General features: G+C 35.4%; 58 protein-coding genes, 2 pseudogenes, 1 riboswitch and 2 other annotated features (2 of these 63 cut by a window edge). Of the genes and pseudogenes, 19 read left to right on the top strand and 41 right to left on the bottom strand.

From position 1 onward, the window contains the following. The 11 genes from metQ to PSR14_RS27055 form a co-directional block, all read right to left on the bottom strand. A protein-coding gene (gene metQ, locus PSR14_RS27005; protein ID WP_000735115.1) for a methionine ABC transporter substrate-binding lipoprotein MetQ crosses the window boundary here: on the bottom strand, positions 1–664 show its 5' portion. It extends 149 nt beyond the left edge of the window; the window shows 664 of its 813 coding nt (coding positions 1–664); its start codon is at positions 662–664; its stop codon lies off the left edge, out of view. Positions 665–687: 23 nt separating this feature from the next. Continuing rightward, on the bottom strand, positions 688–1,353 hold the full coding sequence (locus PSR14_RS27010; RefSeq protein ID WP_000359556.1) for a methionine ABC transporter permease: 666 nt from the start codon (positions 1,351–1,353) through the stop codon (positions 688–690). Further along, positions 1,346–2,371 (bottom strand): methionine ABC transporter ATP-binding protein, encoded by a 1,026-nt coding sequence (locus PSR14_RS27015; RefSeq protein ID WP_000601776.1) that lies wholly within the window; start codon positions 2,369–2,371, stop codon positions 1,346–1,348. Before PSR14_RS27015 ends, PSR14_RS27010 begins: the two co-directional genes overlap by 8 nt. A gap of 179 nt (positions 2,372–2,550) precedes the next feature. Next, positions 2,551–2,658: riboswitch (SAM riboswitch) on the bottom strand. Positions 2,659–2,783: 125 nt separating this feature from the next. After that, on the bottom strand, positions 2,784–3,128 hold the full coding sequence (locus tag PSR14_RS27020) for a hypothetical protein (protein WP_048557138.1): 345 nt from the start codon (positions 3,126–3,128) through the stop codon (positions 2,784–2,786). Between the two features lie 154 nt (positions 3,129–3,282). Next, on the bottom strand, positions 3,283–3,591 hold the full coding sequence (locus PSR14_RS27025) for a thioredoxin family protein (RefSeq protein ID WP_001998544.1): 309 nt from the start codon (positions 3,589–3,591) through the stop codon (positions 3,283–3,285). A 3-nt stretch (positions 3,592–3,594) separates the two neighbouring features. Then, positions 3,595–3,939 carry a toprim domain-containing protein gene (locus PSR14_RS27030; protein WP_000640869.1) on the bottom strand — a complete coding sequence of 115 codons (345 nt, stop codon included), beginning with the start codon at positions 3,937–3,939 and terminating at the stop codon, positions 3,595–3,597. Positions 3,940–4,438: 499 nt separating this feature from the next. Continuing rightward, complete coding sequence (gene gcvH / locus PSR14_RS27035; RefSeq protein ID WP_000026900.1) at positions 4,439–4,822, bottom strand: glycine cleavage system protein GcvH; 384 nt, start codon at positions 4,820–4,822, stop codon at positions 4,439–4,441. A 41-nt stretch (positions 4,823–4,863) separates the two neighbouring features. Then, positions 4,864–5,229 (bottom strand): arsenate reductase family protein, encoded by a 366-nt coding sequence (locus PSR14_RS27040; protein ID WP_000218967.1) that lies wholly within the window; start codon positions 5,227–5,229, stop codon positions 4,864–4,866. A gap of 744 nt (positions 5,230–5,973) precedes the next feature. After that, entirely contained in the window at positions 5,974–6,345 is a 372-nt protein-coding gene (locus PSR14_RS27045) for a hypothetical protein (RefSeq protein WP_001206595.1), read from the bottom strand. A 117-nt stretch (positions 6,346–6,462) separates the two neighbouring features. Next, a complete protein-coding gene (locus tag PSR14_RS27050; RefSeq protein ID WP_000475829.1) occupies positions 6,463–6,705 on the bottom strand; it encodes a DUF3937 family protein in 243 nt (80 codons plus the stop codon). Between the two features lie 254 nt (positions 6,706–6,959). After that, positions 6,960–7,487, bottom strand: a complete 528-nt coding sequence (locus PSR14_RS27055; RefSeq protein WP_000826892.1) for a hypothetical protein — start codon at positions 7,485–7,487, stop codon at positions 6,960–6,962. A 143-nt stretch (positions 7,488–7,630) separates the two neighbouring features. On the opposite strand from PSR14_RS27055, the gene PSR14_RS27060 reads away from it, so the two are divergent. Further along, a complete protein-coding gene (locus PSR14_RS27060; RefSeq protein WP_000713754.1) occupies positions 7,631–8,278 on the top strand; it encodes a phosphatase PAP2 family protein in 648 nt (215 codons plus the stop codon). A gap of 56 nt (positions 8,279–8,334) precedes the next feature. Here the strand turns inward: PSR14_RS27060 and PSR14_RS27065 are convergent, their stop codons facing one another. The 9 genes from PSR14_RS27065 to PSR14_RS27105 all read right to left on the bottom strand — a co-directional run bounded on the left by PSR14_RS27065 (position 8,335) and on the right by PSR14_RS27105 (position 18,801). Further along, entirely contained in the window at positions 8,335–9,348 is a 1,014-nt protein-coding gene (locus PSR14_RS27065) for a PTS transporter subunit IIC (RefSeq protein WP_098487339.1), read from the bottom strand. A 22-nt stretch (positions 9,349–9,370) separates the two neighbouring features. Beyond that, positions 9,371–10,321: an L-lactate dehydrogenase gene (locus PSR14_RS27070; RefSeq protein ID WP_000820654.1), complete on the bottom strand. Its 951-nt coding sequence runs from the start codon at positions 10,319–10,321 to the stop codon at positions 9,371–9,373. Between the two features lie 245 nt (positions 10,322–10,566). Then, positions 10,567–10,815, bottom strand: coding sequence for a spore coat protein (locus tag PSR14_RS27075; RefSeq protein WP_001002987.1), 249 nt, complete (start codon positions 10,813–10,815; stop codon positions 10,567–10,569). Positions 10,816–10,828: 13 nt separating this feature from the next. Beyond that, on the bottom strand, positions 10,829–11,014 hold the full coding sequence (locus PSR14_RS27080) for a hypothetical protein (protein ID WP_001180555.1): 186 nt from the start codon (positions 11,012–11,014) through the stop codon (positions 10,829–10,831). Between the two features lie 808 nt (positions 11,015–11,822). Beyond that, positions 11,823–12,380 (bottom strand): TetR/AcrR family transcriptional regulator, encoded by a 558-nt coding sequence (locus PSR14_RS27085; protein ID WP_098487340.1) that lies wholly within the window; start codon positions 12,378–12,380, stop codon positions 11,823–11,825. Positions 12,381–12,383: 3 nt separating this feature from the next. Further along, entirely contained in the window at positions 12,384–13,106 is a 723-nt protein-coding gene (locus PSR14_RS27090; protein WP_001242587.1) for an MBL fold metallo-hydrolase, read from the bottom strand. A gap of 138 nt (positions 13,107–13,244) precedes the next feature. After that, the gene (locus PSR14_RS27095; protein WP_000416296.1) at positions 13,245–15,029 is read right to left on the bottom strand and encodes an acyl-CoA dehydrogenase family protein; all 1,785 of its coding nucleotides are present in this window, start codon (positions 15,027–15,029) and stop codon (positions 13,245–13,247) included. Positions 15,030–15,225: 196 nt separating this feature from the next. Further along, the gene (locus PSR14_RS27100; RefSeq protein WP_001206325.1) at positions 15,226–16,398 is read right to left on the bottom strand and encodes an acetyl-CoA C-acetyltransferase; all 1,173 of its coding nucleotides are present in this window, start codon (positions 16,396–16,398) and stop codon (positions 15,226–15,228) included. A 21-nt stretch (positions 16,399–16,419) separates the two neighbouring features. Further along, positions 16,420–18,801: a 3-hydroxyacyl-CoA dehydrogenase/enoyl-CoA hydratase family protein gene (locus PSR14_RS27105; protein ID WP_000486396.1), complete on the bottom strand. Its 2,382-nt coding sequence runs from the start codon at positions 18,799–18,801 to the stop codon at positions 16,420–16,422. A gap of 235 nt (positions 18,802–19,036) precedes the next feature. On the opposite strand from PSR14_RS27105, the gene PSR14_RS27110 reads away from it, so the two are divergent. Further along, on the top strand, positions 19,037–19,183 hold the full coding sequence (locus PSR14_RS27110) for a YuzL family protein (protein ID WP_001096347.1): 147 nt from the start codon (positions 19,037–19,039) through the stop codon (positions 19,181–19,183). Between the two features lie 87 nt (positions 19,184–19,270). Next, complete coding sequence (locus PSR14_RS27115; RefSeq protein WP_000831472.1) at positions 19,271–20,110, top strand: D-alanyl-D-alanine carboxypeptidase family protein; 840 nt, start codon at positions 19,271–19,273, stop codon at positions 20,108–20,110. A 22-nt stretch (positions 20,111–20,132) separates the two neighbouring features. Here PSR14_RS27115 and PSR14_RS27120 read toward each other — a convergent pair whose 3' ends face one another. The 3 genes and pseudogenes from PSR14_RS27120 to PSR14_RS27130 all read right to left on the bottom strand — a co-directional run bounded on the left by PSR14_RS27120 (position 20,133) and on the right by PSR14_RS27130 (position 22,887). Beyond that, positions 20,133–21,050, bottom strand: coding sequence for a proline dehydrogenase family protein (locus tag PSR14_RS27120; protein ID WP_000436775.1), 918 nt, complete (start codon positions 21,048–21,050; stop codon positions 20,133–20,135). A 439-nt stretch (positions 21,051–21,489) separates the two neighbouring features. Further along, entirely contained in the window at positions 21,490–21,789 is a 300-nt protein-coding gene (locus PSR14_RS27125) for a hypothetical protein (RefSeq protein ID WP_000800688.1), read from the bottom strand. Between the two features lie 15 nt (positions 21,790–21,804). Then, positions 21,805–22,887 (bottom strand): annotated as a pseudogene (locus tag PSR14_RS27130) (cytoplasmic protein). 58 nt (positions 22,888–22,945) lie between these two features. Between PSR14_RS27130 and PSR14_RS27135 the strand changes: the two are divergent. Beyond that, entirely contained in the window at positions 22,946–23,317 is a 372-nt protein-coding gene (locus tag PSR14_RS27135) for a DUF1433 domain-containing protein (protein WP_000728342.1), read from the top strand. A 152-nt stretch (positions 23,318–23,469) separates the two neighbouring features. Here PSR14_RS27135 and PSR14_RS27140 read toward each other — a convergent pair whose 3' ends face one another. The 3 genes from PSR14_RS27140 to PSR14_RS27150 form a co-directional block, all read right to left on the bottom strand. Then, entirely contained in the window at positions 23,470–23,715 is a 246-nt protein-coding gene (locus PSR14_RS27140; RefSeq protein ID WP_001290595.1) for a YusU family protein, read from the bottom strand. 47 nt (positions 23,716–23,762) lie between these two features. Continuing rightward, positions 23,763–24,065 carry an MTH1187 family thiamine-binding protein gene (locus PSR14_RS27145; RefSeq protein WP_001018860.1) on the bottom strand — a complete coding sequence of 101 codons (303 nt, stop codon included), beginning with the start codon at positions 24,063–24,065 and terminating at the stop codon, positions 23,763–23,765. 77 nt (positions 24,066–24,142) lie between these two features. Then, on the bottom strand, positions 24,143–26,143 hold the full coding sequence (locus PSR14_RS27150) for a methyl-accepting chemotaxis protein (protein ID WP_000946338.1): 2,001 nt from the start codon (positions 26,141–26,143) through the stop codon (positions 24,143–24,145). Positions 26,144–26,329: 186 nt separating this feature from the next. Between PSR14_RS27150 and PSR14_RS27155 the strand changes: the two genes are divergently transcribed. Further along, positions 26,330–27,088 (top strand): TrmB family transcriptional regulator, encoded by a 759-nt coding sequence (locus tag PSR14_RS27155; protein ID WP_000939491.1) that lies wholly within the window; start codon positions 26,330–26,332, stop codon positions 27,086–27,088. Positions 27,089–27,118: 30 nt separating this feature from the next. Here PSR14_RS27155 and PSR14_RS27160 read toward each other — a convergent pair whose 3' ends face one another. From PSR14_RS27160 to PSR14_RS27170, 3 genes and pseudogenes are all read right to left on the bottom strand, one after another. Next, positions 27,119–29,275 (bottom strand): SpaA isopeptide-forming pilin-related protein, encoded by a 2,157-nt coding sequence (locus tag PSR14_RS27160; RefSeq protein ID WP_098487442.1) that lies wholly within the window; start codon positions 29,273–29,275, stop codon positions 27,119–27,121. Between the two features lie 271 nt (positions 29,276–29,546). Beyond that, entirely contained in the window at positions 29,547–29,711 is a 165-nt protein-coding gene (locus tag PSR14_RS27165; protein WP_000312826.1) for a hypothetical protein, read from the bottom strand. A 78-nt stretch (positions 29,712–29,789) separates the two neighbouring features. Next, positions 29,790–31,080 (bottom strand): annotated as a pseudogene (locus PSR14_RS27170) (MFS transporter). Between the two features lie 293 nt (positions 31,081–31,373). Between PSR14_RS27170 and PSR14_RS27175 the strand changes: the two are divergent. Both PSR14_RS27175 and PSR14_RS27180 read left to right on the top strand, forming a co-directional pair. After that, entirely contained in the window at positions 31,374–32,129 is a 756-nt protein-coding gene (locus PSR14_RS27175) for a YiiX/YebB-like N1pC/P60 family cysteine hydrolase (RefSeq protein WP_098487441.1), read from the top strand. Positions 32,130–32,196: 67 nt separating this feature from the next. Further along, on the top strand, positions 32,197–33,411 hold the full coding sequence (locus PSR14_RS27180) for a hypothetical protein (protein WP_000788578.1): 1,215 nt from the start codon (positions 32,197–32,199) through the stop codon (positions 33,409–33,411). A gap of 124 nt (positions 33,412–33,535) precedes the next feature. On the opposite strand, the gene PSR14_RS27185 is transcribed toward PSR14_RS27180, so the two are convergent. Together PSR14_RS27185 and PSR14_RS27190 are read right to left on the bottom strand one after the other, a co-directional pair. Further along, a complete protein-coding gene (locus tag PSR14_RS27185; RefSeq protein WP_000546301.1) occupies positions 33,536–34,849 on the bottom strand; it encodes an APC family permease in 1,314 nt (437 codons plus the stop codon). A gap of 248 nt (positions 34,850–35,097) precedes the next feature. Further along, positions 35,098–36,645 carry an IS200/IS605 family accessory protein TnpB-related protein gene (locus tag PSR14_RS27190; RefSeq protein WP_142328658.1) on the bottom strand — a complete coding sequence of 516 codons (1,548 nt, stop codon included), beginning with the start codon at positions 36,643–36,645 and terminating at the stop codon, positions 35,098–35,100. A gap of 168 nt (positions 36,646–36,813) precedes the next feature. Next, positions 36,814–37,051 (bottom strand) — a binding site (T-box leader). Positions 37,052–37,216: 165 nt separating this feature from the next. On the opposite strand from PSR14_RS27190, the gene PSR14_RS27195 reads away from it, so the two are divergent. Beyond that, the gene (locus PSR14_RS27195) at positions 37,217–37,444 is read left to right on the top strand and encodes a hypothetical protein (RefSeq protein ID WP_000562243.1); all 228 of its coding nucleotides are present in this window, start codon (positions 37,217–37,219) and stop codon (positions 37,442–37,444) included. A gap of 81 nt (positions 37,445–37,525) precedes the next feature. On the opposite strand, the gene PSR14_RS27200 is transcribed toward PSR14_RS27195, so the two are convergent. The 3 genes from PSR14_RS27200 to PSR14_RS27210 form a co-directional block, all read right to left on the bottom strand. Then, positions 37,526–38,341, bottom strand: coding sequence for a hypothetical protein (locus PSR14_RS27200; RefSeq protein WP_098487439.1), 816 nt, complete (start codon positions 38,339–38,341; stop codon positions 37,526–37,528). Positions 38,342–38,471: 130 nt separating this feature from the next. Then, positions 38,472–39,254 carry a membrane protein insertase YidC gene (yidC, locus tag PSR14_RS27205; RefSeq protein WP_098487438.1) on the bottom strand — a complete coding sequence of 261 codons (783 nt, stop codon included), beginning with the start codon at positions 39,252–39,254 and terminating at the stop codon, positions 38,472–38,474. A 28-nt stretch (positions 39,255–39,282) separates the two neighbouring features. Beyond that, a complete protein-coding gene (locus PSR14_RS27210) occupies positions 39,283–39,567 on the bottom strand; it encodes a hypothetical protein (protein ID WP_000394930.1) in 285 nt (94 codons plus the stop codon). A gap of 277 nt (positions 39,568–39,844) precedes the next feature. Between PSR14_RS27210 and PSR14_RS27215 the strand changes: the two genes are divergently transcribed. Continuing rightward, positions 39,845–40,738 carry a YitT family protein gene (locus tag PSR14_RS27215; RefSeq protein WP_098487437.1) on the top strand — a complete coding sequence of 298 codons (894 nt, stop codon included), beginning with the start codon at positions 39,845–39,847 and terminating at the stop codon, positions 40,736–40,738. 99 nt (positions 40,739–40,837) lie between these two features. Here PSR14_RS27215 and PSR14_RS27220 read toward each other — a convergent pair whose 3' ends face one another. Beyond that, positions 40,838–41,359 (bottom strand): GNAT family N-acetyltransferase, encoded by a 522-nt coding sequence (locus tag PSR14_RS27220; protein ID WP_098487436.1) that lies wholly within the window; start codon positions 41,357–41,359, stop codon positions 40,838–40,840. A 462-nt stretch (positions 41,360–41,821) separates the two neighbouring features. On the opposite strand from PSR14_RS27220, the gene PSR14_RS27225 reads away from it, so the two are divergent. Then, entirely contained in the window at positions 41,822–42,208 is a 387-nt protein-coding gene (locus PSR14_RS27225; RefSeq protein ID WP_001077770.1) for a DUF3938 domain-containing protein, read from the top strand. 452 nt (positions 42,209–42,660) lie between these two features. On the opposite strand, the gene PSR14_RS27230 is transcribed toward PSR14_RS27225, so the two are convergent. From PSR14_RS27230 to PSR14_RS27250, 5 genes are all read right to left on the bottom strand, one after another. Further along, positions 42,661–42,801 carry a DUF3985 family protein gene (locus PSR14_RS27230; protein ID WP_000404784.1) on the bottom strand — a complete coding sequence of 47 codons (141 nt, stop codon included), beginning with the start codon at positions 42,799–42,801 and terminating at the stop codon, positions 42,661–42,663. A gap of 135 nt (positions 42,802–42,936) precedes the next feature. Then, a complete protein-coding gene (locus PSR14_RS27235; protein WP_406644242.1) occupies positions 42,937–43,950 on the bottom strand; it encodes a hypothetical protein in 1,014 nt (337 codons plus the stop codon). Positions 43,951–43,992: 42 nt separating this feature from the next. Further along, positions 43,993–44,706, bottom strand: coding sequence for a DUF3169 family protein (locus PSR14_RS27240; RefSeq protein ID WP_098487435.1), 714 nt, complete (start codon positions 44,704–44,706; stop codon positions 43,993–43,995). Continuing rightward, positions 44,690–44,911, bottom strand: a complete 222-nt coding sequence (locus PSR14_RS27245) for a helix-turn-helix transcriptional regulator (protein WP_000776167.1) — start codon at positions 44,909–44,911, stop codon at positions 44,690–44,692. The genes PSR14_RS27240 and PSR14_RS27245 overlap by 17 nt, the downstream gene beginning before the upstream one ends. Before the next feature lie 198 nt (positions 44,912–45,109). Continuing rightward, positions 45,110–45,724, bottom strand: coding sequence for a DedA family protein (locus PSR14_RS27250; RefSeq protein WP_098487434.1), 615 nt, complete (start codon positions 45,722–45,724; stop codon positions 45,110–45,112). Between the two features lie 404 nt (positions 45,725–46,128). Between PSR14_RS27250 and PSR14_RS27255 the strand changes: the two genes are divergently transcribed. From PSR14_RS27255 to PSR14_RS27280, 6 genes are all read left to right on the top strand, one after another. Further along, on the top strand, positions 46,129–46,572 hold the full coding sequence (locus PSR14_RS27255) for a DUF3978 domain-containing protein (RefSeq protein WP_000388752.1): 444 nt from the start codon (positions 46,129–46,131) through the stop codon (positions 46,570–46,572). A gap of 30 nt (positions 46,573–46,602) precedes the next feature. After that, the gene (locus PSR14_RS27260; RefSeq protein WP_098487433.1) at positions 46,603–47,064 is read left to right on the top strand and encodes a L,D-transpeptidase; all 462 of its coding nucleotides are present in this window, start codon (positions 46,603–46,605) and stop codon (positions 47,062–47,064) included. Between the two features lie 364 nt (positions 47,065–47,428). Then, a complete protein-coding gene (locus PSR14_RS27265; RefSeq protein WP_000148833.1) occupies positions 47,429–48,094 on the top strand; it encodes a response regulator transcription factor in 666 nt (221 codons plus the stop codon). After that, a complete protein-coding gene (locus PSR14_RS27270; protein ID WP_098487432.1) occupies positions 48,072–49,514 on the top strand; it encodes a cell wall metabolism sensor histidine kinase WalK in 1,443 nt (480 codons plus the stop codon). Before PSR14_RS27265 ends, PSR14_RS27270 begins: the two co-directional genes overlap by 23 nt. A gap of 139 nt (positions 49,515–49,653) precedes the next feature. Continuing rightward, positions 49,654–50,556 carry a DMT family transporter gene (locus tag PSR14_RS27275; protein WP_000410514.1) on the top strand — a complete coding sequence of 301 codons (903 nt, stop codon included), beginning with the start codon at positions 49,654–49,656 and terminating at the stop codon, positions 50,554–50,556. Positions 50,557–50,628: 72 nt separating this feature from the next. Continuing rightward, positions 50,629–50,883, top strand: a complete 255-nt coding sequence (locus PSR14_RS27280) for a hypothetical protein (RefSeq protein WP_098487431.1) — start codon at positions 50,629–50,631, stop codon at positions 50,881–50,883. Between the two features lie 41 nt (positions 50,884–50,924). Here the strand turns inward: PSR14_RS27280 and metG are convergent, their stop codons facing one another. Beyond that, positions 50,925–52,559: a methionine--tRNA ligase gene (metG, locus tag PSR14_RS27285; RefSeq protein WP_098487430.1), complete on the bottom strand. Its 1,635-nt coding sequence runs from the start codon at positions 52,557–52,559 to the stop codon at positions 50,925–50,927. A 50-nt stretch (positions 52,560–52,609) separates the two neighbouring features. Further along, positions 52,610–52,880: a binding site (T-box leader), on the bottom strand. A 114-nt stretch (positions 52,881–52,994) separates the two neighbouring features. Here metG and PSR14_RS27290 point away from each other — a divergent pair. The 3 genes from PSR14_RS27290 to PSR14_RS27300 all read left to right on the top strand — a co-directional run. Then, complete coding sequence (locus PSR14_RS27290; protein ID WP_098487429.1) at positions 52,995–53,813, top strand: bifunctional 2-polyprenyl-6-hydroxyphenol methylase/3-demethylubiquinol 3-O-methyltransferase UbiG; 819 nt, start codon at positions 52,995–52,997, stop codon at positions 53,811–53,813. A gap of 412 nt (positions 53,814–54,225) precedes the next feature. After that, complete coding sequence (locus PSR14_RS27295; RefSeq protein ID WP_000878422.1) at positions 54,226–55,920, top strand: methyl-accepting chemotaxis protein; 1,695 nt, start codon at positions 54,226–54,228, stop codon at positions 55,918–55,920. 188 nt (positions 55,921–56,108) lie between these two features. Further along, a protein-coding gene (locus tag PSR14_RS27300) for a methyl-accepting chemotaxis protein (protein ID WP_000008428.1) crosses the window boundary here: on the top strand, positions 56,109–57,671 show its 5' portion. It continues 129 nt past the right edge of the window; the window shows 1,563 of its 1,692 coding nt (coding positions 1–1,563); its start codon is at positions 56,109–56,111; its stop codon lies beyond the right edge, outside the window.

Consider the following 57,671-nt stretch of genomic DNA (forward strand, 5'->3'; position numbering starts at 1 on the left):
CATTACTTTCAATTGCAATTGCATCTTTTTCTGGGTTTAACTTCGCATCAATTGCATAGTTCGAGTTAATTAAAACCGCGTCGCCTTCTTTATTGTTATACACCTGTGGTAATAAACCAGGCTCAATATCTGTTTTGAATTTCAAGTTTTTCGGGTTATCCGCAATATCTTTTGGAGTTGCTTTAACTGGATCCACCCCATCTTTAATTTTTAAAATGCCTTCTTTTTGTAAAATTGCTAAACCACGTCCATGATCAGCAACTGAATTACTCATAATAATTGTCGCTCCGTCTGGAAGTTCTTTTAAGCTCTTATATTTTTGAGAATATACACCAATCGGTTCTAAATGAATTTTTCCTGCTACTTCAAAATCATATTTTTTATCTTTCATTTCTTTTTCTAAATACGGAATGTGCTGGAAGTAGTTTGCATCTAAATCCTTATCCGCTAACGATTTATTTGGTAATACGTAGTCTTGGAATTTTTTCACTTCTAATTCAATTCCTTTTTTCTCAAGTAACGGTTTTGCCTTTTCTAAAATTTCAGCGTGCGGTACGTTAGAAGCACCAACAACTAGTTTCTTTTCATCGTTATCTTTCCCGCCACAAGCAGCTAACCCAAAAATTGAAGTTGAAATAAGTGCTGTCAGTAATAATTTTTTCATTTGAAACATCCTCCCGTTTTTTATTATCGTTTATCTATTCGAGTCGTTACACGATCACCAATCCATTGAATGAAAAATACAACTAGTAATACACAAATTGTCGCAACAATTGTTACGTCGTTATTTCCTCGTTGGAATCCTTCTAAATAAGCAAGTGTTCCAAGGCCACCAGCACCAACAACTCCCGCCATTGCTGTATAGCCTACTAAAGCAATTGTCGTAACCGTAATACCAGATACTAATGCTGGTAACGATTCTGGAATTAACACCTTCAAAATAATTGTGCTTGTTTTTGCTCCCATCGCTTTTGAAGCTTCAATTACACCTTTATCAATTTCACGAAGGGCGATTTCAACCATTCTCGCGTAAAACGGTGCCGCTCCAATAATTAAAGCTGGAAGTGCTGCACTCGCTCCAAGAATTGTTCCAAGCAGAATCTTTGTGAATGGGATTAATAAAATGATTAAAATAATGAACGGTATCGAGCGGAAAATGTTTACGAACGCTCCAATCGCCGTGTTAACCGCTTTGTTTTCCCATAAATTATCTTTCGCTGTCATAAAGAGTAACAATCCTAAAATGAGTCCTAAAACAAATGTGGCAAGAGCTGCGATTGCCGTCATATATAACGTTTCACCCGTTGCTTCTAACATTTGATTCCAATCAACATTTGTGAGTAATTTATCCATGTGCAATCACCTCCAGCTCTACTTGATCTTGATGTATTCCCTCTATTGCTTGCTGAATCGCTGTTTCCTCACCATTTAAATGAACAACTAAACTACCGTAAGAGCCGTTATTCGTTTGTGCAATATTTCCTTGCAAAATGCTAACTTCTATATCACTGCGCTGCATTAACCTTTGAAGTACTGGTCTTTCTACCGCTTCACCGATAAACTGCAAACGAATTACTTTTCCATCTGGATATTTTTCAATTAAACTTTCAATCGTTTCATTTGTATCTTCAGAATCCGTTAACTGCTGTACAAATCGTTTCGTAATGTCTTGCTGCGGATTACGGAACACATCAAGTACTGGACCTGTTTCTACAATCTTTCCTTTCTCCATTACCGCAACGCGATTACAAATCTTTCGAATTACGTGCATCTCGTGTGTAATGAGTACAATCGTTAAACCGAGACGTTTATTAATATCTAATAATAGATCTAAAATTTGATCTGTCGTTTCTGGATCAAGAGCTGACGTTGCTTCATCACATAAAAGTACTTGCGGATTGTTAGCTAACGCTCTTGCAATCCCAACGCGTTGCTTTTGTCCTCCGCTCAGCTGAGATGGGTACGCGTCTCCTCTTCCTTCTAATCCAACAAGATGAATTAGCTCATCAACGCGTTTTCTTCTCTTCGCCTTATCAACACCTGCAATTTCAAGTGGGAACTCAATATTTTCACGTACAGTTCGTGACCAAAGTAAGTTGAAGTGTTGAAAAATCATTCCGATCTCTTGTCTTGCCTTACGAAGTTCGCTTCCTGTAATCGCTGAAATGACGCGATTGGCAATTGTAATTTGACCTGAAGTTGGTTTCTCCAACTGATTGAATAATCGAATTAAAGAACTTTTTCCAGCGCCACTATATCCGATAACACCAAATATTTCACCTTTCTCTATTTTTAAATTGGCATTATCTACAGCAGTGACATCACCGCTTTTTGCTTTATATATTTTCTTTACATTCTCTAATAGAATCATGGTGTATCACCCCTTTTTTGTTTAGGTCGACTCCGCAATTTTTTATTTTTGATGCGTGTAGTCTACCGTTCTCATTACTTTTATTATTTGAATGTCCTCCACATTCAAACAACAAAAAAACCTTTCCGCTTTAGAGAAGCAGAAAGGTTTATATGCGTATATAACAACATTATCCCTCTCTCTCATCTCTCAAAGCATTTGCTTTGCAGGAATTGGCACCATTTCAACATAAGTTGACGGTTGCCGGGCTTCACAGGGCACAGTCCCTCCACCTCTCTTGATAAGAGAAATCAGATTACATTTTCGTCTGATTTGTAATTTATGAAATTGTCTATATTTTATGAATTGAATTGTATCAATATCCACACACCATGTCAACAGAAATTTTTGTAAAAAACGAAACTTCAGAATTTTAAGCGCCCACTGACATCGGTTTACATATATGAAACATCGATTCAATTAATAACATCGTTCGATACGTTCCCGAATATTGTATACGTCCATCGTTCATTAACGTTTGCAATCGTACATTGCCATTCACCAATTGTTTTACATCTTCTTCATCTACACAAACGATTTGCTCCGTTCCTCTTTCTTCTTTCAACAGTTCTATATAATCTCTTGAAATTTGTAACGAACAACTTTCATCTCCAAAGCGGAAATTAACAGTTTTTTCTCCTTGTCTTAAAAGCGGCTCTAAATGATATTGACCATTAGCGTAATTTACAAATGATTGAAGCAAAGAATATAATTTCACTCTAAATCACATCCTTCATATCACTTTCTATTACACATACCATTCCCTCTCACTCAAGAGCAATCCTGTTACTTTCGCTCGACAAATACTGTAACCACCCTGCATCTCGACATATTTCCCAAGAAATATGTCGAGGCGGCAAAAACTTTGCCGCCTACTTTAATTCCGTATATAAATATTCAACCGAATGAAATGCATATATCTTCTTCATGAGTGTCCCATTTTCAAAAACAAGTAAACACGGTACACTTTCAATTCCATACTCTTTCGCGAAATGCGGAGCATAATTTAAATCTAACATCCCAATTTTCAAATCTTCAATTGTCATCTCAACGACTGTTAACATCTTTTTTGCTAATTGGCATGTTCCACACATTGGAGTATATACATATAACACTGTTTTTTCTTCGTTCTCTATTAGGGCTGTAGCTTCGGCTCCTGTCCAATCAATCACTTCTATCATTCCTTACCGTAAATATTCTGTATAAACGTCAATGTCAGCTCCCCATAATACATTTGCTAAGTGTGAAGATGGCGCTGTTGCCACTTCCCGGTACGAGCGATCAATATAAATATGCTCTGCTTGCGGAAATTCTTTTCGAAACTGTTTCCTTAACTTTTCTCCAGCATCATCAGCATCCACTAGCACATACACTTCCTTATCAAAAAACTGATCAACGAGCTCATCCATTTTCGACAAACCAATTGTACCATTTGTACAAACAATTTCCACCGGTTCCCGAATAATAGATTCAATCTTTCTTCTATCTGATGTACCTTCTACAATAATGACTTTTTCTACATAAATCATATGTCATCACCCGATCACCATATACTATACAACCTTTAACTTAGTATATAGTATATTCGTTATTTTCATGTTGTTTCCTGTTTATTTTTGCAAAAGAAAAGCGCAAGCGGCTCGTTCAGATTGTGAGGGGGATGGAGCTTCTGACGTAAAGGCGCTTTTTGCCTTGCAGGAAGAAGCGAAGCCACCGAACAATCTAGCCGCTGAAGCTGGATCATAGTGAAAAGCGGAACCGACTGTTTAGCCCTGTTGGCTAAGGTTCTTTCACACAGAAGACGCTTTTTGTCTTCTCGTGCGGAAGGTTCTTAGACATGAAGGGCTAGGAGGTGGAGCTAGACAATGAAAAGCGCAAGCGGCTCGTTCAGATTACAAAGCCCCATGAAACCTTATCGAAAAACATTCATTCCCATAATAGCTTATTCATTTGCGCTCGTTTTTAAATGCATTATGTAACACAAAATAAAAAAGGACAGCACAAAGGCTGTCCTTCAGTCGACTATAATTAGTCTTGGTTTGTCATTTCTGCATATTTTTCAGCAGTTAATAACTTCTCAACTTGGCTTGCATCAGAAAGTTCAACTTTAACCATCCATGCACCCTCGTATGGAGATTCGTTAACAAGTTCTGGTTGGTCACTTAATTCTTCGTTTACTGCTACAACTTTACCGCTTACAGGTGCGTATAATTCAGAAACTGTTTTAACAGATTCTACGCTTCCGAATGGCTCGTCAGCTTCGATTGTTGCACCTACTTCTGGAAGTTCAACGAATACGATATCGCCTAGCTCACTTTGTGCAAAGTGAGTAATACCGATAACAACTTCATTACCTTCAGTTTTTACCCATTCGTGTTCTTCAGAGTAACGTAAATTATTTGGAATGCTCATGACTGTACCTCCAGTGAATGTATTAATTATGTAAAAATACCTTATTGGTACTTTTTCCACACACTTTCAAACTGCTCTTCGTTAAAACCAAGTGTTACCTTCGTTCCATCTGTTACAATTGGACGTTTAATCAACATGCCATCAGATGCTAAAAGCTCGTACATTTCGTCTTCACTTGCATCTTTTAACTTATCTTTCAGACCAAGTTCACGGTAACGCATTCCACTTGTATTAAAGAATTTTTTTAATGGTAATTCACTTTTTTCATGTAAATTACGTAAATCTTCTTTTGATGGTGGATTTTCAACAATATGAATCATCTCATATGCTACATCGTTTGCCTCAAACCATTTCTTTGCTTTTTGACATGTGCCACACTTTGGATATGAATAAAATGTTACTGTCATAAATTCACCTACTTTTTTACTAACCTTTACCTTTATCATATAGAAAACGTTTTATTATTTCAAACGATTATTCGCTAAACTTTTACTTATTTCGTGATAATTTTTAATAATCCTGCAAATTTTTCTTATTTTTCCGCCATTTGTTAAGGAAAAATAAATATATAAATTTTTTTAGATTCTTCTCTTATCACTCTCCGAACATATATCTTAAACAAACGTTTGATTAACTCCCCTTTTTTCTTTGTTAACCCTTGAGCTGTATCGCTTTCTTCCTACCGAACATACATCTTAAACAAACGTTTGATTAATTTCCTTTTTTCTTTATTAACCCTTGAGCTGCATCGTTTTCTTCCTGCCGAACATACATCTTAAACAAACGTTTATTTAACCAGTTCAGCCTATAGTCACAAAACCCGGAAACACTTTACATGACAAAGGCGTACAGATGAAAGGAACTAACGATTTTGACCGTAGTAGTGAGCCCATAAAAAAGTTATTAAGCCTATCATCAATAAAGCAAAAGTAACTGCTCCTGAGAATATGAAATTCAAATTACTGACTGAAATATAAAAAGAAGTGCCCTTGCTTAGAAACAGGAGCACTTCTTTTTTATCATCAATCTAAAGGTAAACGTATCCTTTATTAAAGCAGAAATGTATACTTTTCTACTTTTTCGTAGTTTATTTAAACTCTTTGCGGAATCGCCACTAGCTTATTTACATCATTATCGTTAGCTGAGGTTAATTATATTTTTCTACGTACTACATAAAAAGCTAAGGAACCCATAATAATAGGTGCAACTAAACTAGAAGCATATGCACTAGTAATAGTAAAAAGAGAGAGTATAAATATATAGATAAGAGATAGTCCAATAAATACAGGAATTCCAACTCGAAACTTCCTACATTGTTTTATGTTCCTGTATAACACTTCTCCAATTAGGCAAGCTACAAGATCTAATACACTACCAAATATGATGAGAATTACAATAAATCCAACTATGTTAGGTAAACCATTCTCGTTAGAATAACTAGGATCCGAAATATACGGTATTAAGAACCATATAATAGTAAAAGTAAGCAGGCTTGCAGCATAACTAATTAAAAATTCCCTCAACGTAATCATCCCCATAAATTTCTAATATTATCTTCATTGTATGGCATAATGCTCTATCATTGATAGCAAGACTACCATCCACAAAATTGCTAATTGCATGAAATAAAAAAGACGCATTTAAATAGATGCGTCTTTTGGCGATGTTTCTTTTGTGAAATCATATAAAGCAATTGCGCCTAAAATAACCAATATACTTTCAGGGGCATCTAACAAAATAGTTCTCCAAGTTTCTGATACTGCCCATTTAATACCTGCCGCTGATTCAAGATATGTTTGAAAATAACTGATTGTAAAATCAATTACAAATAAACATACAAGTAATGTTAGACCGAATCGAATTAATTTCTTATTTTTAAACATGTAACACCTCTCAAAATTCATTGGATATTTCTAATTTTAGTTCATTACATATAAAAATCTCTATATTTAATTTTAACATACAAAAATTCCAAATAAATACAATATGCATATTTGCATATTTCGTGTATATTGAGGAATTACTGTTAATAAAAAAGCCCTACTAGTAACCTCATAAAAATGGAATCATTTGAACCATTATATAACCAATTCCTGAATGCAAAATAAAGGAGAAACCTTGTTTACAGGCTTCTTCCTCATCTATTCAAATAATCTGCAATTGTTTGAAATACGACGATATACATATTATGAATACTTTCTTCTGTATTTCCGCCATTAGATAAACCAACTGCCCATTGTTGTCCTTCACCACTTCCGATATTTGCAAACCCTTGCGTATACATCGCATTTACATCTTTTCGGGCACTGTTATACTCTATCCCTTTTGTAATAAAAATCGAATATGATTTATCTTGTAAACCGATAAAAAATACTGGTTTCTTTAGTGATGAAAATACATTTTTATATTGCTCTGTTGAGGCTTCTTGAAAGTGATCTTTCATTATTAGAAAACCATCTACTTCCTTAGATTTCTTTTCCAGTTCCTCTAACTTTATTTCCTCAAACTTTACATTCCTAAACGTATCTTTCGGTTTTTCTCCAACAACTCCAATTACGAGTGCTCTTCCGTTATATTCTAATTTCTCTCCTTCTTTATCCTTTGCACACCCAGCACCGACTAGGCATATGAATATAAAAACTAAGAAATACGATAAACGCTTCATTTAGCACCCTCCCCTTCTTTTCAGTCAAGTGACAAAAACGTAAGGTTCATTCAAGAAAATGTAAGTAAAATCGATAGCCCAAATTGCGTTTCTATATTATAATCAATTGAATTTACTTACATTACTAAACATAGGAGATTATCATGAAGAAATTTAAACTTTCATCTTTTCTTCCGTTAAGTTATATACTTCTACTCGTACTCGTAAGTCCCCTTTACGATGTATTAAATAAATCGACTGTACACGCAGTAGATGTCACAACTGTAGTAGATGATTGGATTCCATTTGTGAAAGCATTTATTATTCCTTATTTAATTTGGTTTCCTTACTTATACGGCGCACTTATTTATTACTGCTTTGCAGATCGAAAACAATATTATGTCACTTTAAGTAGTATCATTCTTGGAAAACTTGCTTGTTTTTCTATTTATTATTTTTGGCAAACAACTGTACCACGTCCAACCGTCGTTGGAACAGACGTATTTTCCGAACTAGTCCGCTATATTTATAGTATCGATCAACCGGTGAACTGTTTCCCTAGCATTCACGTTCTTACTACCTTTATCATTATGTTAGCTGCCTTTAGACGTAGAGAACAACATGCTTTTGAATATTACATTCTTACCTTCTTCGGTACGCTTATTATTTTATCAACGCTATTTACGAAGCAACACGCATTTGTAGACGCCATTTCTGGAATGACGCTTGCAAGCATACTCTACTTCGGCGTTCAGCTTTTATTAGCAAAAGAAACCGTACGTGTTCCAGTAAAACAAAATCATAAAATGTAAAAAGCAGACTGTGGCTTCTCAGTCTGCTTTTCTCTATATAAAAGGAGATTTTCAAGTTAAGATTGCGGTACAGTCATATCACCAGAGTGAATACGACCTGCTTTTTTAAGAGCAATGTAAAGTATATAAGAAACAGCTACTGGAATGACGATATAAGTGATTACCATCGCTGGGACAACTTCCCATCCTTCGCTGGAAATTAAATTAATTGGTGCGATAAGAGAACTTAATCCAAGACCTGCAATTTCTTTTCCTGCTTCCAGTTGGAAAATTAATGCGGATACTGGACCAACTATCGCACTGGCGACGACAGTTGGGACGAGAATCATTGGATTTTTAGTGATATTTGGCAACTGTACTTTCGGAGTACAAAGTGCTTGAGCTAATATGCCACCTAAATTATTTTCTTTCGCTGAGATGACAGAGAATCCGATAAACTGAGCAACGCAGCCTGCAAGAGCAGCACCACCTGCAACACCATCTAAGCTAAGTGCGATCGCTAACGCAGCTGATGAAGCTGGAGAGATAAGTAATAGTCCCCAAACGACTGCAATGACGATAGAAGCGATAAACGGGCTACCAGCTGAACTATCTTTAATGAATGCTCCAACTGCATTTAAAACAGGAGTAATATTATGAGATAACCAAATACCGACTAAACCAGAACCTAATATTTCCGCAAATGGAACGAGCATCATATCTAACGCAGTTTTTCCACTTAAACGTTTACCAATATATACAGCTAAAGTCGCTGTTAATAATGCACCGATTGGCTCACCTGTTTTAATAATTAGACCTGCTTCAGTAATTGAAATGGATCCGGCACCAATCGCTCCAGCTACCATAGCTGAGAAGATTACAAGACCGTTTGCACCGAGCATAAAAGCAATTCCGGCACCAATGGCTGGTGCCATAAGTGATTTTGCAACAACTCCGATTGTAATAAGCAACGGAATATCAACAATTCTTCCTATATTTTCGATTAGTAAACCAATTCCAAGGGATACGAAAATACCTTGTGCGATTCCAGCTGATGCTTTAAATACACGAGACATTATATATTCCTTCATTTGTTTCACCTTCTCCTATAAGTTAGTAGCCAATTGTTTTAATATAATCACGTAAAATGTCGTTTGATTTTGCGAATCGAGATTCTTCATCCTCCGTTAAATTTAGTTCTACAATTTCTCTTATACCATCTCTAGTAATAATAGCTGGCACTCCTGTACAAATATCATATTCACCATACTCACCATCTAAAATAGCTGATACAGCAATGACACGGTGATCATCGTTAAAGATTGAGTTTGCAATATATGCTAGAGAATTTCCGATTCCGTAATAAGTAGTACCTTTTCGTTTATAAATTTCCCATCCGGCTTTCGCAGTCTTCTCAACGATTTCATCTAAATCTATTTCACCAAATCGTTCTTTTTGTTCTTCTAATATTTGCAGAATTGGTTTTCCACCAACAGTTACGTGTGACCAAGCAACCATTTGAGAATCACCATGTTCTCCTAATGAATACCCATGAATACTACGAGGATCTACATGTAACATTTCAGATAAAATTGTTCGTAAGCGAGAAGAATCTAGTGATGTACCAGTACCGATCACATGATTTCTAGGTAATCCAGATAATTTCCACACTTGATATGTAATAATATCAACTGGGTTTGATGCAAGTAAGAAAATACCATCAAATCCACTTTCCATTACGCCGCCAACAACACTTTCCATAATCTTTGCGCTTGCTCCTAAAGTATCTAAGCGACTTTGTCCTGGCTTTGGTGCTGGTCCTGCTGTAATAATAACGATGTCCATATCTTTGCAGTCTTCATAGCTTCCTGCATATACTTTTGTTCTTGTATTTGTAAAGTTAATGCAGTGTGATAAATCCATTGCTTCCCCAACTGCACGTTCATGATTTATATCAATTAATAATAGCTCTTCGCAAATGCCTTGATTGACAATGGAATATGCACAACTTGATCCAACTAATCCAGTACCGATAATTGCAATTTTTCTTGTATGTCTTTTCATAGCAATCTCTCCTAATTGATCATATAATCTATTTCTTTTGTTCCTTACACTCCTAATTATAGAGGTTCCCACGATAGAAACCATGGATACTTTGTGAAATATTGAGCAAAGTTTTTGTCCTTTTTGTGAATTGTTATATTCCATTTTCGTCATATTTGTTACAACTGGAAAAATATTTATTATGTATTTATTGACATATACAAAAAGAAAACGAGCGAATAGATTCGCTCGTTTTCTTTTTCCTGTTATTCCGCACTTAATTGGCTTTTTAATTGCTGTACAATCATCGGATTTGCAGGTGCTGCCGGTTTGTAATAACTCTTTTGCTTTGCATACTCATACATATTACGTTGGCGCATTTCATCTTGATTACGAATTTGGATTAACGTTTGGTGTAACTGTTCATTATCAGACTGAGCAATATAATTTGCATAACTTGTTAAACTTGCATTTAATCCTGCTAAATAATCATTTACCATATCTTTTTCATTCATCTTTCGCTTCCTCCTATCCTAAGAAAGTCATTAATTGTTGTTTCGTATTTCGTGCATCTTGCGCATCTTTTTGTAGCATTTGTTTCAGTTGTGGATCCGTACACGTCTGTGCATACTGCTCCAACTTGTTAATAATTGTTGCGTGTCCACCAATTAAATGACGTAAGTTTTCTACTTCAAGCTCTGTTAAGTTTTGCATAGGATACTCCTACCTTTCTTCTTTCATTCTTCTTTAGTATTCTGTTCTTTTTAAATCGTATTCATGAAAAAGCCTTCTTACATTTCACATCTATTTATAAATACAGAAAAATGTTATAATTACAGAAAAATACAAATTTTCAAAAGGTCACCTTACACTAACGATAGTATCTCAAAACAAATCATAGTAGGTAGGTGTGCTTATGCAAAAATATTTTAAAATTATCTTCTTAATGGTTTATGCAATTCTGTATATAAAATTGTTGATTGATATATTAACTTTAAAGCCATTACTCACTTCTATTCCTTTACATATGTTATTTCTCATTTGTTTTTTATTCATTGCGCTTAACAACTATAAAAACCGTAATACTACATTTTTCTTAGTATTTATTAGTGCAACTCTATTAGTAAGTATTAGTTTCATTAAACGTATTCTTATATAAAGGAGCAATAAAACATGAAAACACATGACTTCCTTACAGAAATCCAGAAGGGCTCTAAGCCTAGTCCATATCAAGATCCTATCGTATTCAGTTTCGTTTGCTTTTTCTTAGCCATATACACATTTTTCAAACCTGCAAAATAATATCATTTAACAAAAAAGAGCCTCTAAACCACTAGAGGCTCTTTCTCATCTAATATCTTCTTTTCAAAACTACGATAGTTAAAGCATAAGAACAAAGTACTCCTGCTAATAAAAATGCATTTGCTAATTTATACTGTTCGCCTGTTAACGAATATAGATTCCCGATTAAAAAGATAACTAAAAAATCACTTCTAAGGTTTTTGGTTGCCTCGCTTCTTATTCACTCTCTCATTCCACGTAATCCGTTAATAAACGTTTCCAACAATACATGTAAACTCGTATCCAGATCTAACGGCAAACCAAATCCACCCTGCTGTTCAATCGACGCAAATCCGTGACAAATGCTTCTAAATCCACGTGTCGCATGAAGTGCATTCTCCCCTTCTAAGCCATACTGTTGTAAAACTTGAAGACAAAGCTTTACAATTCCGTCGCCTGCTTTTCTTACTTCTTCATCTCGTAAAAAGGTTGCTTCATATAGTCCAGGATGTTTGCGTACGAATGCTACATACGCTTCTCCTAAAGCATGAATTGCTTCATCCATCCGTTTACCCTCGGCCGCTTCTTCCAGTTTGTTATACAGCTGTTTGATTCCGTAAATACCAAGATGTTTCCGTACATCTTGTAACCCTTTTACATGATTATATAGTGAGGGAGAACGTATCCCTAACCTTTGCGCTAATGAAGCTAACGTTACTTCTTGTATTCCATTTGCATCTGCTATTTCTGCTGCTGTTTCTACAATTTTCGGTAATGTAAGTCCGATTCTCGGTGACATAAATTACCCCTCTTTTCTACTTTCTATATTTCGCTTCGCTTCCTTAATAGCAAGCTCTATAATAGCACCTGGATCCTTTATCATTTTCCCATGTCCTGCCGCAAGTAAGGAAGGCTCATATTCTCTTAACTTCTCTGCACTTTGTAATGATATTTCTTTACTCCACGTTGCCATCGCAGGAAACGGAAACCAAAATTTCATTTGTCCCGAAACAGCCGTACCTCCTCTTGTTTGAAATGCATCCCCAACAATAAGAGCTTTATTTCTTATATCAAGAAACGACATGGAGCCCGGTGTATGTCCCGGTGTCACAATAGCAAGCAGCGATCCAACTCGGTCACCATCTTCTAATAAAATATCAGGTACCGTTTTTATCTTTTTAGGTACACCGCCTTTTATTGGCGTATTTGGTTCATCCTTTTGTAACGTCGTATCTCCTTCTAACAGCTTTGCGTCCCGCTTAGAAATATAGACTGGAACATGAGGAATTACTTCCTTTAATGCGTCTAATGCACCGATGTGATCATCATGCGCATGTGTTAATACAATCTTAGTAATTGGTTTCCCTATTTTCTCAGCCGCCTGCAAGATCCCTTTTGCGCTATATGGTAAAGCAGCATCAATTAAAGTTAAACCATCTTCTTCCTCCACAAAGTAACAATTCACAGGAAACACTCTTGGCAAAAATGACAATTGATATACCGTTTTTTCATGCATCATTCTCATATTCCCATCTCCCTCTTCACGAAAACTAACACTATTAGTTTTATTATACTAATGGTATTAGTTTTATGTCACTAAAAATTTCATTTTTTCAGAAAAAAGAACAGTAGCCGTATAAACGACTACTGTTCTTTAAAGGTATTAAACTGTATAACGCTCATCTTCTAAAATTTTCGCAGCGATTTCACGTTTCTTCGGAATTACGTTAAGTGGTGTGTGGCGAGTTAATTTACGTAATGATGATAACATCATGCGCAGCATGTCGCCGTTTTCAACTGCGATAAGTGTTTCTTTCGCATGTGCTTCAATTTCGTTGAATGCTTCTTGGCAGAATACTTCAGTGTATAACACTTTTTGTTTATTCTTTTCAAGACCAGTTGTTTTAATTGCTTTTTCTGTACGAAGAACAGCTGATTCCATTGCGTATAAGTTGCTTACGATGTCAGCGATATTCACAAGAATTTCTTGCTCTTTATCTAATGCTTTACCGTATTTTTGAGCAGCTAATCCAGCTACCATTAAGCCGATTTTCTTCGCGTTATTTACTAAATATTTTTGAAGTGCTAATGGCTCATCGCCTACTTCTTCTGGCATCATCATCATTAACTCTTCTTGTAATTTTTGTGCTTTTTGAAGAAGTGGTAATTCACCTTTCATCGCTTTACGTAAGAACGTACCTGGTACGATTAGGCGGTTAATTTCATTCGTTCCTTCGAAAATACGGTTAATACGAGAATCACGGTACATTCTTTCAATCTCGTACTCTGCCATAAATCCGTAACCACCGTGAATTTGAACACCTTCATCTACTGTATAGTCTAGTACTTCAGAACCGAATACTTTGTTTAAAGAGCACTCGATTGCATATTCAGCGATAGAAGCTGCTACTGCTTTACCGTCTTTTACTTCTTCTTCAGATAATGTGCTCATTCGGCTTTCGAATAAGCCTACTGTACGATATACAGAGCTTTCAGCTGCATATGTTTTTGCTGCCATATTCGCAAGTTTCTCTTGAATTAATGGGAAACGAGCGATTGGTTGCTTGAACTGTTGACGTTGGTTTGCATATTGTGCTGAAATTTCTACTGCACGTTTCGCAGACCCAACTGTACCAACACCTAATTTATAACGACCAATATTTAAAATGTTGAATGCGATAATATGACCTTTACCGATTTCACCAAGTAAGTTTTCTTTCGGTACTAACGCATCTTCTAAAATTAACGTACGAGTTGACGAACATTTAATACCCATTTTCTTTTCTTCTGGGCTTGTAGATACACCAGCGTAGTCTTTCTCTACGATAAATGCTGAGAAGTGCTCTCCATCAATTTTTGCGTATACGATAAATACGTCAGCGAATGCAGAGTTTGTAATCCACTGTTTTTCACCATTTAATACGTAATGTGTACCTTCTGCATTTAAACGTGCCGTTGTTTTTGCACCTAATGCGTCAGATCCTGAACCTGGCTCTGTTAATGCGTATGCAGCTAATTTTTCACCAGTTGCAAGTAATGGTAAATACTTTTTCTTTTGCTCTTCGTTACCGAATAACACGATTGGTAAAGATCCGATACCTACGTGAGCACCGTGAGTAATTGCAAAACCACCAGCGCGAGAGAATTTCTCTGCGATTAACGCTGAGCTTACTTTATCAAGACCAATTCCGCCGTACTCTTCTGGTACGTCAGCGCCTAATAAACCAAGTTCCCCAGCTTCTTTTAAAAGACGAACAGAACGATCAAACTCATGTTGCTCTAAATATTCAAGCTCTGGAAGAACTTCATTTACGATAAAGTCCTCTGTCGTTTTTGCAATCATTTTATGCTCAGATGAAAAATCTTCTGGCGTAAACACTTGATCAATCGTAATCTCATCTACTAAAAAGCTACCGCCTTTAACCGCACTTCCTACTGTTTTTTCCATGAAAATTTCCTCCTTCATATTTTCATAAGCCGCTTCTCTCATTTTGAAAGAAGCTGGCTCTCCCGTTTATTTTTTATAAACCTTTGTTGCTTCCATTCTTTGCATTGGTGACGTCTCGTTGTGAGCGAGGCAAAGAGCGCCTCTACGTCTGAAGCTCCATCCCCCTCACATTCTGAACGAGCCGCTTCCACTTTTTTTATAGTAATTCAAATACTCCCGCTGCTCCCATTCCGCCGCCGATACACATTGTTACGATACCGAATTGTTCGTTGCGGCGTTTCATTTCGTGAATAAGAGATAGTGTTAGTTTTGCTCCTGTACAGCCAAGTGGATGTCCAAGTGCGATTGCACCGCCGTTTACGTTTACTTTTTCTTCATCTAAACCAAGTTCACGAATAACTTGGATCGATTGTGAAGCGAATGCTTCATTTAGTTCAAATAGGCCGATATCAGATAGCTCTAAGCCAGCTAATTTTAATGCTTTCGGAATTGCTGCGATTGGGCCGATTCCCATTACTTCTGGTGGTACACCCGCTACTGCAAATGAACGGAATTTCGCAAGTGGCTTCATGCCATCGCTCACTGCTTTTTCACGATCCATCAATAGTACAGATGCTGCACCGTCACTCATTTGTGAAGAATTACCAGCTGTTACAGAACCGCGAACGTTAAATGCTGGACGTAATTTACCTAAAATATCTAGCGTCGTTTCAGCTCTTACACCTTCGTCTTGCGTGAAAGTGATTGTTTCTTCTTGCAGTTTGTTATTTGCTCCAACAGTACGTAACGTTACATCTACAGGTACTGTTTCATCAGCAAAGTTTCCTGCAGCTAATGCTTTCGCAGCGCGTTGATGACTTCTTACTGCAAATGCATCTTGCTCTTCACGAGAAATTCCATATTTCACAGCAACTTGCTCTGCTGTATGTCCCATACCCATATAATATTCTGGAGCTGCTTCTACAAGGCGACTATTCGGACGAACAACGTGCCCCATCATGGGAACTAAACTCATTGATTCCGCTCCGCCTGATAATACCGCTTCCGAGTGACCAAGCATAATGCGCTCTGCTCCGTAAGCGATACTTTGTAAACCTGAAGAACAGTAACGGTTAATTGTAATAGCTGGAACATCGTAAGAAAGTCCTGCTAATCCGCCGATATTACGAGCCATATTTAAACCTTGCTCTGCTTCTGGCATCGCACAACCGAAAATTAAATCATCGATTGGCCCTTCATAATTCGCACGCTTTAACGTTTCCTTTACTACTAACGCCCCTAAATCGTCAGGACGAACTGTTTTTAATGAACCCCTCTTTGCTTTTCCAATTGGTGTTCTTGCTCCCGCAACAATGACAGCTTCTCTCATGAACGATATCTCCCCTCGTTATTAGTTACGTAATGGCTTTCCTTTTACAAGCATGTGCTGCATTCTTGCTTGTGATTTCATCTCACTTACTAAGCTAATAAATGCTTCACGTTCTACATCTAATAAATACTGCTCATCAACTTCTGTTCCGTACGGCACTTTTCCGCCTGCGATGACATATGCAAGTTTCTTCGCAATATGAAGGTCGTACTCTGAAATGTAACCAGATAAATGCATTGCTTCTGCACCAAGTGCAAGAGTTGCATATCCTGTTTCACCAACAACCGGTATCTTTTTACGAATCGGTGCTTTATAACCAGCTTCATATAAAGCAAGTGCTTTCTGTTTCGCATCGTATAGTAAGTGATCACCATTCACACTAATACCGTCTTTATCACCTAAGAAGTTATGAGAAACCGCTTCTTGTCCTGAAGTTGAAACTTTCGCCATTGCGACTGTTTCGAACACTTTATTTGCAACTTTTTGTAGATCGAACTCTACGCCATTTGCCATTTTATTTAAGTGTTTAATGTATAGCTCTTTATTACCGCCTCCGCCAGGGATTAAGCCAACACCAACTTCTACTAAGCCCATATACGTTTCACTAGAAGCTTGAATGCTCGCTGCTGGTAAGCAAACTTCTGTACCTCCGCCAAGCGTCATACCATATGGCGCTGCTACAACTGGCTTAGAAGAGTATTTCATTTTCATCATTGCATCTTGGAAGTTTTTCACAACTAACTCAATTTCAAAGTAGTTGTCGTCTTGTGCTTCCATTAAGATCATTGCTAAGTTCGCACCAACGCAGAAGTTCTTCGATTGGTTACCGATAACAAGACCTTTATAATTCTTTTCTACTTCATCAACAGCGTAGTTAATCATTTGCGTAATATCCATGCCGATTGCATTGCTCTTCGAATGGAATTCTAAGCAAAGGATGCCGTCGCCTAAATCGATTAAGCTCGCTCCGCTATTTTTCTTTAATACGCCATTTTTCGCTTTTAATTGTTTAAGAGAAATGGCCTTTTTATTACGCTCGATTAACTTATATTCGCCATTATCGTAATAGTAGCTATCTCCGTTATCATGTTTGTAGAAAGTAGTGAAACCTTTCTCTAACATTTCTTTCACCCAAGCCGGAACAACTACGCCGTTTTCTTCCATCTTTTGAACGGACTTTTCAACGCCGATTGCATCCCAAACTTCAAACGGTCCTTGCTCCCAGCCGAAGCCCCACTTCATCGCTTGGTCAATTGCAACGATATCGTCAGCAATTTCTTTATGAAGTTTTGCAGAGTATAAAAGAGTTGGTGTAATGATGTTCCATAACAACTCTCCTGCGCGGTCTTTCGCGTATACAAGCGCTTTCAATTTATTCGATAAACCTTTTTCTTGTTTACTTAACTCGATCGATGCAGCTTTTAATTTTTTGCGAGCTTCGTACTCCATTGTTTCTGGATTTAATTCTAGAATTTCTTTTCCTTGTTTTAAGAAGAAGCCTTGACCTGTTTTGCTTCCAAGCCATTTTTTATCAAGCATGTCATGCATGAAAGCTGGTACTTTAAATACATCGCGCTCTTCTTCTTGTACGTTTTCATATACGTTATTTGCAACGTGTACAAATGTATCTAAACCGACAACATCTAATGTACGGAACGTTGCGCTCTTCGGACGACCAATAAGTGGGCCTGTTACAGAATCAACTTCCCCAATGCTATAGCCGCGTTTTACCATCTCTTGAAGAGTTACTAATAAACCGTACGTACCGATGCGGTTTCCAATAAAGTTTGGTGTGTCTTTCGCGATAACAACGCCTTTTCCAAGAACGTCTTCGCCAAATAGTTTCATGAAGCTTAATACTTGTGGATCAGTTTCTTTCGTCGGTATTACCTCTAGAAGTTTTAAATATCGTGGTGGGTTAAAAAAGTGTGTGCCTAAGAAGTGTTTCTGGAAGTCGTCTGAACGACCTTCTGCCATTTTTTCAACTGAAATGCCTGACGTATTCGAGCTTACGATAGAACCCGGTTTACGAACAGCATCTACTTTTTCAAATAGTTTCTTTTTAATATCTAAGTTTTCAACTACTACTTCAATAATCCAATCTACATCAGCTAGACGCTCAAGGTCATCTTCTAAGTTACCTGCTTCAATCAGTGCTAAATTTCCTTTCACTGTCAGAGGAGCTGGTTTTTGCTTTAATAGTTTTTGTAGTGCCGTATTACTAAAACGATTTCTCACACTTTTATGTTCTAATGTAAGTCCCTTCGCTTCTTCTTCTTGCGTAAGCGCAGGTGGTACAATATCAAGCAATAATGTCGGAATACCAATATTAGCTAAGTGTGCCGCAATTCCTGAACCCATTACGCCTGAACCTAGAACAGCAGCCTTTTTAATTTGGAACATCCAATTCTCCCCCTATTCTTGAATGAATGCTCATTCAATTTTTCGACATAAGTCGCAATCAATGAGTGAGCCTCTACTAATAAATATATGATACTGTTTAAATTTTCGCAATATATTTATTGATAAAATTTTCTGAAATAAATATTTTTCTTTTATTTGCCCATGCTATATATGTATTTTCTTCACTAAAATACACTTTCCCTTTTTATAATCTGACGAAACTGGAGGAATATATATGGCAAAACTTAAGAAGAACCCTTCAAAGGCTGGAATTAGCGCAGCAAGTGTGACAGGAAACGCTGGACCAACTGATCGAGGCGTGGAAAAAGGACGTCAAGGTAATAACCAACAATATAAGAAGCATAATATGGGCGAAAAATAACGCTATATTTTTGGGCAGAGAACGTGGCATAATGGGTAATGGCTGCTTTTTCTGCCCAATTTATTTGTAACAAATGAGGGAATTATAATGAAACGAACAATAGTTATGATTGTAATGATTGCCACACTATTTACAGGGATGATTTTCTTCTCTTACGCACAAAGACAACAAGCTGTAAGAGCCGATCAACCTAGCATCACTGGGCAATACGGGATTACAATCGATGCAGACACAGGTGAAATTTTGTATGGCAAACGAGAAGACGAACGCTCTTATCCGGCTAGTATAGCCAAAATGATGACAACGCTTCTTTTACTAGAGAATGTAAAAGAGGATGAGGAAATTACAGTTACAGAAAACGCAATTAAAACAGAAAGTCAAAGTAAGAAAATTAAACTTCGTGCTGGGGAAAAGTTAAAACGTGATGAGGCATTAAAACTGATGCTTATCATTAGTGCAGATCCAATAGCTGAATCCATCGCAGAACATATCGCAGGATCAAAAAATGAATTTGTAAAAATGATGAATGCTAGAGCGAAGGAACTTGGTACAAAGCATGCGACTTTCAAAAACGCAAGTGGTGCTGATGCACTAGGAAACAAAGTATCACCATATGACATTGCTATAATTACGAAAGAAGCATTAAAGTACCCAGTTGTTTTAGAATATATGAATTCAACGCGTACAACTCTACATACTTCAGAACGCTCTCCAAAGATTGCAAACTATGGACGAGAAGAACTATATGACGATCCATATGCAATTGGAAGTAAAAGCGGTCTATCAGCACTCGGAAAATATACAGTCGTAACAGTGGATGAGAAAGACGGTAAACGCGTCATTAATGTTGTATTATCTTCTACTCGCAAGCAACTGTATCCTGATACGAAGAAAATGGCACATTACGCATTTCAGCAATTAAAATAACCAAGGAGTATTTTCTCCTTGGTTATTTTTTAACCATACCTTTTAATACGAACGCAACGTTTGCTGGACGCTCTGCTAGACGACGCATGAAGTAGCCATACCAGTCGTTTCCATAAGGTACGTAAACACGCATTTTGTAACCTTCTTTTACTAGCTCAAGTTGACGCTCATTGCGAATACCATATAACATCTGGAATTCAAATTGATCCCTTGGAATGTTGTGTTCTTCGGCAAGTTTTTTCGTATATTCAATAATCGCTTCGTCATGTGAAGCAATTGCAGTATAATTTCCATTTAATAAGTGCATTTTAATAATCTTTTTATAATTTTCATCTACATCTTTCTTGTCTGGGAATGCCACTTCTTCAGGTTCTTTATAAGCCCCTTTTACAAGACGTAAATTAGGATTATAAGCATTTAAATCCTCAATATCTTTTTCTGTACGATATAGGTAAGCTTGAATAACAGTACCGATATTATCGTACTCAGATTTTAATTGTTTAAAGATATCGATTGTCTTTCCGCAACGTGTATAATCTTCCATATCAATTGTAACGAATACACCATTTTCTTTTGCAGCTTCTAAAATGCGGCGCATATTGTTCATTACAATTTCATCAGAGATATCTAATCCCATAGAAGTCATCTTTAAAGAAAGTTGCGAATCCAAACCTTCTCTTCCAATAGCACGGATTGCTTCAATCGATTGGTTAGCCATTTCATTTGCTTCCGCTTCATTATCAACGAACTCCCCTAAATAATCGATTGTTACACAAAGTCCTTGCTTGTTTAATTGTTTAATAGCTGCTGTCGCTAATTCAATTGTCTCCCCTGCGACAAAGCGACCTGCACCAAAGCGTAAACCGTACTTTTTAGCCAGTTTTGTTAGCGCTTTATTTTTAGATAAGAAAAGAAACGAATTTCGCATTAATTGTTCCATGTAATTCACCCCTATGACTTAATTTATCTGTTTTTTACCCCTCTTCAAAATTATATCATTGTTTAAAATTATTGGATACAAATAATTATTTAGATAATTTATAAAATACTATAAAAACATTTAAAACCCTATATTCTCGCTTATAAATATGCCTGAAATATTTTTCGACATTTAGAAAAATAGAGTTTAATAGGCACAAAATAAGCATGCCGAAAATATTCGACATGCTTATAAAATCCTTTATATTCCATGTAAATTATATGAGGATATTAATGTGAAAAACATATACACTTCACATTCATCAATCATCGTGACTTTGAATATCTCCTTAAAAATAGTTTAATGACTAGCTCTTACAATTAAATATACCCTTTACATTAAAACCAAACTTCTATGTAGATTAAGATTCATTTTATATTTTGCATATAGAGGATATTGGTTAGTATTTTGGCCCCATCATCATAAACTGATTGGCAAAACTGTCTACACTTCTTCTATACCTTGCTAAATCCCCTTCTATATTTTGAAATTGATTAAGTACATACATTAATTTGTCTTCAGTTTCATTTAATCTTCTTTCAATTTCATTTGCTGTATTCCCTTTCCAATTATGAGCTAATAATGTTTTGATAGAGTATAGTTTAACTTTATGATTTTCTAAATCTGATAAACACCTAGCTAATTGATTAGTTGCCCCTTGTACATCTAAAGAATGTTGAATAACATCATAGTTTTTCATATTACTTCCCCCTATTTACCTTTCATTATCCACTCGTTCAAATTCATTTGCCTTTTGATAAATAAAATCTGATGTGGAACGTAGAGATTCCATATAGTTTCTTTGAAATTGATTTACAGCATACGTAATTGTAGGAATTAAATTTCCATCTACACTAGCTGGTGATTGCTGTAATACTTGTATAACCTTTGAACTGGCTTCTACAATTTGTTCGTTAATATGATCTATTTCACGTTTTAAATCCGTTGTAATTGCTTGAATATCCTCAACTTTCAGATGAATTTCTGTATTTTTCGCTTGACGAATAACGCCATGAGGTTCGGATACTAACATCGGGCTTCCATCGGAATGGAACATCCCTTGAAACGTATCCATAGGATGTTCTGCCATAAGTAAAAGACCTAACACACCATGAGAAGTTCCATTACTTTTTACGATATATTGTTTACCAATCGGATTTGCACCAAATTGTTCAAAATTCCCTACAGCATCTTTTTCATGTGTATAATCAACAGCCTTATGATCCATTACACCTTCATCTACACGTTTTTTTGCTTCATCACTTAACAAGCGGTAAATATTAGGGGCAGCATACGTTGTCGCATAAAAGTTTCGTTCAGCAGCAACAAAATCAGCTTCTGCAGCTCCTTTGCTATGTCCAGTCGTGTGAACAGAGATTGGTTTATAGGTTTTGTTAACCCTGTCTACAAATTCTAACGAACTATCAAAAGAAGTCGGGAGTTTTTAAATATCTCCGCCAACAGCTCCCCAGTTATCTTTCATTCCCATTGTGATTTGGAAAGTATCCGTAGATAAATCGCCATCAAACTTTCCAAATTCCGTTCCACGAAAAGAATAAATAATATTATCATATTGCGTTTTATCTGGTTCATAATCCTTGGCAGGTACAACAGCAATAGCTTGCAGGCCATTTTTTGCTTCGGTTTGATTGGTATCGACGGATTCAATCACTACCCATCTTTTCCCTCCACTACCTTTTATTTCAGTACCCTTTTGCAAAACGTCACCATAAACTTGATCTGCTAATTCAAAATAATCTTGATCTGTCGCAATAGGATTTTTTTGAAATTCAGTCATCTTTCACCAATCGTTTCATGATATATTTTAATTATATTTTAATGCAAGGAGATTCCAAATGAAAAAGAAATTGGTAATTACATTAACCATTATTTGTATTATAGCAGGAGGATATATTGCGATGAAATATGTAGAGAAGAAAAAACAAGAAGAGCTGTTTTGGAAGAAACAAGAAGCACGAGTGGAAAAGTACATTCGTTATAATGTAAAGGATGTGAAATCTATTACATTTACAAAAAGGGAAATAACCCCTATGGGCATTCCACATATAAATGGATATATAAACCAAGATGACAAATTATGGTTTATAGCTAGCGTCAGTACTACAAAAGATTTTGAGGAACAGCTTACACGTTCTGGAGAACTGGGAAAACTTATAAAAGATCCTGAAAAATCTGTATCCGAAATAGAAAAAGAAGAAAAAAGATAGAGCATGAATTCAAATCAGCATTCTTCCAAGAACATACGAAATAGCTGATTAAAAAATTGAAGAATGCATTTAATTTTATAATGAGGAATCGATCAAAAAATGCACAACCTTTCTCAATATTGTATTGAGAAAGGTTGTGCATTTTATTCTTTTTATCCTTCATTTCTCTTCTCTTCATTCAGCCTTTTAATATGTGTAATTAACTGCACCATCTCTTCTTTCGCATCGGGATACGTCTCATTCCAGTGCTTCACTAAAGCTGGCATCGTCTTCGCTATGTAAGAATACAGTGCCCACTTCTGTACCTGTTCTTTTCTCTCTTCATTGCTCTCTCCAAGTAATAGTTCCGTGTATTTCTCTAACAACCCGTCAAACTGTTCGTTAAACTTTTCGCTCATCTTATTACCTCCTATATGAAAAAAGCAGCGAAAATCGCTGCTTTTCTTTATAATTTTGATCGAACAGAGTTTAATTTCTTCTCCATTGTGCTTACTTTATCACGACGATCATCGATACGAATTGTTGTTGCAACGCGCTGTGCACCTTTCGTATATGGAACTTCATGCATTTGTTGAATAACTTCTAGAATGACAGGAAGATCTCCTTCAATAATTGTATTCATTGGTGTTAATTGATACTTCACGCGATCTGCATTTTTCTCTAGCACCTTTTGTACTTCTGCTACATATTCACTAACACTTGGATTACCTGTTCCTACTGGAATAATCGATACGTCAACAATTGCCATAGTAGTCTTCCTCCTATAATTGCTTCTTATATATCCATTATCTATTTTACCGAAATACGCATCATTTTACTAATTTGTTATTCCTCTATTTTAAATTGCTCAACCAATCTTTCCAAGTCTCTCATATGCTCCGTCAAGCTTTCCATCGTATGAGCTACCTTTTCTAGATGATTCACTTGTGATTCAGTTGCAGCATTTACTTCTTCCGAAACAGCTGCGCTTTCTTGACTCGTACCAGCAATTGTATGCATGACCGCTGTAATTTCTCCTTGTTCATGACCAATGTTATGTACCTCTTCTACAATTTGTTCCACTGAAGTACTGATGGTATTAACAACTGACATAATTGTGCGGAACTCCGCCTCTGCTTCTGTCGTAACATTATTTTGTATATCCGCAATATCTTTTAATTTACTTACAACTTCTACAACTCGTCTTACCTCTACTTGTACATCACCAATCATCGTCGCAATTTCTACTGTCGCTTCTTTTGATTGTTCCGCTAATTTTCGAACCTCTTCCGCAACAACAGCAAAGCCTTTACCTTGTTCACCCGCACGTGCCGCCTCGATTGAAGCATTTAAAGCAAGTAAATTCGTTTGATCCGAAATACCTTTTATAAGCTCTACAACATTTTGAATCGATCCAACTCTTTGCTCTAACTTTCCAGATGCTTCCTCTGTATGAACGACAATTGAAGAGGATTGTTCTCTCGTACGAACTAAATTTCGCATCGTATTTAATCCTTGCTTAGATGCCTCTTCTGCTTTACCAGCTACTCCTTTTATTTCACCAACAGAGTTATTCATTTGTTCCACTGACTGCGCCATATTCTCGAGCTGCTCTGAAACTTCATCTACACTATTAGCGAGCGTAGAAGCTCCTCCGCTCACGTCATCCATTGCACCTGACACTTCTTTACTAGCTGCTACAGTTTCATTCGTTAAATAATGTAGATTATTCGTTGATTGTTGCACGGTTGATACACTATTTTTAATTTTGCTTACCATTTCATTCATTTGTTCAACCATATGATTAAAATGGTTCGTCAGTTCTCCAACTTCATCCTTACTTGTCACTTTCATTTGCAATGTTAAATCACCTTCTGCTACTTTTTGAACGTGATTCGTTAATAATTGCAGTGGTCTTGCTAATCTTCGTGAAAACAAGTATGAAGCTACGATTCCAACGAATAAGCTAATACATGCCATTATAATGACTGTATTTCTCGTACTATGTAATAGCCCATCAATTGTTTCTTTCGGATAAAAAATTCCTATCTTCCATTTCATCAAATCAAATGACTGACTATATGCAACTACCTCTTCACCTTTTAATGTAGTGACAGCATATTTTGTTACATCTTTATTTAAACTCTGCACAAGTGGCTCTTTCGAAACATCTTTCCCTATCTTTTCCGGGTAAACAAGAGCCATATTTTTATCATTTATAATAAACATTTCGCCGCCGTTATTGTATTGAATATTATGAAGTAATTTCTGAATTGTTCCGAGCGATACATCCATCGCCACAACACCTAATACAGATCCATCTTGAGCTGTAATTGCTTTAGAAACTCCCACGCTTAACTTACCTGTTGCAATTTCATACATAGGTTGTCCCCAGTGAACCGTTTTCACATCAGCTTCTGAGTCTTTATACCAAGGTCTTGTCGTTGGATCATATCCCTCTGGCACTTTTCCACCTTCAGCAAGATTGGCACTTAATGTTTTTTTATCTTTCGTACCAATATATAAGTCTAAAATGCCTGGATGATTCTTTTTATACTCCGAAAACTCTTTCGTCAAAAATGCTTCCTCTTCTGGAGTAACTCCGTCTTGAAGCATATTACGAATCATCTCACTGTTCGCATAATACCCCATATCTTCATCCGTTCTTTGAACAAATGTCGTCAGTTGCTCTGTCACAAGATCCATCGTATTTTGAGAATACTGGTCTAAGGAGCGCACTTCCTTCTCTTTCTGTAATTCATACATAGCTGTACCTAATATTACGAACATCATAGAAATAAGTACCGAAAATACTACCGCAATTTTTAAACGTAAACTTCTTAACATCTTTCCCCAAGCATCCCCTTCGCATTGAATTCAAAACTTATTAATCATTATATTAAGTATAATAGATAAAATTAAAAAATTGAAATTAATTCTCACCTTAATACAATTAGAAAACTGACTACCACTTGTGCAAAAACAAATAGTTCATTATCCTTAAACTATAATCTCATTTGTTCGGAGGGAACTATGTTACAAAAATTCGGTTTCTCACAATATGAAAGCCAAGCTTACGAAGTTGTCGTATCAAGCAACGAACCATTAGATGCTACAACGATTGTGAAGCATTCTGGCGTGCCAAAAGCAAAAATATATGAAGTGCTTGCACGTCTAATCGATAAAGGAATGGTAATGGATTCTGTTTCGGAGAAGAAAAAGATGTATACAGCATTACCACTCAAGCTAGCAATTGAAAAATTAACGACAGAATTTCAATCCAATATTAAAGAATTAGAGACAACTATATCGAAAAAATCATTTACAGATGACCGTGTATGGAGCTTAAAAATGCAATCTTCTATTCGCGTTCAAAGTAAAGAACTCATCGAAAGTGCAAAAGAATCGATTCGTATTTCAGCTTGGAACGATACTCTTTTAGAATATCTTCCGTTATTAGAAGAAAAAGCAAAACAAGGCGTCAAAACCGAGTCACTTATAGTTGGAAAAGTCGAAACAGACTTAGAAAATATGCATTTTCTAATCCCAGCGGAAGAGCCTAACGCGCTAGAGCGATACTTACTGCTCATCGTTGACGACCGCGAAATTTTATTTGCTGGTGTAGAGCAAGAGTCATGGCAAGCAATGAAAACAATGTCACAACCTTTCGTAAAGTTCTTTACAGAATTTTTCTACCATGACGTTGCACTTGCAAAGATTACCCAGAAACACCATGATCTCTTTATGGAAGATGAGGAAATTAAGAGTTTGTTGATGAAGTTGAGATACTAAAAAAACGCCTCTATTACAAGGCGTTTTTTTCTACATTTCTTTTCTATTTTTCATCTTTAACACATAAGCTCCTGCAATAATAAAACCAAGTCCTAGAACAAATAAAACCGTAAATTCATTGCCGACGCCACCTGTAGCTGGTAATCGCACTTCATTATGAGTACCAGGTTGTTGCATTGGCTTCACATCAGCAGAAGGTTTCACTTCTCCATTCGGTGTTGGCTTATTTGGCTTAGAAGGAAACGATGCCTTTTCTTCTTTCTTATTTTTCACAATATGTTTAATAATTTCTCCATCCTCTTTTATTTCAAATCCGAATGTCTCTTCATTTATTACATATCCATTTGGTGCTATTGTTTCTTTATACGTGTACTTTCCGTATGGTAGTTTGAATTTCGCTATACCTTGCTCATTTGTTTTTCCTTTTACTACTTCTTTCCCTTGTTCGTTGTAGATTGTAAATTCTGCGTTCGGCAGTTTCGTATTCCCATCCGCTATATCTACTTTCGTTATTTCTAACTCGCCTTCTACTTTCTTATCTTGAACGATATGTTTAATAATTTCTCCATTCTCTTTTATTTCAAATGCGAACGTCTCTTCATTTATTACATATCCATTTGGTGCTATTGTTTCTTTATACGTATACTTTCCGTATGGTAGTTTGAATTTCGCTACACCTTTTTCATCTGTTTTTCCTTTTACTACTTCTTTCCCTTGTTCGTTGTAGATTGTAAACTCTGCATTTGGTAATTTCGTATTCCCATCCGCTATATCTACTTTCGTTATTTCTAACTCACCTTCTACTTTCTTATCTTGAACAATATGTTTAATAATTTGTCCATTCTCTTTTATTTCAAATGCGAATGTCTCTTCATTTATTACATATCCATTTGGCGCTATTGTTTCTTTATACGTGTACTTTCCGTATGGTAGTTTGAATTTCGCTACACCTTTTTCATCCGTTTTTCCTTTTACTACTTCTTTCCCTTGTTCGTTGTAGATTGTAAATTCTGCGTTCGGCAGTTTCGTATTCCCATCCGCTATATCTACTTTCGTTATTTCTAATTCACCTTTTACATTTTCATTTTTAAGCTCTAATACAGCAGTTTCACCAGTTTTCACTTCAATTTTTTTAACACTTCCGTCTAACACATATCCAGCTGGCGCTTGAATTTCTTTGACGCTATATATACCGATTGGAAGATTACCTAACTCCGCAATCCCCTTATCATTAGTCGTAACATTTTGTTTAAAGTTTTCATTAGAAACTTCATACACCGCTCCTTTTAATACTTCCTTTTTTTCTCCTAATTTCATAATCTTTAAAGAACCTACTGATTCCCAATTTACAACTAAATCTGTACTGATTTTCTCACTATTTCTTTGTAACAATACCGTTGTATTTTGAACTTTTTCCGATCCTTTAAAAGCTATTGCTTGTAAATTTGTTAAAGTAGACTTCACTTTCATTTTAAAGTTACCACTACTCGTATTTTTTGGTATTAATATTTTGAATTTTTCGTTAATTGATAACATACTTTTCTCTTCACCATTTTCATTTACAATGCGAAGCCCTTTAGGAGCATTTTCAGGAAGAATTGTATAAGAGCCAGAAACCGCATTTGTTTGCACTGCATAAAATCCTGTTTCTAAATAATCACCTTTTTTTGTAGCAGTTTGTGAATCTACAGGATTAACTTTAAAGAATACATTTTGTGATCCAGTTTCTTTCTTTGAAGCCTCTACTAAACGCTTCATAAGATTATGTACACGTTCATTTTTTGCAACTAAATCTTCTTCCGTTAATTCATTTGCTGCAATCCATACTGCTAATTGTGTAGCATAATGCGCTTCTTCCGTTGTCGCTACACCTAATTCAGATGGGCTTTTTTGAGGATATCCATTTAATAAAATACGATATACAGCATCGGATGTTTTCCCCATCTCAGGCAAATCATCCCCATTGGGCGAACGTAAATCAGGCGTTAAACAATACGCAATACTACCCGAAGCCGTTTTAATTATTTCTGTCTTTATTTCACGCTGTTTCGAATTACTATAGCTCCAATCCATTTTATATGTTTCTCTGTTCATTACTTCTGCCTTTACTTGTGGCATCGCAATTCCTAATAAAATAATAAGAGTACTTAAAAAACTAAACCATTTTCCTACCATCTTTCGTTTCATTCTCTCCACCACCATATATAAATTTCTACATGAAGCAATCTTACTGTTTCATTGTACTTATAGTGAAAAAAAGAGAATAGGTGGTTTTTTTGTAGTATCTTGTCGAATTGTTGAGAAAGTTTCACAGTAATAAGCCATTTTAAAACGTTTTGTTGTCATGCTGCTATTGACAAATAAACATTACATGTTTCCAATTTTCAAACATAATAAAAAAGGCACTTTATAAGTGCCTTCATAATCTTACGAGAAACAAATTTCAAATGAATACATATTACTTATCTTTTTCCTTTATCTCCATCAACAGCTCAATAATCTTCTCATTTTGCTCCACTTGTTTCTCTGAATTTTGATAGATGAAACGAACCCATCTAAAAATAAACGCGACCACAAATATTGGTATAAGGCTAAGTATCACTCCGACTAAATCATATGCCATTTTCTATCACCTCGCTACATACAAATTCTCTACCTTTCTACTAAAACCTGCAATTTTTTACAAATAAAAAAGAACCTATCAAACGATAGATTCTTCCTTCGCAAACTGAGTAGAACGTCCTCTCGTAATCGAGAAAATCGCACAAAGCAGCGCTAATATAATAAAGCCGCCTCCTACCCAAGCATTATATATAACAGACGATTTCTCAATAACAACTCCGCCTACTGTTGAACCGAGCGCAATTCCTAAGTGAAGGGCAGAGTTATTTAAACTTTGCTGAATACCAGCTGATTCCGGTGCAATTTCAATTAAATAATTTTGTTGTGCTGGCGAAATAGCCCAGCTCAGCATACTCCAAAGTCCCATCATAATAATGAACAGCGGGAATGAGAATGTCATCATCGGCAATAGGAAGATCGCACACGCAAATACGATAATAATTGAAATAATACTTTTCTTCGATCCCCATTTATCAGCAAGCCAACCTCCGAAGCCGCCCCCAATTACTGCTGCGATTCCGAAGATGAAGTAAAATACACTAATCCAATTCGCTTCCACATGCATAACATCTTTTAAAAATGGTGTTAAATATGCATATAGTGTTAAATGACCCGTTAAAAATAAGAATGACGTTAACTGTGCACTGACGATTTTTTTATCTTTTAACGTAGCAATCTGCTCTCTTATTGATAATACCGATGTCGGTGGTACTTTCGTTAAGAATAATGAAATACAAGCGATTGCTATAACTGTTAAGATCGAAATGAGTACAAATGGTGCACGCCATCCGTATGCATTTCCGAGTACAAGGCCAAGCGGTACTCCAAGTACAAGTGACCCACTAATCCCCATGAAAATGATTCCAATTGCACGCGCACGAAAATGCGGTTCTACAACGCTAGAAGCAAGTGTTACTGACAGTGCAATAATAAGCGAACCACTCGCCGCACAAATCACCCTTGAGAACATTAACATCCCGTAATTCACACTAAATGCTGAAATAATATTTCCGATTAAGAAAATTGATAATGCCCCAACATACAATGTTTTTCTTTCAAATTTCCCTGTTAAAGCTAGTAAAACAGGACCTGATAAAGCAAATACTACTGAAAATATTGTGATAAGCTGACCAGCTGCACTAATAGATACACCTAAATCGTTGGCAACTAAATCGAGCGTTCCTCCTATAATTAGCTCAACCGTTCCGACTACGAAAGCCGCGATAGCTAAAATATACACACGAAAATTCAAGTCTTTCCCCACGCTTTCTTTTTTGGTTACTACGATTATAGTAACCAAAAAAAGAAAGCGGAAGCAAGTACAATTTTTTATCATAAGAAACTCCCCTCTTATGATATATCTCCAACATTTAAATAAAGATCCTTATCTGAAAAATTATCACTACTTCTATCCAATTTGTAATCAAACTAAGAAATATTAATAAAAAACAACATTTATTATTAAATTTTTATATATAAATTTAATTTATAATAAACTTGATTAAATTTCCTATTATTTACAAACAAATTGTACCAAATAAGATTTTTCTTTACTAGACTTGTATTAAAATTACAGAAAAATTATTATTTTCTTGTAGAGTAAATACTATACTTTACAAACACACAATAGTTTGGAATATCAAAAAACTTAGGGGGAAAAGAAATGAAAAAATTAACTGCACTAACTTTGACAGCAAGTATTTTAGCTTCAGCTGGGCTTGTGCCTACATCATCTTTCGCAGCAAGTAACGAACTTCCGTATTTAAATGAGATTAAGAAATTGCAGCCAGACGTAAGTACAGAAGAGTTAATTTCAGATATTATTGAAGTTGCAAAAAATACGGGCAATACAAAAGAAGCTTTAGCAGAACAAATTTATAAAGAATTAAAAGCAAATCATGAACAAGGAGAACGAGAAGCTACTCAACGAAATAATAAAGATACTACTAATGTTCAATATGGTGCTAGCGGCGGAAATGTAAAAGTAGGAAATTCTAATATGGGCGACTTTTATTATACTGGATCTACAACTGCTTATATGAATCACGGACATGTCGGTATGTACTATAGTAAAGACTTGATTGTTGAATCTGTACCAGACAAAGGTGTGCGCACAATTGCTACTAATAAACGCTTAGTTGATAAAGGTGATGCAGTTGTCAAATCTGTAAATACTTCTTGGCAAAATAAAAACGACGCAGCTTGGTGGGCGAAAGATCGTGTAGGAAAGGATGACTATTCTTATAATTTCGCAAACAATAGCAATACTAGCCATTATGGCGCGAAGAATTGTTCTAAATTGATATGGTCTGCTTATAAATTACATGGTGGTTTAGATTTAGATAAAGATGGTGGAGCAGGTGTATATCCTCGAGATGTTAGAGATGCGCAAAAAACATCGTTAATTCGTAATATATAATTTTAAAACTGAAAGTGAAACAATTTATTTGTTTCACTTTTTGGTTATTTGAGGAGCAGAAGTGAAAATGAAAAATCACCGGAAAATAATTCTATTTTTTACGATTATTATAACGATTGCAGTATTAGCTTACTATTTATGTATAAAAGATAAGAATGCAAACTTAATATCAGATAAAGAAATACAAAATAAAAATTTTTTAGATGATAAAAAGGCTGTGCTTTACTTCTCATCCACTGCCGATCAAGATTTAGATGGTAAAGGCATTAGTTATGCCATATTTATAAATAAACAAGGCGTTGCTAGCGGATATAAAATGGGTGGTCTAGAGCTCGGCGGTATTGGTGTATCCGACGATAAAAAACAAGTTCTATTAGAGAGTAAAAATACTATAACATTTCTAGGAGAAAATCCTACTACTCATAAAATAAAATACCAACATACCGGTGATTTTAATGGATATTTAGCAAACCAAAAGATATTTGTTACTATTTACAATTCAGGAATGGACAAAGAGAACGGGAACTATAATTCAAATGTTTTATTCGGAAATGAAAAAGTTATTCATAAAAGCAATATCCCTCATTTCATTATTAGCTCTGGATTAGATGGGGAAAATATTTTAGTAGCCACTCAAGAATTAGTTACTAATAAATACGAATTAAAAAAATTAACGTTTAATGATGCAACAATGAATATAGAGAATATTACAGCGCTTAATATAAATGGAAAAGAGGACCATGCTAATCTTTCACCTATTTTAGTAGATTCAGAGAATTACTACATGGTTATGAGTACAATTGATAAGGATGATCCGCTAAAAGGGGAAACATTCTTGTTACGTACTAATAAAGCCACTTTAGAACAAAATACAATATTTATGTATAAAGAAGAAAACTCAACTGCAACCAGCCCATTTTCATTAGATAATTCCGCATATATATATAACAACGAATTATATTTTTTAAACGGTCTTGGTGATATATATACATATAACCCTAAAAATAATACGATGAGCCATAAATTCACCATAGATTACCATGTTAAAGATGGCGTTAGATATAATGAACAAACTTATTTCGAAAACGACTCATTATATGTTCTACGTTATGATGCAAAGCGCAATAATAAATACTATATAGAAAGATACAACTTAACAAACGGAAGAAAAGTATCCGAACAAGAAATACAAGGTATAGAATCTATACTCGCCACCGTGAAAGGGGGAAAGAAAGTTTATGCTTATGACTTTAAAATGTTACTACCCAAAACAGGTAATTAACTATACTTAATTACCTGTTTCTAGGTTATAAAATAGGGTAATGTAATTCCCCATAATTCTAATTTTATACTTTCAAATTTTTTCACATAAAAAACAGGCGTATGATACGCCTGTTTTCTAATTATTAAACAGCAGTTTTATTCTTCTTATTTAAATACCAATATACCGGCAGTCCCGTAAAGACAATTCCAATTGATAAGAAACAACTTAGTGGATCGTTAATAATCGCACTACCGATTACAAAGAGTGAGCCCAAAATCGCAACGATTGGGACGATTGGGAATAACGGTACACTGTATGCACGCTCTTTATTTTTATTACGTTTTCTTAAAATGAAGACACCGATAAACGTCATTACATAGAAAATATAAATAATGAATACGGAAATCTCAGATAGCTTATTCGGATCGCTAATAATCATTAAAATAATTCCTAAAATGATTTCAACAGTAATCGCATTTGCTGGTGTTTTAAATCTTGGACTTTCCTTCGCAATAAACTTAGCAAATGGAAGTTGTCCACGTTCTGCCATCGACATCGGGATACGTGGGAACGTTAAAATCTTTCCATTTAAACAACCGAAAATAGAAACGATAATACCGATACTAATAATTTTCCCACCATATTCTCCAAGTAGCATTCCTGCAGCTGTCGCTGTTGCATTTTCTCCAAGTTCTACAATTTGCGTTGCTGGTAATACATTCAATAACGCCAAATTAATTAATACGTAAGCAGCTGTTACAATTAAAATCCCAACTGTCATTGCTTTCGGTAATAGCTTTGTTGGATTCTTCATTTCTCCACCAATCGAAGCAAGTAAAATCCAACCGTCATAAGCAAATAACGTTGCTAAAATTGCCATCCCGATACTTTGATTTTCTGATATCGGCACAACTACGTTAAAGATATCGCTATTCCCTTTCCAAAAACCTAACACAACAATTAATACGATTGGAATCATCTTCCCGATTGTCGTGATCGTTTGAACGATACCTCCGTATTTTGTTCCCATACTATTTACAACGCCAAGGAACACAACTGTTCCAATTGCGATTGGTAAATTCCATACTTTATCTAAATAGAAAAAATTAATCATTAAAGAACTAAAGTATAGCCCTAATGTTCCAATAATAGCTGGCCCATAAACAATTGTTTGCATCCAGCCTGATAAATATCCCCAAAAACTTCCATAAATCTCCTCTAAATACGTATACAACCCACCATTTTTCGGGATTTGCGCTCCTATTTCAGCTACTGTTAAACCGCTTGCTAACGTCAACAGACCACCAATTATCCAAGCAAGAATCGCCATATTAGAACTCCCCGAGTAATCTAATACGCTCCCTGGTTTCATAAACACACCAGACCCAATAATCGTTCCTACTACGATAGAAAGTGCTACCGTTAAACCAATTTTGTTCTTCTCATCATGATGCATGCTTCGTATCCTGGTTTAAAATTCTTATAAAAATCTATAAATTGTTGGCGAACCAAGTCAAATGCCAACTACCGAAAAGGAATCTCACCTTTTTCCTGTCCGTAAGGGTTGTGACCTTTTCATCCACCTATTGTGAAAGAATGACGGCAGGTTCCTGTTAGGAACGATCTGTCCTTGCATACTACCATTCATCCAAGTCAGTAGTATGCAAGAGGTTATAAGAAATAAACCAGTACCCCCCTTCTCATTTAAATTTTAAATACGAATTGTTGATTGTTCATATAAACAGTTTTGTGTAGAATGCTCCACAATTTCCAATTGTGATATTCTTTCCACGTTTGAATTGTTTGTAACCATTTTTTATATACTTTTTGCGTATTCTTTTTACTTTCTTCCATGGAAGCAACAAGAATACGCAGTTTTGTTGTAATTTGGTTTTTTAATAATAATATAATCTCTTTTGGTACTTGTTCTTGCAATTCTAATCCACGTCTTGCGATCGCGAATGCGGCTGCTTCATGAACGCTAATACCGAAATTTTTACTGTATTTTAATTTTCCAATCACACTTGTATAAGCGGGGTTTACTGTTTTAACAGAAAATCCGTTACGAAGAGACATACGAATTAAACTGTTCAACATCTTTTTATACGTAAATTGATGGAAATTACGATTACTGTATTTATCAGTATCATGAGATTGTTGAAACTTTAAATCTTCTAAAACAATTCCACCTACATTGTTTTCCAATAACCATGTTTTAATTTGTTGTACGATTTGTCCAATTATCGTTGCGCGTTTGTTTGTTGAAAACGCATTCAGATTGTGTAGATAAAAAATTTTTGAACCTTTAAAATTACCTTGTTTTGTACATAAACTAACTGCAATACGGTCCGGATTTACATCAATTCCTGCAATTACATCTGATTGTGGTGTTTCCTTGAAATCTAGTACACGACCTATTTCTGTTTCATCAAACGTAATATTTACATAAAATTCATTTTGTTTACGAATGATTTCTACACTATATTTTTGATGCTCTATAATCGGTTTTCCTTTTGGATTTACACCGATTTGCTTTCCCATAACGACATTTGTAATTTGATGATAAAAACGATATGGAATCATAATCGGAACTTTGATTCGTGGGCTTTTTGTTTTTCCATTTGTTCGTCCTAATGGATTTGCAATTTCTAACCATCCTTGCCCACAATCATCAACTGTAATGCGCATGTTCAAATTCCCTTTTTTGCTTTTATCTCCGCGAGAATATAATTGTCTTGTCCGCAAATCTTTCCATTCTTGATTGGATATCTTGTTTTTCATTCTTTCATAGAAATTTTTCCGTCCACCAAAAATAATAGGAGGTAATGTTTTATTTTTAATATGTTTTGCATACGTTTCAATTTTTTGTTCTAATTTTTGTTTTCGTTTTCTTAATCCAATTAGACAAGTTTCTAATGCAACTTGTTTAGGTCTTTTTTTGCCGCGTTCATAATCATCTATTTTTTGTAATGTCTTTTCTAACTTTTTTTGATTGTTTTCTAGGTAAACAGGAAGAAGTTCTTTTTGAGAGAAAAGGATCGTTTGCGCTTGTAAAATTGCATCTTCACAAAAACGTTTATTTAACAAATATTTAGGTTGTAGTTTTTTTATCAATTCTTTCTCGTTTTCGCCCTCAATCAAACGATTAAAACTATATCGTTTTGCACTTTCGAACGTACGGATCAAAGTAATTAAATCTTCCATTTGTTCTTTTGTAATAGAATTGATTTTACAAGTACGTGTTGTTTTCATCCTTCCCCCCCTTTTCATCACCTGAAAATATTATAGGTTGAATTCTGTAAAATATAAAACCTGTAATTGTAAATTTTTATAGTTTTTTATAGATTCTTATTTACTGTTATTACCTCCTTCCAATTCTAGTTTGATGCAAAAATGAAATAAAAAAACACTCCTCCCTAAAAAAGGGACGAGTGTTATATTCGTGGTTCCACCCTTGTTTCAATTCGCAAAGTAACACACTTCACCAATTTCTCAAGTCTAAAATAACGGTTTTTGCCGGCAAGCAATTACTAAATGTTCGTTCACTGCTGCAGTTCAGAGGTGGTAATCTATTTTTTCGTATTAGGAAGCTCACAGCCAAAGGCTTCCCTCTCTGAGAATCGTAAAAAATTGATCGTGTCCTCATCATCACTTCTTGATGTCGAATTTTGTAGTTATTGTTCATTATATTGAATTGTTAGAAAAAATCAATATATTTTTTATATAACATACGAAATTTTTCTCTTCTTATATTATAACAGAATTTACGACACTTCTCTAATTCCCTAAAAACGGGATAATTCATATAGGAGGTGCACCAATAATGATTGCTGTTTTTTGTATCATCGCTACATTTCTTTCTGTTCTATTCGCTATCATGCATCGGTACAAGTATCCTGGTTATAGCATTTTAGCGGTAGCTATTATACCAGCTGTTTCCTTCTATGTATTAGGTAAATATCAATATACAGAAGTATTTATCGGTTTTGCAATCTTCTACTGCGTCTTTGGATACATACTAACAATGAGAAGAATTTTATTAAATCATTAAACGGGACCGATTTCTACTTATAGAAATCGGTCCTCGCACATACCTTCCGGTTGCCCACACGAAAGATACGACTTCATTCAATTATTTCTCATCTGTTTTCATAAAAAACTTATGGTGCGGTAAATCAACATTCAATGCCTCTAATTGTTTCTTTTCATTGTCTAAAATCGCTTTTGCTTTTGTTTTTGTTGCCTCATCTACTCCTGCAAAGATGTCTTCATGCTTCTCTTTCTCTGGGAGTTTCACGCCTAACTTCGTTAATTCTTCTTTTGCTTGCTCATGCGTTAATTTACCGGACTTTTCTTGTTCAAAAATTGACTTCACTTTTTCTTTCGCCTGTTCATCTAAGTTAGCAAGCATATCTTTACGCTTACCCTTCTCCGGCATTTTCACGCCTAATTTCGTTAATTCTTCTTGCGCTTGTTCACGTGTTAATTTTCCGGATTTCTCTTGCTCTAAAATTGATTTCGCTTTTTCTTTCGTTTGATCATCTAATCCCGCAAACATTTCTTTGTGTTTACCCTTTTCCGGCAACTTCACTCCTAGTTTTGTCAATTCTTCTTTTGCTTGTTCTCTTGTTAATTTTCCAGACTTTTCTTGCTCTAAAATTGATTTCGCTTTTTCTTTCGTTTGATCATCTAATCCCGCAAACATTTCTTTACGTTTTTCTTTCTCTGGAAGCTTTACACCTAACTCCTCCAACTGTTTCTTTGTATCGTCCATAATTGTTTTTACTTTTTGTTTTGTAGCATCATCTAAATCTTTTTTCGCCGTTTTTGCAGACTGATCCACTGCTTGAGTATTCGTTGCCGCGAATGCCGGAATACCGACTCCTCCAATGATTCCGAATGATAAAGCACCTGCAATCGCTAAATACCCAACTGTTTTCTTCTTCATAGGAAATTTCCTCCTTCATATTTCTAATGCATGTACACTTTCGTATACAACGCCTATAGTAATGTTGGTTTCTTAACATTTCCTTAACGACTTAACAAAAAAAACACCGCTCATCCCGAGCGGTGTTTTTCTAAGCTTTTTGTAATTGTAATTCTTCACGTTCCATTATTCTTCTTAATACAATTGTTTGTGTCATTGTAAATAAGTTACCTGTTATCCAGTACAACACAAGACCTGATGGTGCCGCAAATCCCATAAATAAAATCATTGCCGGCATCATAATTTGCTGCATCTTTAGCATCTGTACTTGTTCTCCAGGTGTAATATTCGATTGGAAAACCTTCATTTGAATAAATGTCGTTAATGCTGCAATAATCGGTAATATATGATAAGGATCTGCATGTCCTAAGTTCACCCATAAAAACGAAGATGTGCGAATCTCTTCTGTTCGGCTAATCGCATAATACAAAGCAGAGAAAATCGGCATTTGTATAAAGATTGGCCAACAACCAGCAAGTGGATTCCAACCGCCTGATTTCATTAATTCTGACATTTCTTTTTGATACTGTTTTTGTTTTTCTAGATCTTTGCTTACATCACCGTATTTCTGCTTTAACTTCTGCAATTCAGGTTGCATTTTCTTCATTTTCGCTTGGCTACGATATTGCGAAACAGCTAATGGAATCATTGCTGAACGAATAACGAGCGTCATAATAATGATAGCAATCCCAAAGCTAGCTCCCGATATATGATGAGCAACAAATTGAATCATAAACGAGATTGGATATACAAAGTAATGATCCCAAATTCCCGTACTATGTGCATCAATTGGTGCTGCATTACTGCAACCAGATAAAACAAAAACAAGTAATAATGATAAACTAACGAGCACAGCTCGGTATGATTTTAACATGTTCATTCCTCCAATGTTTCGTAATTATTTAGCGAAACATTGGTGTATACGGACCGACCTCGTCATTCTCTTCACTTGATTCTTGTCTGCGTACAGAACGAATCATTCCATATTTATAAAAAATAGAAAATAGTGGTACATTCCCCGCACTATCTTCACATGTATCAACTAACGCAAATGCTCTTTGTCTACCGCTCGATGCTTGCTGACGCACAAAGCGAGAAACGTTAGCAAGGAAGAAAACTTCTAATAAACAAAGTGCTGTCGTTACAAACGATATATATAGAATTGCATCCTGCAATAAAAATTCCATCGCTTCACATCCTTAATAAGGTCATTTTAGCACATTCGGCAAACATTCTCTATTTCCTTTTATCGTCAAAAAAAGTATTTTGCATATTTTCTCAAGAAAATAATAATTGAGAAACATTGTATTCGCTTTCTTTAGTATATTCACACACATCAATGAATAGGCTTGATTTATTAGAAATTTATAAAATTTTTGCATTATAATAAAACTATTGCCAGTTTTTGAAAAAACCTTTATTCTCTTCTTGTAATCAAAAATGAATATGGAGATGAAACATACTATGGGTCAACTAGGAGACGCCGATTACGTTCCCGACACCGCCTTTTTATCCTTCCCAGCAGCTAAAACATTTCACTTAGAATTTATCATACAGTTGGTTGTTATTTTCGTAGCTTCTATTTTGTATGCAATTTCTATGAATATGTTCTTTATCCCGCATAACATGATTAGCGGTGGATTCGCTGGAGTAGGGATGATTATCGGTTATTTAATGCACTACAATATCGGTGCACTTATCTTTTTACTAAACATTCCTCTTCTTATTTTAAGTCACTTTTACTTAGGCAAGAAGACAACCTTTTTAACAGCGTACTTTGTAGCTGTATCATCGTTAGCGATGAACATTATCCCTGTACACCAAGTTTCAGACGATATTTTACTATCTTCTGTATTCGGCGGTGTAATCTGCGGAGCAGCCTCAGGAATCATATTCCGATTTGCTTCTTCAACAGGTGGATTTGATGTTATTGGATTGATTGTAGCGAAATATCGCGATGTTTCAATTGGAGCAATCATATTTGTATTCAACTTAATCTTACTTGTTGTAGCAGGATTTATTTTCGGATGGGATATTACACTTTATACGTTAATTAGTCGATTTGTAGTCAGCAAAGTGATCGATGCTGTGCATACGAAACATATAAAATTAACGATAATGACAATTACAGAAAAAGGCGAGGAAATAAAAAGCGCCCTACTACATCACGGCATACGTGGCGTGACAATGGTAGATGCTGTCGGCGGCTATACAAACCATAAGAAAAAAATGATTTACACTGTCGTGACTCGCTATGAGTTAGGCGAAATGAAACGTATTATCCGTCAAGTGGATAACAAAGCATTTATGAACATTACTGAAACAGTTGAAATTGTCGGCCGTTTCAAACGCATATAAAAAAGGTCAATACATGAAAGGGCATCACATATTATATGTGATGCCCTTTGTTATTCCACTCACGCACCTTTTAGCATAATACAATCACTACGTTTATTACTACAAATCGGAGGATAGCATTCCATATACAATACTGTCTGTCCATTCATCTTTATTCCAGAAATCTTGTATGAAATGTGCTTCCTTTCTCATACCTATTCGTTCACACAATTTTTGTGAAGCTGTATTACGTGCATCAAGATTAGCTTGTATACGATGTACATTACATTCATGAAATAATTTAAATACCAAACGACTTACTGCTTCTGTTGCCAAACCTCTCCCAGCTACTTCATTTGAAAAACTATAACCAATCTCAACAGTGTCTCTCATATTTGTGTACCATACGGATAAATCACCAACTACCTTAGTTTTGTATATAACCGCCAAACTTAATATTGAGTCTTTAGTAAGTGCATTGTTTGCTAGCTTCTTATTAAATCTTTCCTGCATGTCTTCATAAGTCCACTTATTATGTAATAGGAACTTACATGTATCCTCACTATTATAAATAGCAAATACATCCTGTAAATCAGTACTTTTAAAAGGCCTAATTATTAATCTTTCTGTTGTGAACTCCAAGTTAACTCTCCTCCCTTACATTACATGCATGCCATAAAACATTTTTTATCATATTTAAGTCTACTTAGATCTCACCTTGATTACATATTTCATCAAAATAAATGAAACTCCTTCTTCTACTAAACCGCACCGTTAATGGTATTTCCTTGCGTTTTTTATTTTTTACACTTATTACAAAATCAGATAATTCTATTATTATGTCTCTAAATGTGTTATAATGAAAACAGACTCACAAAAAAAGAGTATATAGACTTGGAAGTTTCTCATATTTTACAAACAAAAAGAAACGAGCAGTCAGGTATATTTCAGACACCATACACGTAACGGTTTAAATAACCGATCATCTTAGTTACTCTTCAATGATCTTTTTATAAAAAGATACGTACAATTAAAACTCACTTCAATATACTATACCTACCTTTTTGACTTCCAAATCATCTTATTACATAAGGAGATGAACATATGAATCAATATATACGATATACAATAGCTGTCCTGTTTGCTATTATCGGCGGAACAATCTGCTTCTGGACAAACACTCAGCTTGGAGAGAATATCATTTTTAATGGAATCGAAACACTTGTAAGCGCTTCAATTTTAGGTGGATACATTTTCTTCCTCTTTAATCCAGAAGAAAATGCGCAAAAAACAATGTTATTAACAATGATCGGAATTGTCGGCGGATGTATTTCCTACTCAATGACTAACTATACATTACCACTTCAATTAAGCTCAGCTTTCTTCCACGGTCTATGGACTTGGTTCATTGCCTTCTGTCTAGCAGATGTATTCAACCTATTACAAGACAACGAAGAAGAAAACGGTCGCCAAATTGAAAGTAACTCGTAAGCTGGAAGAGATTCTTCCAGCTTTTTTTATGTTGGTTTGCAGACCCCGTCACCATAATAAAAAGAAGCTACTCTACAGCAACTCCTTCCCTATATACCCCATCTGGTAATCGCCGAAATATATCAGCGATTTTTCAAATATATCGACGATTTCTCCACTTATATCAGCGATTTTTTCATTATATCGACGGTTCGACACAGGATATCGACTTACCGACAATTTTCGGCAATCTATTTATACTCTATACCCCGCCACTACAATAAAAAGAAGTTACCCTCACGGCAACTTCTTTTCCATATACCCCATCCAGTACCAACCAGATTATATCAGCGATTTTTCAAATATATCGACGATTTCTCCACTTTTATCGGCGATTTTTTCATTATATCGGCGGTTCGACATAGGATATCGACTTACCGACATTCTTCGACAATCAAGACGCTCAACATACCCTATCCCCCAAGCAATTTACTGCCGAACTCTACGATTAAAAAGATAATTAATAAGATCGCGAGTATTTTTAATGCTACATATGCCACTTTAAAAACAACATAAATGAGCAAGACGATTAAAATAATCGTTAAAATTTCCATCTAGAATTCCTCCAAGCTTTGCTCTTCTTATCTTATTTTACTCGCCCCACACTTTTTATGGAACGGCATAAGAAGACATAGAAAAAAGAGGTTACCTCACCCATCGTAAGATACCCTCTTCTTTAGCTGCTCAAACTATTCTCTCTCTAATTGTAAATATCCCATTCCACTCTTCTCAGCGCTCTTCAATTCTTTATCAGCTTTCCTCATATAAGTACGAGATGCTTCCATATCGCCCTCTAAATATTTAATAATTCCTTGTGTGCGATAATATCCGTTTAGGTCCATTTTTGTAATAGCCTTCCCATGTTCCCTCGCTTCTTCTAAAGAAAGACTATCCATCTCATAAAGGGCTTTATATAAAAGGTACCAACTATGAAAACTACTAACGAAAAACTTATTTTCTTTCGTTACAGGTAGTTGAACAATTTGTTTTATATACGGTACAGCTCTTTCCATTCCCTCTTGATCCGCACGAGCCAAAAAGACGAGCATAAGTCTACTCATTATCTCTCTTATCCCTTTATTCTCTTTTATTTTTTCCTCACTCAGTTCTACCAATCTTTCATCCCAATCTCTCGGTCTTTTATAACTAAATAACTCACTCGATATTTGAATCTCATATAAATGATTTCTAGCTCTTTCATCATCTTTAATTAAAATAAGAAATTGCATACCATCACTCATAAGCGTTCCTTTTATCGGCACAATTGTAACTGCAAAGATTGCAAAATGGAAAAAGGAAAAATATAAAAGATATTGATAATAACTCACCATATATATGTAACCTGAAGTAATACCAAATAATAAACTCGTAATCGGTCCACCTAAAGTAAGCCATGCCCACTTTTTCGAAAGGTTCGGTGTCTCTATAGAAGGCGGTACTAGTGTTGCAACGCCTCCAAAGTACGCCCATAATTTATTTTCTCGAATGCGTACTTTCCCCTTCTCTTTTTGAACAGTAATGGGTCCTACTGTCATAAATTTAAAATTCAAACCACCTATTACACCGAATACTACATGCCCTAGCTCATGAATGGCTAATACTAACAATGAAATTCCAACTATTGCCCATAGGTTCAAAATTACTTCTAATTTCCCAGTTCGGATTACTCCGTATAAAATGGACAAAACTAACGCCGCCGTCATAGTACCAGCTGGCCTTCTTAAAATATCCACCTTTTTCTCCCCTTAATAAATCATTTTTCTATGCATTTCGTACATATATGTTCCAACATGTAAAACCCAAACGAACGAAATCATAATGACCATAAAATAATCTTTCCCATCTAAAAGTACATAAGCAATTGCCACTAACCATGCACAGGCAAGTGTCATATTTGTATATTGATATGCCTTATATCCCGCCTCATGAACAATTTGTTTTTGTCCTTCATCTGCATTCTTTGCCCACATTTCCATTGACTGAGAATACGTAACACTCTGTTCTGGATATAAAGCGTTATACCTTTTCCTCATTACAGACCCTAACCAAGTTATAGCAATAAAGCACACTGTAGATACCACAATACTTACACTAACAAAGAGCAAGCTCCCTTCTTTTGTATACGTTCTATAAAACGCAATAACTGAGCAAACAAACCATGATGGAATAATAATTTCCATTACTCGAAAATAAATAAGCACTATCCCTAACCTTCGTCCCTTAACATTTTCTTCTTCATCTTTCGTTTGTGCGAGTACTCTTGTACGCTTCCAAATATAATATATAGCTATTACGCCAAATAAACTCATCATGCCAATGCTAATAACAGGGGATATTTTACTAGTTCCCTCTGTTGCATTATCCCCTACTACATACCCTATGAACCCGCCACATATCACTCCTGCTAACAGCTTCAGTATAGCCAACATTTTCCCCTTTACTTTACCCTTCACCATCATCTTCCCCCTCCACTAACGTAAATATTTCCTCCACCGGTACATTGAAAATTTGTGCGATTTTTAACGACAATACGATAGATGGTGCATAATCCCCGCGCTCAATTAAACTAATCGTTTGCCGCGATGATCCAATCGCTTTCCCCAAATCCCCTTGTGATAAACGATGCTTTGCTCGCAATTCCCTCACTCGATTTTGAAGCTTCATATCTTCCCTCTTTTTCATTTATTTAATTAAAATTGTAAATAATATCCTTATTTTTGTCAATTATAATTGTCATTTTGACGTTAATAATTGACAATATAATCTATAAATTTTTAAACAGGTAAACAAAAACTTATTAAAATAAAAAAGGCAGTGCTTCTGCACTGCCTTCCTAAATTCTGACATAGAATGGATTCCATATTAACTTGCGTTTTGTAATAATGCTCGTTTTAACTGTTTACGGAAACGAACTCCTAACGTAATTGCTACAATCGCAATCACTCCAAAAATAATTTTACCGATATGACCTTCTAGCGCTCCAAAAATATCATGTAAATTGCCGCCTAGCCAGTAACCACCGATTAAGAAGAATGATACCCAAAATAGAGCACCTGAGTAAATTGTAATTGCAAAACGGCGGAATGGTAAGTTAATAATTCCCGCAAAGTATCCTGTAAAGTGACGTACACCAGGAATAAAGAAACCGATAAAAATCAAGAAGTATCCATACTTATCAAACCACATTCTTGTTAAGTTGATTTTTCTTTGTGTTAAAAATACGTATTTCCCATACTTTTGAACAAAGGGCATTCCTAATTTATTTCCTAAAAAGTATTGGATCGTCATTCCTACACTTGTCCCAATGAAGGATAGGATAATTAAAATCGGTAAACTTAAATCACCCTTATGTGCTAAAAATCCCGCATATGCTAACGTTGGCTCTCCCGGAAACGGAAGTGCAATATATTCTAACAGCAAGCCGACAAGTACAACATAGTACCCGTATTGCTGAAATAATTCATGAATCCATTCCATGTCATCTCTCCTTTCAATCACGTGCAACTTCTTACTAATATTGTATAAAAAAATTGTCGAAATAACTATCACAATAGCTTACATTTTTATTACATTTTTGTAAGGCTCTCACTAAACTTTTCCGTTCTTTATTTACTTTCATTTTCAGACAACTTAACAAGTATATAACGTGAGAAACCAGGGCCTTAACATGCATTTTTTATCCATTTTTTAACACTTAAAAATCGTTATATTTTGTTCTTAATAAAAAACCACTACAAACTCATACGAACTTCATATTAGCTTCATATACGTATTGTAAGATTATATCGGAATTTGTTTAAAAATTTAACTAATATATGACTAAACATTAATTTGAATAAATATTAATCGCTTTTCGAAATTGAAAAAAGGATGAATACGAAATGGAAGCTTATAAAATGCACGATTTTATTAATACAAATGTTGAATCTCACCAAAATGAAACCGTTTTTAATTTACACATATGTGAAACAAATGAATTTGACGTAAGTTTAACAAAGTCTACAACACTGTCTTTTATCGTTTCAAAAAAGAACATTAAGATTGTTACGAAAAAATGGATTAATTCAAATCAAGAAAGCATGATTGGCAAAAGCTACATCATTCCAACGAAAGCTTTTCACTACTTCTTACCAATTATTTCTGAAACGGAAGATGAATTAAATATTCAAGTTCAAAGTTTTGGACTACATGGTGAACTTTTATTAAATGAAAGATTACTTATTGATAAAAACAACAAACACAATGCCAAAATTACTACTTTCTTTGAAACATTAGATGAAAATGTAAATAAAGTATTACGAGGATTGCAAATTCATTGTATGTAAGACTATTACAATAGTAAAAAGGAGAATAAAATGAAAAAACTATTATTAAGCGCACTATTATCATTAGGAGTTTTAACTATTCCATTCACAACTACTGAAGCAGCTACAACGAAAGATCAACTGATTGTAAACACGCAGTTAAATAAAATGGATTATTATCAAAACGGAAAATTCATAAAAAGTTTTACTGTCGCTACTGGAAAAGCATCTACTCCTACACCTAAAGGTACTTTCCAAATCGTAAATAAAATTAAAAATCGTCCTTATTACACAGGCAAAATTAAAGGCGGCGATCCACGTAATCCGCTTGGTGACCGTTGGCTCGGACTAAACATGGCAGGAACTTACGGAACAACTTATGCGATTCATGGTACGAACAATAATCAGGCAATTGGTAAGTGGACAACACTAGGTTGTATTCGTATGTATAACAATGATATACACTGGTTATTTGAGCGTATTCCCCAGCAAGCTACTGTCACTGTAAAATAACCTCAAAGCGCGATTTACATGTAGCCAAGAATTTTATGTCTTGGCTTATTTTATTTCTTCATTTACAGTAGCAAAACAACTGTATTTACATATATAATAGGAATAGATTGTGTTAGGTAACATCCAAACATTGATAAACATGGATATTAAAATTATACAGTTATAATATTTTATAAATTTTACAATACATACTATAATAGAATTACTGTAATTCTTAAATATTCAGTTTCACTAAACAACTCCCCTTGCTACTTTCATGATTATTTTATGGCGGGGGCTTATTATATGTATAAACAATCTGAGTCATCGAAAAAATGATGAATTCGAATATTGCAGTTAAAAGCGTTATTTAGGAGGTGTTACTATGACGCATATACTGGTGATTGAAGACAACCCAGATATACAAGAACTAATTCGTGAATTTCTAATGGCACAAAACTTTACTGTTGATGTCGTTGGTGCTGGAACAGAAGGTATACTTCTTTTCCAAAAAAATTCATACGATCTTGTCCTCCTTGATGTGATGTTACCAGATATAGATGGCTATAGTATTTGTAAAATTATGCGAGGACAATCTGATGTACCAATCATTATGTTAACAGGCTTACATAATGAAGAAAGTGAAATTAAAGGATTTGAATTAGGTATTGATGACTATATTACGAAACCGTTCCATTACACCGTATTTATTAAACGTGTAGAAGCTGTATTAAGAAGGGCAGCAACGAAGGAAGCCGAAGCTGCGACTATACTACAATTCCATGAATTGATGTTAAATTCTACAGCATACGCCGCTTATGTTCATGGTAATCAAATTGAATTGACAACAAAAGAATTTGAAATTATTTATACTTTACTGCAAAATCGAGGAAAAGTATTATCAAGAAGTGATTTGTTGAATAAGGTATGGGGCTATGAACATTATGGTGATGTAAGAGTTATAGATACACATATTAAAAACTTACGAAAAAAATTAGGAATTCCTTATATTAAAACGGTGAAAGGCATTGGCTACAAAATCGAATCGTAGCAAAGACAACATCACCAAAAATATTTTCATCAAAACCTTATTATTTTGTATTCTTTTATCACTTTGTCTTTATCAAGTTATTTACTTCTTAGCTTCAAACTACGATAAAGAACGTTTTGCGAAAGAAAATGGAACGCATACTACAGAACAAGCGGATTCAGATAAACAAAACGATCAAAGTAAAACGAATCAAAATAAAGCTGTATCACAGGGGGACATGTTTAATTTCCAATCTGCTATTATAGATTATAATTCTCTCTCTACAGCTATCAATCACCTTTTGCAGCCTAGCCAAACTGCAAAAGCAAAAGAACATGCTCAAAATATTTCGGGGGAAAATAGCACTTCTGCTCCATCTACAGAAATGGAAAAGCAAGTCGCTACTAATGATGCCTTACATAAACAAAATGCAGCAAGTAAAGCAAATGATGCACAAGATAATCCAAAATTAACAGATGTACTGCAGCAATTAGCTCCACATATTGGCGCAACAATGCTTGCACTCTCTCTGCTCGGATCTTTAATTTATGCAAAACTAATTGCTAAACCTTTTCAATATATGAGTGATGCTTTAAAAGATATTATGAATCTTGATTTCTCAGATAAAAAGCTACTCAACAAAAATACGGATCAAACAGATTTTAATTTACAAGTAGCTGCTTCACAAATACCAAATATAGTGAAGAATTTACATGCAAGCAATCAAGATTTAAGAAATGAACTCAAAAAGGAACAACAATTAGAACAATCTCGTAAAGAATTTATGTCTATGGTTTCCCATGAATTAAAAACACCAATCGCAGCCGTTATGGGACAACTAGATGGCATGATTCACGGAATTGGAGCTTATAAAGATAGAGATAAATATTTAAAACGTTCCTATGAAATGATGCAAGACATTAACATATTAACGGAAAAAATGTCGGAATTATCCAAAATACAAAACCCTCAATTTAAACCTGATTTAAAAGTTATCTCATTAACTAATATTATTGAGGATGTTATGAAGAAAGTAGATTATTTCGTATCTGTAAAGCAGTTAAATGTTCAATCTAACATTAAACAAGATGTACAAGTTTTAGCTGATCCTAAATTTATTCAAACTGCCATTTTTAACATTATTTCAAATGCAATTCATTATACAATTGACCATCAGCATGTATATATAAAGCTTTATGAAAAGCCAAACGGTTACGCATTAGAAGTATTAAATACAGGTTCACAAATAGATGAGGATAAACTTGCTCATTTATTTGAGCCATTCTATCGCGCAAACCCTGACAAACACGGCTTAGTACAAGGTAGTGGTCTTGGGTTATACATTGTAAAACAAATACTAGATAAACATCAATTTCCTTATGGTATACAAAACACGCCTCAAGGTGTAAAATGTTCTATTGTATTCCCAAAAGCAATGTAAAAACCTACTACAATTTCATATCCCAAATTCATACTTCGTATGAGTGGCGGAATTTTGTAGAGTATATGACTCTGTTTCGTTCGCCCGTTATCCTTATTTGGATAGCGGGCGTTTTTTATTATGTAAAAGGAGGATTTTCATGGAGAAATTTAAGTATTCATTACTCGTTTTATTCGGAGCTTGTAGCTACGGCGTACTTTCAACTATTTTCAAACTCGGATTCATTAATGGATTTTCAGCACATCAACTATTAGGAGGACAATATGTCTTCGGATGGATTGGTCTTCTCCTGCTCGTTCTTTTCGTTTCACGTCATAAAGTAACAAAAAAGCAATTCTTTTCCTTACTAACAGTTGGCTCAACGATGAGTATGACCGGTATCTTCTACGCTATTTCTGTAGAAGAACTACCAGCATCTATCGCTGTCGTTCTACTTTTCCAGTTCACATGGATTGGTGTCGTTATTGAAGCAATTGCAAACCGAACATTTCCAAGCCGTGAGAAAGTTATATCTATCATTATTTTATTTGCTGGAACATTGTTTGCAGGCGGTGTCTTTGAAGGTCTCGGACAAAACTTTTCCACGAAAGGTATGATCTTTGGTCTATTAGCCGCTGTCTCTTTTTCATTCTATGTTTTCGCCAGTGGGCGTGTTGCTACAGAAGTTCCGCCTTATACGAAAAGCTTTCTTATGACAACAAGCGCTACGCTTATCGTATGCCTATTCTTCCCGCCAACCTTTTTAACAGACGGTGCTTTGCAAGCTGGCCTATGGAAATATGCTTTCTTCCTCGGATTATTCGGCGTTGTCGTACCTGTCATTTGTTTTTCGATTGGCGTACCGAAAGTAGGAACAGGACTTGGTACAATACTAGGTGCAGCTGAATTACCAACAGCCATTATTGCTTCTATTACACTTGTACATGAAGTCGTAACGTTCATGCAGTGGATTGGGATTATCGTTATATTACTTGGGATTTTCACTCCTCAACTTCTTACAGCTAGGAAAGAAAAAAAACGTAATCGCGTGTATAGTGCTTAAAAATATTAACTTGCTTATAAATGGAAATAAAGTTACAATGTGGTATAATTTCAAATCTATTTGGAGGTATAAATGACTATTTTAAGCGTAGCCTTTTTTGCCATTATGTGTATCTTCTTCCTAATAAGATATATGAAAGAAAAGAAATTTTACGATTTGCTCCTCATTCCCATTTGCATATATGCTGGGGCAGTCAAAACCCCTCTGGTGGAGTACTTAAACTTTAATACCACATTCAAAATAACATATGATATTGCAGCTATTATTCTTGTAATCCTTGCCATGCTTTTCTTCTTAAAGGATAAGAAAGAGAATCCTACTGCATAACAAAAGACCTTTCATTTACTTGAAAGGTCTTTTTCTCTATCTCACTTTACCGCTCCATATAGCTTTTCTAACTCACGCTCAATTTGTTTTACATCGATTCGTTCAAATAGTGGTTGCACGCTATCAATTCTACTTGGCAACGTATGTTGAGGCTCCCAATTTCGGTTCACAATCGATAATGTGTTTCTAATTCTTTCACTTGAAAATGGTAAAAACGGTTCAAGGAGATTTGCAAAATTAGCGATTAGATAAACACAATTATAAATCGTTTCTTCGCATGAAACTGGATCATCCTCCCTTTGTTTCCAAGGCTGCCTCTCATCAAAGTATTTATTTGCAAAACGTACTGCATCAAATATTGATTCTAGCGCTACCTTAAATTTAGTTTGCTCAATCGCCTCTCCTACATGTTTATATAATCCTTCTACTTTATCTTTCAGCTCTACATCAATACTTCCTTTCGGCACGATACCACCATAATATTTTTCAATAAACTTTAATGCCCGGTTCACAAAGTTCCCGTATGCACCTAATAATTCACTATTATGACTGTAAATAAATTCTCGCCACGAAAAATCAGTATCGCGATTTTCTGGTGCGTTGACGGTTAAAAAGTAACGAATAGAATCTGGATCATAGCGTTCTAATATGTCAGGCACCCATACCGCCCAGTTTTTACTTGTAGATAATTTTCTTTTTTCCACTGTTAAATATTCATTTGAAACGATATGACGAGGAATTGCCCCTTCTCCTATTCCAAGCAATACCGCTGGCCAAATGACGGAATGAAATGGAATATTATCCTTTCCGTGTACATAATATGTTTTCGCTTCGCTATCCCAAAACTCTTGATCATCTTCCCCTGTTTTTTCAGCCCAATGTTTACTCGCTGAATAATAGCCTGTCACTGCTTCAATCCATACGTAAATTTTCTTATCTTCATACCCTTCTACTGGAATTGGTACCCCAATTGGTAAATCACGTGATACAGCCCTATCTAGTAATCCTTCCTTTACATATCTCTCTGTTAGTTGAATCGCATTGTCGCGCCATGTTCCTGTTTGTTTGGCGTTTTCTACAGCCGTTTTGATTTGCTCCTGAAATGTATGCAATGCAAAATAGAAATGCTCTGTTTCCTGTACGGATGGTGTACTACCACATAACTTACATTTCTTTTCTAACAAATCGAGTGGATCTAAAATAGCTGAACACGCATCGCATTGATCTCCTCTTGCTGCTTCATGGCAATGCGGACATATCCCTTCTACATAACGATCAGGTAAAAATTGTGTACACGTTTCGCAATATGCTTGTTCCACTGTTTTTTTATAAATATGTCCCTCTTCTAATAAACGTAAAAAAACATTTTGAACCGTTTCATGATGGTGCTCACTATCTGTACGTGTATAGCAATCATACGTAAAACCAAGGCTACGAAAACATCGCTGGAACTCTTCATGATACTTATTAGCAATCTCCTTCGCCGTCACACCTTCTTGTTTTGCCCGAATTGCAATTGGTGTTCCATTACAATCACTTCCCGAAACATACAACACATTCTCACCTTTTGCCCGATAATAACGTGCTAAAATATCTCCAGGTAACAAACTCGCAATATGTCCAAGATGTAACGAACCATTTGCATACGGCCAAGCGCCTCCAATAAAAATACTCATCTTACATTCCTCCTTTAAAATATAAAAAGCCCCGCCCTTATCTAAAAAAAGATAAGGGCGGGGCTGTATAAACAGTCGCGGTACCACCTTATTTCGCCAATTACTCACATAATTAGCCTTAACAAGTACGGAGCTATATGCTCTTATACTGTGGTTTTGATAACGAGTACCAACTCTCGTCGTCGCCTACTATTATCATTTGATAAGTTCAGGACGAAGCTCAAAGGCCATTGTTCAAATGAATATTCTTGCTTCTTCTCAGCTACCGAAGCTCTCTGGAAAGAATGTGTTCATCCTACTTTTCCTTTTCAACGCTTTTACGTATAACACGTATTTTACGACTTAATAACAGAAAAATCAAACTTTTATCCAAAAAGAAAAGGAAATCCCATCCCCCTGCCGAATACCTATACGTTCACAAAAGGAGTGATATAATTGAATCAAAAACAACTAAGCACACGTAATGAAAAAAGCTGGAATGCAGCTGCTTATGAAGCTTGGACGAATCGTCACGGGGCACCAGCTGATTATGCGAAAAAAATCTTAGAAGACCCTATGCGTGAGGTAGATCACTATTTACCTTACATACAATCTCCGAAAGGAAAACGTATTATTAATTTACTCGGGTCAAAAGGAAATAAAGCTGTTGCTCTCGCTCTTTTAGGAGCTGACGTAACAGTTGTTGATATTTCAGCAAGTAATGCAAAATATGCAAATGAACTTGCGGACGCAGCCGGTGTCTCTATCGAATATGTCGTTTCTGATGTATTACATGTGCAGCTCTCCGAATCATTTGATATCGTATTGCTGGAACTCGGTGTACTCCATTATTTTTTAGATTTAAAACCGCTCTTTCAAAAAATTGCTACTTTACTTAAAGAAGATGGAATGCTAATCCTTCGTGACTATCACCCTGTTTATACTAAATTATTAGGAGTCGACCACCCATCATTTCGAGCAAATGGAAATTATTTTGATGAAGAATTGATTGAAGATTATGTTGCTTATAGCATCCTTCTTACAGAAGCGCAGAAAGAATCGTTACCTAAAACAACCATCCGTCGCTGGACGCTAGGAGAAATTGTTACAACACTTGCAGAAGAACATTTTAAAATTGAAAAACTAGTTGAAGAACACGGGCCTCATCAAAGATGGGTCTTCCCTTCTACTGCACCGGAAGGAATGGAAGAGCGTGTACCGGGTCTCTATACATTAATTGCGACAGCATGCAAAAAAGGATCCCTTCACGGATAGGATCCTTTTTGCATGCTCACGCATATAAGTTGAGGTTGGAGATTACCATAATTCTGTAGAATAGGACACAAGATATTTCAACATTTCGTCTCTGACTTACGTCGTCAAAAAGGGGTATGACCAACATAACGAAGAGTAATGTCTTAGTTGATACTGATAATCGTTATCAACTAATTAGAAGTATACATGATGTTATTTCAAATTACAATAGCATTTCTCATTTTTATTGATGAATTTTTTGATATACAAATGTATACATTTTAAGAACATTTACTCATATCAATCTGCCATATTCCATTATCTGCTATAATTTTTATTGAACAGATTAATAACTTCATAATGATGTTTTTATTAATTCTGCTCTAAATATTTATAAATTATAATAAACAGTTTTTAAAAGGCAGGGGTAACGATGAAATATGTTAGTATTCGAAAAAAACTACTGTTCACACTCTTAAGCATTTCTTCTTTATTTAGCATTGCTCTTATTGTTATTCTTTCATTCGCTATAAGCCAAGCGAGCGAAATTGAAACGTTAAAAAATGATGTTTCCAAAAGAGCAACCATTTTAAAAGAACGTGGCGATTGGTTCCAAGCACAAGTTGCTGGTTTACAAGAATATTTACTGTCACATGATCAAAAAGGATTGGATAAATTCAACCGAGAAGGAAAAAAACTAGCTGATACGAGAGAAAAAGTAACCAGTGATAAAAAACTTTCGGAAGGAATGAAAGAAGCCATTTTAATGGGAGGAAAATGGCGAAGCGTCATAGATAATGAAGTCCTCCCTCTCGCTCGCGAAGGAAAATGGGACGAAGCATCCAAAATCGCTTTAGCTCAAACCGATTATGTAAATGACCTTTTAAGTCGTTTTACGAAATATGCAAATGAAGAAAATGATAAGCGTGACGCATTAATTGCCGACGTGGAGTCTTCTTCATCGCTTATTCAATATATTATTTTCTTATCACTTATTGCATGTACAGTAACGTCTATTTTATTAGCATGGTGGTTCTCTGGTAAGCTCGTTAAACCGATACGACAAATTGATGAGAAATTAAAAGAATTAGCTTCGCAAGATGGTGATTTAACTGCTAGATTGCATGTAACGAGTAAAGATGAAATTGGTGATATCGCCAATTCCTTTAATCAAATGCTCACTAATTTACAACGTATAATAAAACAAGTGCAACAAACATCAACAAGTGTAAAAGAAGCATCTGAAAATGTGTTTATCGAAACAACTGCTTCTATGGAAAATACGGCCAAAACTGAAGAGACTATGAATGCTCTTGAGCATAATATTCGTTCACAAGTTTCCAGCATCGAAGAAAGTTCAACTGCAATGGACGATATGGCAACAAGTGTTCAACGTATTGCAGAATCCGCCTCTTCTGTTGCTAGCCTAGCTGTTACTACTTCAGAAAAAGCTGATAGTGGGAATAAAGTCATTGAGAAATCTATTACACAAATGCATACCATTAATGAAGCTGTGAACGCTACATCACAAGTAGTAGAACGACTCATTACACATACAAATCATATTGATACTGCACTTCAATCTATTTCTAATATCGCGGAACAAACGAATTTACTCGCTTTAAATGCTTCCATTGAAGCGGCTCGTGCTGGTGAACATGGAAAAGGCTTCGCTGTTGTTGCCGATGAAGTACGAAAGCTTGCTGAACAATCTCAGCTAGCAGCAACTGATATTAACCATTTACTTCATCAAATTCAAGCAGATACAAAAATAGCAAATGAAATGATGACGCAAGGTCAATCAGAGGCTTCTGAAGGCATTACAGTCATTCGTACTGCTGGATCTTCATTCTCAGAAATTGTTAACCACATTAACAAAGTTTCTACACAAATGCAGGAGGTGTCTGCAACTGCTGAAGAAATGGCCGCAAGTTCTGAAGAAATGAACGCAGCTTTAAATAACATCGCTTCTATTTCAAATGAGGTTGCCGCCGAAACATCACAAACAGCAACTTCAGCTGGTGACCAAGTAACCAAAATGAGTGTCGTTGCTAAAAAAGCATCTGAAATGAAAACGACTGTACAAGAACTTGAAGTTCTCGTTTCTCATTTTAAAACAAATGCTTAAGGTGAAAAAAGAGAGATTTACAATCTCTCTTTTTTCACTTTAAAATATCTCTTTCTATCTCTCATTCCGTCTGCTATAATTCCTAAAGGAAAGAAGAAAGCTTTATTCCAGACGGAGTAAAGCTTTCTTTCAATTTTTCACATTAATTAATTCTAATACTATGATTTCACAAAGGAGGATTTTATTATATGAGTTTTATTAGCATTCGAAAAAAACTAATGTTCATGATGGGAACGATTTGCGCTTTATTTGGAATCGCCTTAGCTTTTATTTTATTTTTTGCCATTGATCAATCTCGTCAAGCTGAAGCATTACAAAAAGAAATTTCTCCTCTAGCAACACAATTAAAAGAGCGCGGGGATGCTTATCAAGTACAGCTCTCTGCTTTAAGAGGTTATTTATTACAACATGATCAAGTTGAATTTGACAAATTTAACGAAATGAGTAAACTTCTTGAAGATAAGAAGGATGAGCTTCTTTCAAATCCTAATCTTTCTCAATCTGTGAAAAGTACAATGGAATCAGGATTGGCTTGGAGAAAATTTATTGAAGAAAAAGTTTTCCCTCTTGCAAAAGAACAAAAGTGGGAAGAGGCCCTGCAAGTAGCTTATGCAGAAAATGGTACTGTTTATAAAGTAATTGGTGACTTCACAAATTACAGTAATGAACAAGCTAAGTTACGTGATCAATCTATTAAAAAAATTGATCAATCTTCACTACAAATTGAATATGTTGTTTTCTTATCACTTGTTATTTGTATTATTGTAGCTATGATTCTTGCATGGTGGTTCTCAGGTAAACTTGTAAAACCAATTCAACAAATTGATAGTAAACTAAAAGAATTATCATCTCAAGAAGGTGACTTAACAGCCCGCCTACAAGTAAACAGTAATGATGAAATTGGTACGATCGCAACATCATTTAATAAAATGTTAGAAAACCTACAACATATCATTAATCGTGTTCAAAAAACATCTGTAGAAGTACAAAACGCTTCTGAAAACATGCTAGAAAAGACGAATATATCACGCGAGGCAACGATAAAAGTTCAAAGCACAATGTCCAACTTAAATGAGAGTATTCAATCACAAGCCGCTAGCATGGAAGAAAGCTCAACTGCAATGGACGATATGGCAGTAAGTGTTCAGCGCATTGCTGAATCTGCCACATCTGTAACTGAACTTGCTGTAGCTACATCTGAACAAGCTAACGATGGAAATACTGTTATTCAAAAATCCGTTTCACAAATGACAACGATACACGACGCTGTAAATGCTACGTCAGAAGTGGTCGAACGTCTAATCACCCACACGAAATATATTGATACAGCTGTACAATCTATTTCTAATATCGCGGAACAAACAAACTTACTTGCTTTAAATGCATCTATCGAAGCAGCTCGTGCTGGCGAACAAGGAAAAGGCTTCGCTGTCGTAGCTGACGAAGTTAGAAAACTTGCTGAACAATCTAAAACTGCTGCAACAGATATTAACCAATTACTACATCAAATTCAACAAGACACTGAAACTGCGAGCTCTATGATGTCACAAGGCCGTTCGGAAGCATCTGAAGGCATTCATGTCATTCGTGAAGCTGGCAATTCTTTCACAACAATTGTGGAGCAAGTAAATAAAGTATCTACTCAAATGCAAGACATCTCAGCAACTGCTGAAGAAATGGCTGCAAGTGCTGAAGAAATGAACGCTTCACTGAATAACATCGCTTCTATTTCGACTGAAGTATCTAGTGAA

Origin of the sequence: Bacillus sp. A01H, assembly GCF_045277205.1 — a bacterium.
In the GTDB taxonomy this organism is placed as follows: Bacteria; Bacillota; Bacilli; order Bacillales; family Bacillaceae_G; genus Bacillus_A; species Bacillus_A paranthracis.

Coding starts and splice junctions, on each gene's coding strand:
- PSR14_RS27050 (WP_000475829.1), bottom strand. CDS start 6,705: ATGTTTAAAAATAAGAAATTAATTCGATTCGGTCTAACATTACTTGTA.
- PSR14_RS27160 (WP_098487442.1), bottom strand. CDS start 29,275: ATGAAACGAAAGATGGTAGGAAAATGGTTTAGTTTTTTAAGTACTCTT.
- PSR14_RS27245 (WP_000776167.1), bottom strand. CDS start 44,911: ATGAAGCTTCAAAATCGAGTGAGGGAATTGCGAGCAAAGCATCGTTTA.
- PSR14_RS27155 (WP_000939491.1), top strand. CDS start 26,330: ATGTTACAAAAATTCGGTTTCTCACAATATGAAAGCCAAGCTTACGAA.
- PSR14_RS27090 (WP_001242587.1), bottom strand. CDS start 13,106: ATGAGAATGATGCATGAAAAAACGGTATATCAATTGTCATTTTTGCCA.
- PSR14_RS27195 (WP_000562243.1), top strand. CDS start 37,217: ATGATTGCTGTTTTTTGTATCATCGCTACATTTCTTTCTGTTCTATTC.
- yidC (WP_098487438.1), bottom strand. CDS start 39,254: ATGTTAAAATCATACCGAGCTGTGCTCGTTAGTTTATCATTATTACTT.
- PSR14_RS27225 (WP_001077770.1), top strand. CDS start 41,822: ATGAATCAATATATACGATATACAATAGCTGTCCTGTTTGCTATTATC.
- PSR14_RS27120 (WP_000436775.1), bottom strand. CDS start 21,050: ATGGAACAATTAATGCGAAATTCGTTTCTTTTCTTATCTAAAAATAAA.
- PSR14_RS27180 (WP_000788578.1), top strand. CDS start 32,197: ATGAAAAATCACCGGAAAATAATTCTATTTTTTACGATTATTATAACG.
- PSR14_RS27200 (WP_098487439.1), bottom strand. CDS start 38,341: ATGAAGAAGAAAACAGTTGGGTATTTAGCGATTGCAGGTGCTTTATCA.
- PSR14_RS27095 (WP_000416296.1), bottom strand. CDS start 15,029: ATGGAAAAAACAGTAGGAAGTGCGGTTAAAGGCGGTAGCTTTTTAGTA.
- PSR14_RS27295 (WP_000878422.1), top strand. CDS start 54,226: ATGAAATATGTTAGTATTCGAAAAAAACTACTGTTCACACTCTTAAGC.
- PSR14_RS27060 (WP_000713754.1), top strand. CDS start 7,631: ATGAAGAAATTTAAACTTTCATCTTTTCTTCCGTTAAGTTATATACTT.
- metG (WP_098487430.1), bottom strand. CDS start 52,559: ATGAGTATTTTTATTGGAGGCGCTTGGCCGTATGCAAATGGTTCGTTA.
- PSR14_RS27105 (WP_000486396.1), bottom strand. CDS start 18,801: ATGTTCCAAATTAAAAAGGCTGCTGTTCTAGGTTCAGGCGTAATGGGT.
- PSR14_RS27075 (WP_001002987.1), bottom strand. CDS start 10,815: ATGAATGAAAAAGATATGGTAAATGATTATTTAGCAGGATTAAATGCA.
- PSR14_RS27255 (WP_000388752.1), top strand. CDS start 46,129: ATGGAAGCTTATAAAATGCACGATTTTATTAATACAAATGTTGAATCT.
- PSR14_RS27240 (WP_098487435.1), bottom strand. CDS start 44,706: ATGATGGTGAAGGGTAAAGTAAAGGGGAAAATGTTGGCTATACTGAAG.
- PSR14_RS27085 (WP_098487340.1), bottom strand. CDS start 12,380: ATGTCACCGAGAATCGGACTTACATTACCGAAAATTGTAGAAACAGCA.
- PSR14_RS27015 (WP_000601776.1), bottom strand. CDS start 2,371: ATGATTCTATTAGAGAATGTAAAGAAAATATATAAAGCAAAAAGCGGT.
- PSR14_RS27265 (WP_000148833.1), top strand. CDS start 47,429: ATGACGCATATACTGGTGATTGAAGACAACCCAGATATACAAGAACTA.
- PSR14_RS27125 (WP_000800688.1), bottom strand. CDS start 21,789: ATGAAAAACTATGATGTTATTCAACATTCTTTAGATGTACAAGGGGCA.
- PSR14_RS27030 (WP_000640869.1), bottom strand. CDS start 3,939: ATGATTTATGTAGAAAAAGTCATTATTGTAGAAGGTACATCAGATAGA.
- PSR14_RS27230 (WP_000404784.1), bottom strand. CDS start 42,801: ATGGAAATTTTAACGATTATTTTAATCGTCTTGCTCATTTATGTTGTT.
- PSR14_RS27140 (WP_001290595.1), bottom strand. CDS start 23,715: ATGAGCGAAAAGTTTAACGAACAGTTTGACGGGTTGTTAGAGAAATAC.
- PSR14_RS27110 (WP_001096347.1), top strand. CDS start 19,037: ATGGCAAAACTTAAGAAGAACCCTTCAAAGGCTGGAATTAGCGCAGCA.
- PSR14_RS27145 (WP_001018860.1), bottom strand. CDS start 24,065: ATGGCAATTGTTGACGTATCGATTATTCCAGTAGGAACAGGTAATCCA.
- PSR14_RS27080 (WP_001180555.1), bottom strand. CDS start 11,014: ATGCAAAACTTAACAGAGCTTGAAGTAGAAAACTTACGTCATTTAATT.
- gcvH (WP_000026900.1), bottom strand. CDS start 4,822: ATGAGCATTCCAAATAATTTACGTTACTCTGAAGAACACGAATGGGTA.
- PSR14_RS27210 (WP_000394930.1), bottom strand. CDS start 39,567: ATGGAATTTTTATTGCAGGATGCAATTCTATATATATCGTTTGTAACG.
- PSR14_RS27025 (WP_001998544.1), bottom strand. CDS start 3,591: ATGATAGAAGTGATTGATTGGACAGGAGCCGAAGCTACAGCCCTAATA.
- PSR14_RS27235 (WP_406644242.1), bottom strand. CDS start 43,950: ATGACGGCGGCGTTAGTTTTGTCCATTTTATACGGAGTAATCCGAACT.
- PSR14_RS27055 (WP_000826892.1), bottom strand. CDS start 7,487: ATGAAGCGTTTATCGTATTTCTTAGTTTTTATATTCATATGCCTAGTC.
- PSR14_RS27040 (WP_000218967.1), bottom strand. CDS start 5,229: ATGACAGTAACATTTTATTCATATCCAAAGTGTGGCACATGTCAAAAA.
- PSR14_RS27070 (WP_000820654.1), bottom strand. CDS start 10,321: ATGAAAAGACATACAAGAAAAATTGCAATTATCGGTACTGGATTAGTT.
- PSR14_RS27010 (WP_000359556.1), bottom strand. CDS start 1,353: ATGGATAAATTACTCACAAATGTTGATTGGAATCAAATGTTAGAAGCA.
- PSR14_RS27065 (WP_098487339.1), bottom strand. CDS start 9,348: ATGAAGGAATATATAATGTCTCGTGTATTTAAAGCATCAGCTGGAATC.
- PSR14_RS27115 (WP_000831472.1), top strand. CDS start 19,271: ATGAAACGAACAATAGTTATGATTGTAATGATTGCCACACTATTTACA.
- PSR14_RS27260 (WP_098487433.1), top strand. CDS start 46,603: ATGAAAAAACTATTATTAAGCGCACTATTATCATTAGGAGTTTTAACT.
- PSR14_RS27190 (WP_142328658.1), bottom strand. CDS start 36,645: ATGAAAACAACACGTACTTGTAAAATCAATTCTATTACAAAAGAACAA.
- PSR14_RS27100 (WP_001206325.1), bottom strand. CDS start 16,398: ATGAGAGAAGCTGTCATTGTTGCGGGAGCAAGAACACCAATTGGAAAA.
- PSR14_RS27280 (WP_098487431.1), top strand. CDS start 50,629: ATGACTATTTTAAGCGTAGCCTTTTTTGCCATTATGTGTATCTTCTTC.
- PSR14_RS27165 (WP_000312826.1), bottom strand. CDS start 29,711: ATGGCATATGATTTAGTCGGAGTGATACTTAGCCTTATACCAATATTT.
- PSR14_RS27135 (WP_000728342.1), top strand. CDS start 22,946: ATGAAAAAGAAATTGGTAATTACATTAACCATTATTTGTATTATAGCA.
- PSR14_RS27250 (WP_098487434.1), bottom strand. CDS start 45,724: ATGGAATGGATTCATGAATTATTTCAGCAATACGGGTACTATGTTGTA.
- PSR14_RS27150 (WP_000946338.1), bottom strand. CDS start 26,143: ATGTTAAGAAGTTTACGTTTAAAAATTGCGGTAGTATTTTCGGTACTT.
- PSR14_RS27175 (WP_098487441.1), top strand. CDS start 31,374: ATGAAAAAATTAACTGCACTAACTTTGACAGCAAGTATTTTAGCTTCA.
- PSR14_RS27185 (WP_000546301.1), bottom strand. CDS start 34,849: ATGCATCATGATGAGAAGAACAAAATTGGTTTAACGGTAGCACTTTCT.
- PSR14_RS27215 (WP_098487437.1), top strand. CDS start 39,845: ATGGGTCAACTAGGAGACGCCGATTACGTTCCCGACACCGCCTTTTTA.
- PSR14_RS27275 (WP_000410514.1), top strand. CDS start 49,654: ATGGAGAAATTTAAGTATTCATTACTCGTTTTATTCGGAGCTTGTAGC.